The organism is Mesorhizobium album (genome assembly GCF_033977205.1).
In the GTDB taxonomy this organism is placed as follows: Bacteria; Pseudomonadota; Alphaproteobacteria; order Rhizobiales; family Rhizobiaceae; genus Mesorhizobium; species Mesorhizobium album.
On record NZ_JAVIIW010000037.1, the window covers coordinates 1 to 54,446 of the forward strand.

At 63.2% G+C, this 54,446-nt stretch carries 58 protein-coding genes and 2 pseudogenes (1 of these 60 running past the window's edge); 37 read left to right on the forward strand and 23 right to left on the reverse strand.

Annotated elements, in window-relative coordinates; genetic code table 11:
• Window positions 1–390 precede the first annotated feature (390 nt).
• Together RFN28_RS25365 and RFN28_RS25370 are read left to right on the forward strand one after the other, a co-directional pair.
• Window positions 391–1,557, forward strand: coding sequence for a porin (locus RFN28_RS25365; protein WP_320289920.1), 1,167 nt, complete (start codon window positions 391–393; stop codon window positions 1,555–1,557).
• Window positions 1,558–1,796: 239 nt separating this feature from the next.
• Window positions 1,797–2,867: a tyrosine-type recombinase/integrase gene (locus RFN28_RS25370; protein WP_320289921.1), complete on the forward strand. Its 1,071-nt coding sequence runs from the start codon at window positions 1,797–1,799 to the stop codon at window positions 2,865–2,867.
• A gap of 223 nt (window positions 2,868–3,090) precedes the next feature.
• On the opposite strand, the gene RFN28_RS25375 is transcribed toward RFN28_RS25370, so the two are convergent.
• Window positions 3,091–3,987 carry an alpha/beta fold hydrolase gene (locus RFN28_RS25375; RefSeq protein ID WP_320289922.1) on the reverse strand — a complete coding sequence of 299 codons (897 nt, stop codon included), beginning with the start codon at window positions 3,985–3,987 and terminating at the stop codon, window positions 3,091–3,093.
• Between the two features lie 278 nt (window positions 3,988–4,265).
• Complete coding sequence (locus tag RFN28_RS25380) at window positions 4,266–6,308, reverse strand: lytic transglycosylase domain-containing protein (RefSeq protein WP_320289923.1); 2,043 nt, start codon at window positions 6,306–6,308, stop codon at window positions 4,266–4,268.
• 265 nt (window positions 6,309–6,573) lie between these two features.
• Here RFN28_RS25380 and dapA point away from each other — a divergent pair, with 265 nt between their 5' ends.
• Genes dapA through RFN28_RS25395 form a run of 3 tightly spaced genes read left to right on the forward strand, consistent with a single transcriptional unit; the run spans window position 6,574 to window position 8,760 of the window.
• Window positions 6,574–7,455 carry a 4-hydroxy-tetrahydrodipicolinate synthase gene (gene dapA / locus RFN28_RS25385; RefSeq protein ID WP_320289924.1) on the forward strand — a complete coding sequence of 294 codons (882 nt, stop codon included), beginning with the start codon at window positions 6,574–6,576 and terminating at the stop codon, window positions 7,453–7,455.
• Window positions 7,456–7,480: 25 nt separating this feature from the next.
• Window positions 7,481–7,960: an SsrA-binding protein SmpB gene (gene smpB, locus RFN28_RS25390; protein WP_320289925.1), complete on the forward strand. Its 480-nt coding sequence runs from the start codon at window positions 7,481–7,483 to the stop codon at window positions 7,958–7,960.
• 38 nt (window positions 7,961–7,998) lie between these two features.
• Window positions 7,999–8,760, forward strand: a complete 762-nt coding sequence (locus RFN28_RS25395; RefSeq protein ID WP_430678843.1) for a glycoside hydrolase family 25 protein — start codon at window positions 7,999–8,001, stop codon at window positions 8,758–8,760.
• Here RFN28_RS25395 and RFN28_RS25400 read toward each other — a convergent pair.
• Both RFN28_RS25400 and RFN28_RS25405 read right to left on the reverse strand, forming a co-directional pair.
• The gene (locus tag RFN28_RS25400; protein WP_320289926.1) at window positions 8,729–9,400 is read right to left on the reverse strand and encodes a uracil-DNA glycosylase; all 672 of its coding nucleotides are present in this window, start codon (window positions 9,398–9,400) and stop codon (window positions 8,729–8,731) included. The genes RFN28_RS25395 and RFN28_RS25400 overlap by 32 nt on opposite strands.
• Entirely contained in the window at window positions 9,397–9,978 is a 582-nt protein-coding gene (locus tag RFN28_RS25405) for a LabA-like NYN domain-containing protein (RefSeq protein ID WP_320289927.1), read from the reverse strand. The genes RFN28_RS25400 and RFN28_RS25405 overlap by 4 nt, the downstream gene beginning before the upstream one ends.
• 306 nt (window positions 9,979–10,284) lie before the next feature.
• On the opposite strand from RFN28_RS25405, the gene rpoZ reads away from it, so the two are divergent.
• From rpoZ to RFN28_RS25425, 4 genes are all read left to right on the forward strand, one after another.
• The gene (gene rpoZ / locus RFN28_RS25410; RefSeq protein ID WP_320289928.1) at window positions 10,285–10,686 is read left to right on the forward strand and encodes a DNA-directed RNA polymerase subunit omega; all 402 of its coding nucleotides are present in this window, start codon (window positions 10,285–10,287) and stop codon (window positions 10,684–10,686) included.
• Window positions 10,687–10,811: 125 nt separating this feature from the next.
• Entirely contained in the window at window positions 10,812–13,040 is a 2,229-nt protein-coding gene (locus RFN28_RS25415) for a RelA/SpoT family protein (RefSeq protein WP_320289929.1), read from the forward strand.
• 127 nt (window positions 13,041–13,167) lie between these two features.
• Window positions 13,168–13,746 carry an orotate phosphoribosyltransferase gene (pyrE, locus tag RFN28_RS25420; protein WP_320289930.1) on the forward strand — a complete coding sequence of 193 codons (579 nt, stop codon included), beginning with the start codon at window positions 13,168–13,170 and terminating at the stop codon, window positions 13,744–13,746.
• Window positions 13,747–13,812: 66 nt separating this feature from the next.
• Window positions 13,813–14,193: a VOC family protein gene (locus RFN28_RS25425; RefSeq protein ID WP_320289931.1), complete on the forward strand. Its 381-nt coding sequence runs from the start codon at window positions 13,813–13,815 to the stop codon at window positions 14,191–14,193.
• A gap of 357 nt (window positions 14,194–14,550) precedes the next feature.
• Here RFN28_RS25425 and RFN28_RS25430 read toward each other — a convergent pair whose 3' ends face one another.
• Entirely contained in the window at window positions 14,551–14,787 is a 237-nt protein-coding gene (locus tag RFN28_RS25430; protein WP_320289932.1) for a transcriptional regulator, read from the reverse strand.
• 152 nt (window positions 14,788–14,939) lie between these two features.
• On the opposite strand from RFN28_RS25430, the gene RFN28_RS25435 reads away from it, so the two are divergent.
• Window positions 14,940–15,680, forward strand: a complete 741-nt coding sequence (locus RFN28_RS25435) for a hypothetical protein (RefSeq protein ID WP_320289933.1) — start codon at window positions 14,940–14,942, stop codon at window positions 15,678–15,680.
• Window positions 15,677–15,976: a Y4oE-related protein gene (locus tag RFN28_RS25440; protein WP_320289934.1), complete on the forward strand. Its 300-nt coding sequence runs from the start codon at window positions 15,677–15,679 to the stop codon at window positions 15,974–15,976. The genes RFN28_RS25435 and RFN28_RS25440 overlap by 4 nt, the downstream gene beginning before the upstream one ends.
• Before the next feature lie 135 nt (window positions 15,977–16,111).
• Here RFN28_RS25440 and RFN28_RS25445 read toward each other — a convergent pair whose 3' ends face one another.
• Both RFN28_RS25445 and RFN28_RS25450 read right to left on the reverse strand, forming a co-directional pair.
• A complete protein-coding gene (locus tag RFN28_RS25445; RefSeq protein ID WP_320289935.1) occupies window positions 16,112–16,363 on the reverse strand; it encodes a toxin-antitoxin system HicB family antitoxin in 252 nt (83 codons plus the stop codon).
• Window positions 16,360–16,566: a PIN domain-containing protein gene (locus RFN28_RS25450; RefSeq protein WP_320289936.1), complete on the reverse strand. Its 207-nt coding sequence runs from the start codon at window positions 16,564–16,566 to the stop codon at window positions 16,360–16,362. The genes RFN28_RS25445 and RFN28_RS25450 overlap by 4 nt, the downstream gene beginning before the upstream one ends.
• A 712-nt stretch (window positions 16,567–17,278) precedes the next feature.
• Between RFN28_RS25450 and RFN28_RS25455 the strand changes: the two genes are divergently transcribed.
• Complete coding sequence (locus RFN28_RS25455; protein WP_320289937.1) at window positions 17,279–17,581, forward strand: hypothetical protein; 303 nt, start codon at window positions 17,279–17,281, stop codon at window positions 17,579–17,581.
• Between the two features lie 430 nt (window positions 17,582–18,011).
• Here the strand turns inward: RFN28_RS25455 and RFN28_RS25460 are convergent.
• Window positions 18,012–18,665 (reverse strand): annotated as a pseudogene (locus tag RFN28_RS25460) (IS21 family transposase); the annotation flags it as partial.
• A gap of 209 nt (window positions 18,666–18,874) precedes the next feature.
• On the opposite strand from RFN28_RS25460, the gene RFN28_RS25465 reads away from it, so the two are divergent.
• The 6 genes from RFN28_RS25465 (at window position 18,875) to era (ending at window position 23,079) form a co-directional block, all read left to right on the forward strand.
• Window positions 18,875–19,114, forward strand: coding sequence for an IS66 family transposase (locus tag RFN28_RS25465; RefSeq protein ID WP_320289938.1), 240 nt, complete (start codon window positions 18,875–18,877; stop codon window positions 19,112–19,114).
• 506 nt (window positions 19,115–19,620) lie between these two features.
• On the forward strand, window positions 19,621–20,205 hold the full coding sequence (locus tag RFN28_RS25470) for a DUF2062 domain-containing protein (protein WP_320289939.1): 585 nt from the start codon (window positions 19,621–19,623) through the stop codon (window positions 20,203–20,205).
• Window positions 20,202–20,615 carry a holo-ACP synthase gene (acpS, locus tag RFN28_RS25475; protein ID WP_320289940.1) on the forward strand — a complete coding sequence of 138 codons (414 nt, stop codon included), beginning with the start codon at window positions 20,202–20,204 and terminating at the stop codon, window positions 20,613–20,615. Before RFN28_RS25470 ends, acpS begins: the two co-directional genes overlap by 4 nt.
• A 79-nt stretch (window positions 20,616–20,694) precedes the next feature.
• On the forward strand, window positions 20,695–21,444 hold the full coding sequence (lepB, locus tag RFN28_RS25480) for a signal peptidase I (protein ID WP_320289941.1): 750 nt from the start codon (window positions 20,695–20,697) through the stop codon (window positions 21,442–21,444).
• A gap of 4 nt (window positions 21,445–21,448) precedes the next feature.
• The gene (gene rnc / locus RFN28_RS25485; RefSeq protein ID WP_320289942.1) at window positions 21,449–22,162 is read left to right on the forward strand and encodes a ribonuclease III; all 714 of its coding nucleotides are present in this window, start codon (window positions 21,449–21,451) and stop codon (window positions 22,160–22,162) included.
• Window positions 22,147–23,079: a GTPase Era gene (gene era, locus RFN28_RS25490; RefSeq protein WP_320289987.1), complete on the forward strand. Its 933-nt coding sequence runs from the start codon at window positions 22,147–22,149 to the stop codon at window positions 23,077–23,079. Before rnc ends, era begins: the two co-directional genes overlap by 16 nt.
• A gap of 148 nt (window positions 23,080–23,227) precedes the next feature.
• Here era and RFN28_RS25495 read toward each other — a convergent pair whose 3' ends face one another.
• On the reverse strand, window positions 23,228–23,581 hold the full coding sequence (locus RFN28_RS25495) for a hypothetical protein (protein WP_320289943.1): 354 nt from the start codon (window positions 23,579–23,581) through the stop codon (window positions 23,228–23,230).
• A gap of 90 nt (window positions 23,582–23,671) precedes the next feature.
• Between RFN28_RS25495 and RFN28_RS25500 the strand changes: the two genes are divergently transcribed.
• On the forward strand, window positions 23,672–25,339 hold the full coding sequence (locus RFN28_RS25500; RefSeq protein WP_320289944.1) for a winged helix-turn-helix domain-containing tetratricopeptide repeat protein: 1,668 nt from the start codon (window positions 23,672–23,674) through the stop codon (window positions 25,337–25,339).
• 154 nt (window positions 25,340–25,493) lie between these two features.
• Here the strand turns inward: RFN28_RS25500 and RFN28_RS25505 are convergent, their stop codons facing one another.
• Window positions 25,494–26,021 (reverse strand): GNAT family N-acetyltransferase, encoded by a 528-nt coding sequence (locus RFN28_RS25505; protein WP_320289945.1) that lies wholly within the window; start codon window positions 26,019–26,021, stop codon window positions 25,494–25,496.
• Window positions 26,018–26,296: a type II toxin-antitoxin system TacA family antitoxin gene (locus RFN28_RS25510; protein WP_320289946.1), complete on the reverse strand. Its 279-nt coding sequence runs from the start codon at window positions 26,294–26,296 to the stop codon at window positions 26,018–26,020. The genes RFN28_RS25505 and RFN28_RS25510 overlap by 4 nt, the downstream gene beginning before the upstream one ends.
• Window positions 26,297–26,395: 99 nt before the next feature.
• On the opposite strand from RFN28_RS25510, the gene recO reads away from it, so the two are divergent.
• Window positions 26,396–27,160 carry a DNA repair protein RecO gene (gene recO, locus RFN28_RS25515; protein ID WP_320289947.1) on the forward strand — a complete coding sequence of 255 codons (765 nt, stop codon included), beginning with the start codon at window positions 26,396–26,398 and terminating at the stop codon, window positions 27,158–27,160.
• Between the two features lie 9 nt (window positions 27,161–27,169).
• On the opposite strand, the gene RFN28_RS25520 is transcribed toward recO, so the two are convergent.
• Entirely contained in the window at window positions 27,170–27,634 is a 465-nt protein-coding gene (locus RFN28_RS25520) for an NUDIX hydrolase (protein WP_320289948.1), read from the reverse strand.
• Between the two features lie 245 nt (window positions 27,635–27,879).
• Here RFN28_RS25520 and RFN28_RS25525 point away from each other — a divergent pair, with 245 nt between their 5' ends.
• Window positions 27,880–30,597 (forward strand): DUF2339 domain-containing protein, encoded by a 2,718-nt coding sequence (locus RFN28_RS25525; protein ID WP_320289949.1) that lies wholly within the window; start codon window positions 27,880–27,882, stop codon window positions 30,595–30,597.
• A gap of 2 nt (window positions 30,598–30,599) precedes the next feature.
• Here RFN28_RS25525 and RFN28_RS25530 read toward each other — a convergent pair whose 3' ends face one another.
• Window positions 30,600–31,028, reverse strand: coding sequence for a type II toxin-antitoxin system VapC family toxin (locus RFN28_RS25530; protein WP_320289950.1), 429 nt, complete (start codon window positions 31,026–31,028; stop codon window positions 30,600–30,602).
• Window positions 31,028–31,273 (reverse strand): type II toxin-antitoxin system VapB family antitoxin, encoded by a 246-nt coding sequence (locus tag RFN28_RS25535; RefSeq protein WP_320289951.1) that lies wholly within the window; start codon window positions 31,271–31,273, stop codon window positions 31,028–31,030. Before RFN28_RS25535 ends, RFN28_RS25530 begins: the two co-directional genes overlap by 1 nt.
• 245 nt (window positions 31,274–31,518) lie before the next feature.
• Here RFN28_RS25535 and RFN28_RS25540 point away from each other — a divergent pair, with 245 nt between their 5' ends.
• The 5 genes from RFN28_RS25540 (at window position 31,519) to RFN28_RS25560 (ending at window position 35,950) form a co-directional block, all read left to right on the forward strand.
• Window positions 31,519–32,037: an RNA polymerase sigma factor gene (locus RFN28_RS25540; RefSeq protein WP_040972071.1), complete on the forward strand. Its 519-nt coding sequence runs from the start codon at window positions 31,519–31,521 to the stop codon at window positions 32,035–32,037.
• The gene (locus RFN28_RS25545; RefSeq protein WP_320289952.1) at window positions 32,034–32,831 is read left to right on the forward strand and encodes an anti-sigma factor family protein; all 798 of its coding nucleotides are present in this window, start codon (window positions 32,034–32,036) and stop codon (window positions 32,829–32,831) included. Before RFN28_RS25540 ends, RFN28_RS25545 begins: the two co-directional genes overlap by 4 nt.
• Window positions 32,832–33,038: 207 nt before the next feature.
• A complete protein-coding gene (locus RFN28_RS25550) occupies window positions 33,039–34,136 on the forward strand; it encodes a peptidase C39 family protein (protein ID WP_320289953.1) in 1,098 nt (365 codons plus the stop codon).
• Window positions 34,137–34,140: 4 nt separating this feature from the next.
• Window positions 34,141–35,604, forward strand: coding sequence for a RimK family ATP-grasp domain-containing protein (locus RFN28_RS25555; protein WP_320289954.1), 1,464 nt, complete (start codon window positions 34,141–34,143; stop codon window positions 35,602–35,604).
• A 73-nt stretch (window positions 35,605–35,677) separates the two neighbouring features.
• Window positions 35,678–35,950 (forward strand): DUF3303 domain-containing protein, encoded by a 273-nt coding sequence (locus RFN28_RS25560; RefSeq protein WP_320289955.1) that lies wholly within the window; start codon window positions 35,678–35,680, stop codon window positions 35,948–35,950.
• Between the two features lie 12 nt (window positions 35,951–35,962).
• Here the strand turns inward: RFN28_RS25560 and RFN28_RS25565 are convergent, their stop codons facing one another.
• On the reverse strand, window positions 35,963–36,898 hold the full coding sequence (locus RFN28_RS25565; RefSeq protein WP_320289956.1) for a LysR substrate-binding domain-containing protein: 936 nt from the start codon (window positions 36,896–36,898) through the stop codon (window positions 35,963–35,965).
• A gap of 111 nt (window positions 36,899–37,009) precedes the next feature.
• Between RFN28_RS25565 and RFN28_RS25570 the strand changes: the two genes are divergently transcribed.
• Window positions 37,010–37,900 carry a fatty acid desaturase family protein gene (locus tag RFN28_RS25570; protein WP_320289988.1) on the forward strand — a complete coding sequence of 297 codons (891 nt, stop codon included), beginning with the start codon at window positions 37,010–37,012 and terminating at the stop codon, window positions 37,898–37,900.
• Between the two features lie 23 nt (window positions 37,901–37,923).
• On the opposite strand, the gene RFN28_RS25575 is transcribed toward RFN28_RS25570, so the two are convergent.
• The 3 genes from RFN28_RS25575 to ygfZ all read right to left on the reverse strand — a co-directional run bounded on the left by RFN28_RS25575 (window position 37,924) and on the right by ygfZ (window position 41,632).
• Window positions 37,924–40,065, reverse strand: a complete 2,142-nt coding sequence (locus tag RFN28_RS25575; RefSeq protein ID WP_320289957.1) for a putative bifunctional diguanylate cyclase/phosphodiesterase — start codon at window positions 40,063–40,065, stop codon at window positions 37,924–37,926.
• A gap of 65 nt (window positions 40,066–40,130) precedes the next feature.
• A complete protein-coding gene (locus tag RFN28_RS25580; RefSeq protein WP_320289958.1) occupies window positions 40,131–40,769 on the reverse strand; it encodes a YfbR-like 5'-deoxynucleotidase in 639 nt (212 codons plus the stop codon).
• Window positions 40,769–41,632 carry a CAF17-like 4Fe-4S cluster assembly/insertion protein YgfZ gene (gene ygfZ / locus RFN28_RS25585; protein ID WP_320289959.1) on the reverse strand — a complete coding sequence of 288 codons (864 nt, stop codon included), beginning with the start codon at window positions 41,630–41,632 and terminating at the stop codon, window positions 40,769–40,771. The genes RFN28_RS25580 and ygfZ overlap by 1 nt, the downstream gene beginning before the upstream one ends.
• An 84-nt stretch (window positions 41,633–41,716) precedes the next feature.
• Here ygfZ and RFN28_RS25590 point away from each other — a divergent pair, with 84 nt between their 5' ends.
• Window positions 41,717–43,048 (forward strand): dihydroorotase, encoded by a 1,332-nt coding sequence (locus tag RFN28_RS25590; RefSeq protein WP_320289960.1) that lies wholly within the window; start codon window positions 41,717–41,719, stop codon window positions 43,046–43,048.
• Window positions 43,049–43,054: 6 nt separating this feature from the next.
• Here RFN28_RS25590 and RFN28_RS25595 read toward each other — a convergent pair whose 3' ends face one another.
• The 4 genes from RFN28_RS25595 to RFN28_RS25610 form a co-directional block, all read right to left on the reverse strand.
• Complete coding sequence (locus tag RFN28_RS25595) at window positions 43,055–43,852, reverse strand: hypothetical protein (RefSeq protein ID WP_430678855.1); 798 nt, start codon at window positions 43,850–43,852, stop codon at window positions 43,055–43,057.
• 213 nt (window positions 43,853–44,065) lie between these two features.
• Window positions 44,066–44,323: a hypothetical protein gene (locus tag RFN28_RS25600; protein ID WP_040972051.1), complete on the reverse strand. Its 258-nt coding sequence runs from the start codon at window positions 44,321–44,323 to the stop codon at window positions 44,066–44,068.
• A gap of 393 nt (window positions 44,324–44,716) precedes the next feature.
• Window positions 44,717–45,094, reverse strand: coding sequence for a TIGR02301 family protein (locus tag RFN28_RS25605; RefSeq protein WP_320289961.1), 378 nt, complete (start codon window positions 45,092–45,094; stop codon window positions 44,717–44,719).
• A 71-nt stretch (window positions 45,095–45,165) separates the two neighbouring features.
• Complete coding sequence (locus RFN28_RS25610) at window positions 45,166–45,591, reverse strand: NUDIX hydrolase (RefSeq protein WP_320289962.1); 426 nt, start codon at window positions 45,589–45,591, stop codon at window positions 45,166–45,168.
• 121 nt (window positions 45,592–45,712) lie between these two features.
• On the opposite strand from RFN28_RS25610, the gene RFN28_RS25615 reads away from it, so the two are divergent.
• Window positions 45,713–46,474 (forward strand): SOS response-associated peptidase, encoded by a 762-nt coding sequence (locus RFN28_RS25615; RefSeq protein ID WP_320289963.1) that lies wholly within the window; start codon window positions 45,713–45,715, stop codon window positions 46,472–46,474.
• 119 nt (window positions 46,475–46,593) lie between these two features.
• On the opposite strand, the gene RFN28_RS25620 is transcribed toward RFN28_RS25615, so the two are convergent.
• Window positions 46,594–46,749, reverse strand: a complete 156-nt coding sequence (locus RFN28_RS25620; RefSeq protein ID WP_096874974.1) for a hypothetical protein — start codon at window positions 46,747–46,749, stop codon at window positions 46,594–46,596.
• A 436-nt stretch (window positions 46,750–47,185) separates the two neighbouring features.
• Between RFN28_RS25620 and cysS the strand changes: the two genes are divergently transcribed.
• The 8 genes and pseudogenes from cysS to rarD all read left to right on the forward strand — a co-directional run.
• A complete protein-coding gene (gene cysS, locus RFN28_RS25625; RefSeq protein WP_320289964.1) occupies window positions 47,186–48,637 on the forward strand; it encodes a cysteine--tRNA ligase in 1,452 nt (483 codons plus the stop codon).
• 271 nt (window positions 48,638–48,908) lie between these two features.
• Window positions 48,909–49,316 carry an endonuclease domain-containing protein gene (locus RFN28_RS25630; protein ID WP_320289965.1) on the forward strand — a complete coding sequence of 136 codons (408 nt, stop codon included), beginning with the start codon at window positions 48,909–48,911 and terminating at the stop codon, window positions 49,314–49,316.
• Window positions 49,313–49,698, forward strand: a pseudogene (locus tag RFN28_RS25635) (VOC family protein). Before RFN28_RS25630 ends, RFN28_RS25635 begins: the two are co-directional and overlap by 4 nt.
• 21 nt (window positions 49,699–49,719) lie before the next feature.
• Window positions 49,720–50,211 (forward strand): GFA family protein, encoded by a 492-nt coding sequence (locus RFN28_RS25640; protein WP_320289967.1) that lies wholly within the window; start codon window positions 49,720–49,722, stop codon window positions 50,209–50,211.
• On the forward strand, window positions 50,208–50,684 hold the full coding sequence (locus RFN28_RS25645) for a GFA family protein (RefSeq protein WP_320289968.1): 477 nt from the start codon (window positions 50,208–50,210) through the stop codon (window positions 50,682–50,684). The genes RFN28_RS25640 and RFN28_RS25645 overlap by 4 nt, the downstream gene beginning before the upstream one ends.
• On the forward strand, window positions 50,681–51,649 hold the full coding sequence (gene pip, locus RFN28_RS25650) for a prolyl aminopeptidase (protein ID WP_320289969.1): 969 nt from the start codon (window positions 50,681–50,683) through the stop codon (window positions 51,647–51,649). The genes RFN28_RS25645 and pip overlap by 4 nt, the downstream gene beginning before the upstream one ends.
• Before the next feature lie 197 nt (window positions 51,650–51,846).
• Complete coding sequence (gene cimA, locus RFN28_RS25655; protein ID WP_320289990.1) at window positions 51,847–53,463, forward strand: citramalate synthase; 1,617 nt, start codon at window positions 51,847–51,849, stop codon at window positions 53,461–53,463.
• 132 nt (window positions 53,464–53,595) lie between these two features.
• Window positions 53,596–54,446, forward strand: the 5' portion of a protein-coding gene (rarD, locus tag RFN28_RS25660) for an EamA family transporter RarD (protein WP_320289970.1). 79 nt of this gene lie beyond the right edge of the window; 851 of the gene's 930 nt are visible here — the first part of the coding sequence; it begins with the start codon at window positions 53,596–53,598; the stop codon falls past the right edge of the window.

Consider the following 54,446-nt stretch of genomic DNA (forward strand, 5'->3'; position numbering starts at 1 on the left):
CACCGGTGGGAAGGGACCGGGCCATGCCACGGCCTGTCCGAAAGGACGACCAGGATCCACTCGGTCTCCTTCCCACTTCAAACCATACACCGAAACCAACACACAGGATCCCAGGGTCTGCGCGCGTCGCTTCGCTTCTTGCTCCGCCCCAGGATGACGAAGGGAGAAATGCTTCGGCCAATCTCCAAGGTCCGCGATCACCACTTGCAACGCATCTTTCGCAACGCTTTTTCGCCCCCACAAATGCGTGCTGTGACATTCGCATTGCTCTGTCGGGGCTCCCCAAAGCCGCACTATTTTCCGAAAAAGTAGAGCAACATCAATTCATTGCCGCAAGAATGCTTGTCGCAGGTTCGGCTCTTGCGTCCGATTCTGACTGGAGGTCAGAAAATGAACATCAAGAGCCTTCTTCTCGGCTCAGCTGCGGCCCTGATCGCAGTTTCCGGTGCTCGCGCCGCCGACGCGGTGACCGTCGCCGAGCCGGAACCGGCTGAATACGTCAAGATCTGCGACGTGTACGGCTCGGGCTACTTCTACATCCCCGGCACCGAAACCTGCCTGCGCATCGGCGGCTATGTCCGCTATGACATCGGCATTGGCGATGTCGGCTCGTTCGACGGTGCGAAGGCGTTCGATCATATGGATGTGCCCGTGAAAGAGCGGAGCACTTACTACAAGCAGGCCCGCTTTACGCTGAAGACCTGGACCGGCCAGGAAACCGAGCTCGGCACGTTGAAGACCTACACCGAGACCCGCTTCAACTTCGGTAACCGCAACGCCTACGCCGCCACTAACTTTACCCACGAAGGTGCCGGCTTTAAGGGCGTTTCGCTGAACTTCGCCTGGATCCAGCTCGGTGGTCTCCGCGTCGGTAAGGACGAATCGGCCTTCAACACGTTCATCGGCTACGCCGGCAACGTCATCCAGGATACGATCGTCCCCTACGGCGATTTCGACACCAACGTCGTGCAGTACTACTTCGACGCTGGCAACGGTTTCTCGGCTGTAGTGTCGCTCGAAGAAGGCTCGGGCCAGAAGGGCACCATCGACAGCTACGTTCCGCATGTCGTCGGCGGCGTGAAGTGGACACAGGGCTGGGGCGCCATCACCGGCGTCGTGGCTTACGACAGCAACTACGAGGAAGTGGCCGGCAAGGTTCGCGTGGACGTGAACGTCAACGACGCAATCTCGCTGTTCGCCATGTTCGGCTACGGTTCGGACGACAACCTCAACGATCCGACCAACCCAATTCCTGCTCGCGGTCGCGGCTTCTACAAGCAGTGGGGCGGCAACTGGGCTTGGTGGGCCGGCGGTACCTACAAGTTTAACGAGAAGACCTCGTTCAACCTCCAGGTGTCGGGTGACGACGACAAGAACTATGGCGTGGCTGCGAACATCGCCTACGACATCGTTCCCGGCTTCACGGTCACGGCCGAAGTTGACTACGACCACTATGGTCACTTCAACGATCCGGCCAGCTTCACCAACGTGAACTGGACCAATGCCGACAAGAAGAACAGCGTCGGCGGCCTCCTCCGCTTCCAGCGCTCGTTCTAAGGGCTGGACTGCTACAGATGAAATCCGGCCCGGGCGCTTTAATGTCCGGGCCGTTTTGTTTTCGTGACTGGGTAAGGGCGAGCGAAAAAGGAGAAGGGGGTACTGGTAGCTGAAGTCTGCGAACTGTTTCGTGGGATCCGCTCCTGGCGGGATGAAATTGATTTGTCAGACTTAAAACTCTTGAAAGGACGCTCCCAAGCGGTTAGGTGTCGCCTTTCCACTCGGGGGTGTGGCTAAAAATGTCGAACGAAGCGATTCAAGAGGGGGGCTCCTCTGGTCATTTTGCGGTTTTTTCTTCTCAGAATTCGAAGTTTAGGTACACCTACAACAAGATCCGGGAAGTAAAATCGTGCAGGATCGGGGAACTCTTTGCAGCATACCGGGATATACTCTGGGATGATGGGCGGCATAAATACAATGTCAGCTCTTTCATCGGTGAAATAGACGAGATCCTTCTGGGAGAGCGTTTCAGCACCTTTGACCAGAACACCCTGGACAATCTTATCGGTACCTTGCGCCAGCGCGGGAACAGCAACGCAACCATCAATCGCAAGATGGCTGCCCTCAGCAAGCTGCTGCGCAAGGCTCATAAGATGGGAGATATCCACAGCCTGCCCGAATTCCGCCGCCAGAAGGAGCGGGCGGGACGGATTCGTTTCCTCGAAAGGGACGAAGAGGCAAGGCTGTTTGCCGCCATCAAGAGTCGCAGCGAGGACGCTTACCGGCTCTCCGTTTTCCTGGTCGATACCGGCTGCCGCCTCGGCGAGGCGCTCGGCCTGATCTGGAACGACATCCAGGACCACCGCGTCTCCTTCTGGATCACCAAGTCCGGCCGCAGCCGCACCATTCCGATGACCGAGCGGGTCAAGGAGGTGATCAAGCTGCCGCCGACCACCGAAGGCCGCCGGCCGAAAGGCCCGTTCGCCATGCTGACCCAGGCGCAGTATCGCGCCATCTGGAACGAGGCGAAGACCGAAGTTGGTCTCGGCGCCGACGAGCAGGTGGTGCCGCACATCCTGCGCCACACCTGCGCCTCGCGCCTTGTCCAGGGCGGCATCGACATAAGGCGCGTGCAGATGTGGCTCGGCCACCAGACGCTGGCGATGACCATGCGCTACGCCCATCTCGCCACCAACGACCTCGACGGCTGCGTCGTCGTGCTGGAAAAGCCGCGCGCCGATGAGGCGACGCGCCAGGCGGAGACTTCGGTGTTTGCGTCGCCGTTGACCACGCCGTCGCCGTCGAAATCGACGCGCAAGCCAAAGAGCGAAGCGGCCGCTGTCAAGGCGGTCGGCAAGAGTTCCAAGTGAAGTAGCGCTGGCACACCTTCTCCCCTTGGGGGGAAAAGGTGTCGCCGAAGGCGCGGGGTGTTCCAGGGAACACCCACGTCTCATTCCGCTGGAACACCCCTCATCCGTCTCGGCGCCGCGCGCCGATCCACCTTCTCCCACAAGGGGAGAAGGGGAGGCATGCGCTTGCTCGCCGGTGCCAATACTGCCGCAGCGTCGCAAGATCCGCTTCTGTTCTTCGGCTTTACTTTTGCTGAACCCGCTCCGTTCGGTCAATGAACGCTGCGATCTCTTCCGGCACCCCGCCGGTTTCGAGGAAGGGGGCGTGTCCCTGGCCTTCGATCGTGATCGTCTCCATGCCGGGATGACGCCTTCCCATCTCCTCAAGCGTCGCGGTGGAGAAAAGCTTCGAATTGCCGCCGCGAATGGCGAGAAGCGACACGGCGGCAAGAGCGTCGAATTGCGGCCACAGATCCGGCAGCGGCTTGGTGACGTCGACGCTGGCCACCGTGTCGACCAGGGCCGGATCGAAATCCGGCACCCACCCGGACTCCGTCTCGCGGCAGATCGCTCTCACCATGCGCGCCCAGTCGGCATCGGCAAGCGCGGGAAAGCCGGCGCCGTGCACGCGCCGTTGCGCTTCGACCGCCTCGGCAAATGTCTTCGGCTTCGGGTTGCGTTCGAGATAGGAGCGGATATGGGCAAGGCCTTCCGCCTCGATCACGGGGCCGATGTCGTTGAGGACGATGGCCTGCAGCACCGACGGCTTCAGCGCGCCGAGCACATGGATGATCAGCCCGCCGCGCGACGTCCCGATGAAGGCAGCCTCTTCGATGCCCAACTCAGACAAGCCAGCGAGCACATCGCCCGCTTCGACGCCGACATTGTAGTGGCCGATGTCGGGATCGTAACCGGATTGCCCGCGCCCGCGATAGTCGAAGGCCACGATCTTGCGCGGCGTCTTCGCGTTGCTGGAAAGGTAGAGCGCGAGCTCATGGAAGTCGCGGGCATTGCGGGTGAGGCCGGGCAGGCAAACGACCGGCCAGGCACCGGTGATTGTCTCGCCGTAGATCCGTGCATGGAGCTTGGGGCCGTCGGGCGCGGCATAGAAGAAGTCGGAAAAACCTTCGTCGTTTGGCATCGCAATGCTGCTCCTCGCTGATTGCCCGACAGCTACAGGCGAGGGCAGGGGGCGTCAAATGCAGGGCCCTCCCTTCTCCCCCCTGGAGAAGGTGGATCGGCGCGCAGCGCCGAGACGGATAAGGGGTGTTGGAAAGAATGCGGCGTCGGCGATCTGTCGCCATATATCCTGGCTGGAAAAGGGCATTGCCAAGCTGGAACGCCCCCCATCCGGCCGCTTCGCGGCCACCTTCTCCCACAAGGCCACCTTCTCCCACAAGGGGAGAAGGGAAGAACGCCTCAACCCCTCCCGTTCACGAGATCGCCCACGATGTCGTACTTGCCTGAAATACGCATCTTGTAGACCTCGTAATTCTCCATCACGCGCTGCACGTAACTTCTTGTTTCCGTGTAGGGAATCCGCTCGATCCAGTCGACCACCGCATCCACGTCCTTGCCGCGCGGATCGCCGTATTTCGCCACCCATTGGGCGGCGCGGTTGGGGCCGGCATTGTAGCCGGCGAAGGTCAACACATAGGAGCCGCTGAAGCGGTCGAGCTGCTCGCCGAGGAAGGCCGAGCCTAGCGTCGCGTTATAGCCGGCATCGGTGGTGAGCCGCGCCGCCGAGAAAATCATGCCGGCCTTCTTCGCCAGTTGCTTGGCGGTGCCCGGCATCAGTTGCAGCAGGCCACGCGCGCCGGCGCTGGAAATCGCGCCGATATTGAATTCGCTCTCCTGGCGGGCAATCGCATAGGCCAGCGCCTTGCCGGAGCCGGAGATGTTGGCCGAATCGGGGATGACGCCCAGCGGATGCGACAGCGCGCCGACATCGATGCCGCGCTGGGCGGCGATCTTGCCAACCTTCAGCGCCATGAAATGGTTGCCCTGCTTTTCGGCGAGCACCGCAAGCAGCGCCAACTCGCCCGGGCTGGTCAACTGTCCAGCGAGGTCGCGGTAGAGCGTCTCGGCATAGCGGTCGTAACCTGCTTCCTGCAGCCGCTTGATGGCGTTGACGGCCTCCCTGGCTTCGAAGCTCTGGCGGTCGGCGTCGCTCGGATTCGGATAGGCGATGTTGAGGGTCCTGAAGCCGACGCGCTCGCCGGCGAGCTGCCCATAGAAGGTGGTGCCATAGGCGGCCGCGCGGGTGAAGTAATCCTTGGCGCTGCCTGGACCGCCGACTTCCGCGGCGCGGCCGAGCCAGTAATAGGCGCGCGACAGCGACACCGGCCCCTGCGCGAGGCTGGCGATACGCGAAAAATGCGTGGCGGCGGCCGCCGGGTCGTTGAGACCCCGCAGCGCATACCAGCCGGCATGGAACTCGGCCTCGGCGGCGCTGGCCGGGCTTTCGGCCGCATGCATGGAAGCGATCTTGTAGGCGGTCTTCATGTCGCCCTGGTCGACCAGCTCGCGCGATAGAACACGGCGTTCCACCCACCAGGCGTCGGGGTCGACCAGCGCGTCGCGGTCGGTCGGCGCCTTCATCACCACCGCCGCGGCCTCGGCGAATTTCTGCTGTTTGCGCAGATATTCGGCCTCGGCGAAGAAATAGCCGGCCGAACGCTGCGCGGTAGGCACGGCCTTGAGCAGCTTCGCCGTGTTCTTGTCGCCTTTGTCGGCTCCCGCCCAGGCGTCCGCCAGTTGCTGCGCACCGGCAAGGCCGGCGACGCGCAGCGCCGAGGCCGGCCGCTCGGCATAGAACATGCGCTCCATGCGGTAGCGATGGTCGGCCGCCGGAAGCAGCGCGCCGAACTCCTTGATGATGGCCGTCTCGTCCTTCTCTTCCAGCTTCTCTGTGCGCCAGAACGGCACCAGCACCGCGCGCGCAGCCGCCTGGTTGCCGAGCGCGACCTGCGAGCGGGTGAGGATGATCACGCCCTCCGGCGTCAGCGGCTGGCTGCGGCCGAAGGCCTGCACCACCACTTGCGGCGGCGGGTTCTCGCGATAGAGCGCGCGCTCGCTGTTCTTGCGCAGCGCGACCGTGCCCGGCCATCCGGGCAGCATCTTGGCCGCATCGGCGATCTCGCCGCTCGGCACCTGGTCGCCGCCATAGAGCGCGATCGCCCAGGCCAGGATGTGCCGGTCGAGCGAGATGGCGGGCAGCGAGTCGCGCGCGGTGCGCGCGCCGGCGATGTTGTTGGCGGCGAGCGCGTCGAGCCCGCTCTTCAATTGCGTGATGCCGGCCGGCGGCTGGGAGGGCTGCGCCTGGTCCGGAGCCTGCGGCGCGCCGGGCGCGGGGATGGCCGCCGTCGCGCCCACATCGACGCTGCCGCCGATCGCCATCCCCGGCATCAGCGCGACGACAGCGCTGAAAAGCGCGAAGAGGTGAGTCCCCCTGGTCGGCATCTTTCCACCCTACCACATCTTCAGCCGGCGCGGACCCACAAAGCTTGGTCCCGACGCCAAACTTAAGGTCGTGAAAGGCTCGTAAACAAAAGGTTATCGAGGCCGTGCGAATTGCGCTTGCTGGCATTATCGCGATGCTTGCCGCTGAACCATGTCGAGACTATGGTGCGCGGCTTCGCTTTCGGTTAGAAGGCGCGCAATGCATGCAGCCCGCTTTGGGGCAACGACATGCATAAGCCAACAAAGTCCCAAGGAGTTTGGACATATGCTGAGAGGCTCGCTGACCGCGCTCGTCACACCGTTCGAAAAGAGCGGGCGTTTCGACGAGAAAGCCTTTCGCGCTTTTGTCGAATGGCAGATCGCCGAGGGCACCAAGGGTCTCGTCCCGGTCGGCACCACCGGCGAGTCGCCGACGCTGTCGCATGACGAGCACCGCCATGTCGTGAAGGTCTGCATCGAGGTGGCCAACGGCCGGGTTCCGGTGGTGGCCGGCGCCGGCTCCAACAACACCGAGGAAGCCGTCGGCCTGGTGCAATATGCCGAAAAGGCCGGCGCTGATGCAGCACTTGTCGTGACGCCTTATTACAACAAGCCGACGCAGCGCGGCCTTTACGAGCACTTTGCCGCCGTCGCCCGGGCGACCAGGCTGCCGATCATCATCTACAACATCCCGCCGCGCTCGGTGATCGACATGACGCCCGAGACGATGGGCAGGCTCGCCCATGACTTCAAGAACATCATCGGCGTCAAGGATGCGACCGGCAAGGTCGAGCGCGTCTCCGAGCAGCGCATGACCTGCGGCAAGGATTTCATCCAGCTTTCCGGCGAGGATGCCTCGGCGCTCGGCTTCAACGCGCATGGCGGCGTCGGCTGCATTTCGGTGACCTCGAATGTCGCGCCGCGCCTGTGCTCGGAATTCCAGGAGGCGACCCTCTCCGGCGACAGCGCCAAGGCGCTCGAGTTGCAGGACCGGCTGTTGCCGCTGCACAAGGCGATCTTCATGGAGCCCGGCGTGTCCGGCGCCAAATACGCGCTCTCGAAGCTGGGCAAGGTCGAGAACGTGGTCCGCTCGCCGCTGGTGACGGTCGAAGCCTCGACCGCCGAGAAGATCGATGCGGCCATGAAGCATGCCGGCTTGATTAACTAGGGATGAGGCGCCACCTCTCCGCATTATGAATCAAGTCAAGAAAGCCGACCCCAACAACAAGACGGTCGCCGAAAACCGCAAGGCGCGCTTTTCCTACGAGGTGCTCGACACGATCGAGACCGGCCTGGTGCTGACCGGCACCGAGGTCAAATCGCTGCGCCAGGGCCAGGCCAACATCCAGGACAGTTACGCCTCGGCCGAGGACGGCGAGATCTGGCTGATCAATTCCTATTTGCCGGAATATCTCCAGGCCAACCGCTTCAACCATGAGCCGCGCCGGCGCCGCAAGCTGCTCGTCAGCAAGCGCGAGATGGCCAAGCTTGCGCAAAGCGTCGAGCGCGAAGGCATGACGCTGGTGCCGCTGAAAATCTATTTCAACGATCGCGGCCGCGCCAAGCTGCTGCTGGCGATCGCCCGCGGCAAGAAGCTGCACGACAAGCGCGAAACCGAGAAGCAGCGCGACTGGTCGCGCGAGAAGGGGCGGCTGCTTAAGGAGCGCGGGTAAAACGCAATATCCGGGCAAGGCGAGCAGGGGGTCAGGGCTTGAGGAACCGCTTGATCGTCGTGGCCCTGGCTTTTGTCTTCCTGGCGCTTGCCGTCTGGGTAGAGAGCGTTTTCCGGCCTCGCGCTTTCCCGCCGGATCGCACCCAATTCCCCCTGAGAGGCATCGACGTTTCACACCACCAGGGCAAGATCGACTGGCGGCGCGTGGCAGCCGACGATGTCGCCTTCGCCATCATCAAGGCGACCGAGGGCGGCGACTATGTCGATGATACCTTTGCCGAGAATTTGCGCCAGGCCCGCGCGGCGGGCCTTGCGGTCGGCGCCTATCACTTCTTCACCTTCTGTCGCCCGGGCGCCGACCAGGCGAAGAACTTCCTCTCGACCGTGCCGCGCGGCGAGCCACTTTTGCCGCCGGTCGTCGATATCGAATTCCACGGCAATTGCCCGCGCCGGCCTTCGCCCGCCGAACTGAACGCGGAACTCGTTGCATTCCTGGGCCCGGTCGAGGCCGCCTATGGCAAGCCAGCCATCATCTACATCACCGACGAGGCGGCGCCGACCTATTCTGCTCATATCGCGGTTCGCCAGCGCTGGCTGCGCGCAGTGGCGATGCCGCCGCAGGGGGACGATTGGGTCTATTGGCAATATCTCGACAAAGGCCGCGTCGACGGCATCGACGGCGATGTCGATCTGAACGTGCTGAAGGGCGGACCGGCGAGGCTCACGCAGTTGTTTGCGCCGGCACCTGAAGCTAGCTCTTCAGGAACGCCTAGCTCTTCAGGAACGCCGCAATCTCCTTGAAGACATTGACGAACATTTCTTCCGTCAGCACGCCGGTATTGGTGTTGTAGCGCGAGCAGTGATAGCTGGAGAACAGCGTGATGCCGCCGGCCTCCTGCCGTCCGCCATGGCGGAACGGAAGCGCGGCAACACGTCCTCCCAGCGCCCGCACCGTCGACTGATGCGCGATCGAGCCCAACGTCAGGATGGCGCGCAGATTGGTAAAGCGCGCGATGGTCGGCTTGAGGAAGGTGCGGCAGGTGGCGATCTCGGCGCCGATCGGTTTGTTCTCCGGCGGCACGCAGCGCACCGCATTGGTGATCGCCGTGCCGATCAGTTCCAGCCCGTCATCCGGCCTTGCCTTGAATTCCCCGCGCGCCAGGCCTTCGGCAATCAGCGTGCCGTAGAGCAGGTCGCCGGCATAGTCGCCGGTGAAGGGACGCCCGGTGCGGTTGGCACCGCGCAGGCCGGGTGCCAGCCCGACAATCAGAAGCTTGACCGACTCCTCGCCGTCCGGCGGCAGGAAGGTCGGCACCGGCGCATTGAACCAGCCCGGCTCGCGCTGGCGCCACGCTGCAATGAAGTCGTGCAGCCGCGGACAGAGCGGACAGTCGCGGTCAGGCTCGGGGGAGGGCGCGGCGCTCAAGGCCGTCGCTCTCAATAATCGTCCTCGTCGGCTTCAGCCGGCTCCGGCCTGCGTATCGGCCGCTCCGACGGGTCGCGGCCGACCTCGTTCTTCAGCGTCATCAGATCGATGAAGTGGTCGGCCTGGCGGCGCAGATCGTCGGAGATCATCGGCGGCTGCGAGGCCATGGTCGAGACGATCGAAACCTTGCGGCCGCGCCGCTGCAATGCCTCGACCAGGGTGCGGAAGTCGCCGTCGCCGGAGAAGATGACATAGTGATCGACGACATCGGCAAGCTCCAGCGCGTCGACGGTGAGCTCGATGTCCATGTTGCCCTTGATCTTGCGCCGGCCGGTCGAGTCGGTGAATTCCTTGGCGGGCTTGGTCACCACCTTGAAGCCATTGTAGTCCAGCCAGTCGATCAGCGGCCGGATCGAGGAATATTCCTGATCCTCCACCAGCGCGGTGTAATAGTAGGCCCTGAGCAGGTAGCCGCGCTTCTGGAAGCTGGCGAGAAGCTTGCGGTAGTCGATGTCGAAGCCAAGCGCCCGCGAGGTGGCGTAGAGGTTGGCACCGTCGATGAAAAGAGCGATCTTTTCACGGGGATCGAACATTGAAAAATATCCCTTTTCGAAAATGTCTGTCGTCTAAATGGACGTGACGGGCAGGCTGGGTAATGGTCCCTTTTGCCGCCTCGTTCGAGATAACGCCAGATTTGTGGATATCCAAGGGCGCAGGTGCGTATTGCAAGCAATTGTGATCGGCACTATGTGAGCGGCAGGTCAGGGCGATGTCCGGACATTGAGCCGGGCAAAGGTCCGTGCTTCGGTCGCTGCCGCCATAAAGCTTGTATTTCTGTGGCGTCCGGGTTATGGAGCCCGCCTGTTTTCCATCAAATCCACGCATGAAAGGGGCAGTCCATGGCCCGCGTAACCGTTGAAGATTGTATCGACAAGGTCGACAACCGTTTCGAGCTCGTGCTGCTCGCCGGCCACCGCGCCCGCCAGATCAGCCAGGGCGCGCAGATCACCGTTCCTCGCGACAATGACAAGAATCCGGTCATTGCGCTGCGCGAGATCGCCGATGAGACGCTGTCTCCCGACGACCTCAAGGAGGACCTGATCCACTCGCTGCAGAAGCATGTCGAGGTCGACGAGCCGGAGGCCGACGGCGAGGCGATCGCCGATCAGACCGGCGCCGCCACCGCCGCTGCGGATACGGACGATGCCGAGGAGAACATCGCCTTCGACCGCATGAGCGAGGAAGACCTGCTCGCCGGCATCGAAGGTCTGGTTCCCCCGGAAAAGAGCGACGACTACTAAGCTCTTAGACACGGGCCTGGATCAAGCATCCAGGACTTCCGTATCGTCAGTTTCGTGGCTATCTATGGGATGCGTCGCACGCCAGTGCGGCGCATCAATCATTTCATCACCGCGAGATTCCGCCCATGATGCGTCAGTATGAGCTTGTCGAGCGCGTGCAGCGCTACAAGCCTGACGTCAACGAGGCGCTGCTCAACAAGGCCTACGTCTATGCCATGCAGAAGCATGGCCACCAGAAGCGCGCCTCGGGCGATCCCTATTTCTCGCATCCGCTGGAAGTGGCGGCCATCCTCACCGAGATGCATATGGACGAGGCGACCATCGCCGTCGCCCTGCTGCACGACACGATCGAGGACACGACCGCGACCAGGGCCGAGATCGATGAGCTGTTCGGCCCCGAGATGGGCAAGCTGGTCGAGGGCCTGACCAAGCTGAAGAAGCTCGATCTCGTCTCCAAGAAGGCCGAGCAGGCCGAGAATCTGCGCAAGCTGCTGCTCGCGATCTCCGAGGATATTCGCGTTCTTCTGGTCAAGCTTGCAGACCGCCTGCACAACATGCGCACGCTCGACCACATGCCCGAGTCCAAGCGCCTGCGCATCGCCGAGGAGACGATGGACATCTATGCGCCGCTCGCCGGCCGCATGGGTATGCAAGGCATGCGCGAGGAGCTGGAAGAGATCGCCTTCCGCTACATCAATCCGGAAGCCTATCGCGCCGTCACCGCGCGGCTGGCCGAGATCTTCGAGCGCAACAAGGGCGTGCTGGACGAGATCGAGAAGGCCCTGTCGGGCCTGTTCGAAAAACATGCCATCAAGGCCAGCGTCAAAAGCCGACAGAAGAAGCCGTGGTCCGTATTCCGCAAGATGGAGGCCAAGGCGCTCTCCTTCGAGCAGCTCTCCGACATCTTCGGTTTCCGCGTTGTCGTCGACACGGTCGAGGATTGCTATCGCGCGCTCGGCGCAATCCACACCACCTGGTCGATGGTGCCCGGCCGCTTCAAGGATTACATCTCGACGCCGAAGCAGAACGACTACCGTTCGATCCACACCACCATCGTCGGTCCGTCGCGCCAGCGCGTGGAGTTGCAGATCCGCACCCGCGAGATGAACAAGATCGCCGAATACGGCGTCGCCGCGCACTCGATCTACAAGGACACGGGCGGCAAGGTGAATGGCGCTGCGCACACGATCTCCAAGGAGACCAATGCCTATGCCTGGCTGCGTCGCACCATCGAGCAGCTGGCCGAAGGCGACAACCCTGAGGATTTCCTGGAAAACACCAAGCTGGAGCTGTTCCAGGACCAGGTGTTCTGCTTCACGCCCAAGGGCATGCTGATCGCGCTGCCGCGCGGCGCCACGCCCATCGACTTCGCCTACGCCGTCCATACCGATGTCGGCGACACCTGCGTCGGCGCCAAGGTCAACGGCCGCATCATGCCGCTGATAACGGAATTGAAGAATGGCGACGAGGTCGAGATCATCCGCTCGAAGGCACAGGTGCCGCCCGCCGCCTGGGAATCGGTCGTCGTCACCGGCAAGGCGCGCGCCGCCATCCGCCGCGCCACCAAGAACGCAATCCGCAAGCAATATTCGGGGCTCGGCGCCCGCATCCTCGAACGCGCCTTCGAGCGCGCCGGAAAAAGTTTTGCCAAGGAGAGCCTAAAGCCGGTGCTGCACCGGCTGGCGCGCAAGGACATCGAGGATGTTCTGGCCTCCGTCGGACGCGGCGAGCTTGCCTCCACCGACGTCATGAAGGCTGTCTTCCCCGACTACAAGGACGAGCGCGTCACGGTCGCGGCGCCCAAGCAGCGCGAGGAGGGCTGGTCGAAGATCCGCAATGCCGCCGGCATGCTGTTCCAGATGCCCGGCCGCGCCGCGCGCAAGGGCAAGGATCAGCAGCGCGACGGCGCCGTGCCCATCCGCGGCGTGCGCGGCGACCTGCCGGTGCGCTTCGCGCCGGAAGGGGCGGTGCCCGGCGACCGCATAGTCGGCATCATTCAGCCGGGAACCGGCATCACCATCTATCCGATCCAGTCGCCGGCGCTGCAGGCCTTCGATGATCAGCCCGAGCGCTGGATCGACGTGCGCTGGGATATCGACGAGCGCACCAAGGAGCGCTTCCCGGCGCGCATCTCGGTCACCGCCATCAATGCACCGGGATCGCTGGCCGACATCGCCCAGGTCGTCGCCCAGAATGACGCCAACATCCACACGCTGTCGATGGTGCGCACCGCGCCCGATTTCACCGAGATGCTGATCGATCTCGAAGTCTGGGACCTCAAGCATCTCAACCGGCTGTTGTCGCAGCTCAAGGACAATTCAAGCGTCAGCGATGCGCGACGTGTGAACGGTTGACCATGGTCCCGCAAAGTGGGAACCGGTTTGCGGACAAGATCATGGTCTAAAGGAAACAAGGCCATGATCCCGCAAAGTGGGAACCGGTTTGCGGGATGATGGTTCGAAAAATAGACTGGGGAACGAGATGAACACCGACGAAGTGCTGGGCATTTTCCGCGAGGCCGGCGCGGTCCTGGAGGGGCATTTCATCCTGACGTCGGGGCTGCGCAGCCCGGTCTTCCTGCAGAAGGCGCGGGTCTTCATGCATGCCGACAAGACCGAGCGCCTGTGCAAGGCGTTGGCCGAGAAGATCCGGGAAGATGTGGCGGGCAGGATCGACTATGTCGTCGGCCCGGCGGTCGGCGGCTTGATCCCGGCCTACGAGACCTCGCGGCATCTCGGCGTACCGGCGATCTGGGTCGAGCGGGAAGGTGGCGAGTTCAGGCTGCGCCGCTTCGAGATCGCCAAAGGGTCGCGCGTCGTCATCGTCGAGGACATCGTCACGACCGGCCTGTCGATCCGCGAGACAATAGAATGCATGCGCGAGCTCGGCGCCGAGGTTCTGGCGGCCGCCTGCATCATCGACCGCTCTGCCGGCAAGACCGACGTCGGTGTGCCGCTAATCGCGCTGGCCGAATATGAGGTGCCGGCCTATCCGCCCGACCGCCTGCCGCCGGAGCTTGCCGCCATCCCGGCCGTCAAGCCCGGCAGCCGGAACATTTGAGGATGCATGTCGCCCAGAACTGCGCAACGGTTTTGGGATAACGACATGCAAAACGGAGAAGCAAAAATGATCGCCGGCATCGATCATTTCGTGCTGACGGTCCGCTCGGTCGACGCGACCTGCGACTTTTATCAGCGTGTCCTCGGAATGCGCCGGTTGGACGAACCGAACCGGCCGACCGCGCTTCTGTTTGGATCGCAGAAGATCAATCTGCACGAGGTCGGCCGCCCCTTCGAGCCCAAGGCCAAGGCGCCGATGCCGGGCTCCGGCGATTTCTGCCTCGTCGCGGCGGTGCCTCTTGCCGATATCCGCGCCAGCCTCGATGCCAATGGCGTGGCGACCGAAGTCGGTCCTGTCGAGCGCACCGGCGCCCGCGGCCCGATGATGTCGGTCTATTTCCGCGATCCTGACGGCAATCTGGTCGAGGTCAGCGAGTATCTGGCATAGCCTTCTTTTCGGTCAATTCAGACCAAGCCGCATAGCGCAACGCCTGTCGAATGGAGATTGTGCAGCAAACTCTTGCCGTTCGCATAAGCGTTTGATATTTCTATGGAAAATTGAAAACGTTGAAAGATTGGTGCCGCTACTTGGGGTTTGTGGCTGCTTCCTTGGTGATAGGGTCTTACGTCGCGCTCGGAGGTTGTCGTTGAGCACTGCAGCACTTTGGGGAGACGAGGGGCAGCTTATGGATAATGGCGGCGTTCTGCCAGTTCTGTCCCGACAAGAGCCTATCTGCTTTCGCGGCCAATACCACTCACAGCAAATCTGTTCCATGGGACAAGGAGCAGCAACTACTGCTAGGCATCATTTGCCATCCTGGCGACGGGAAAGCCGGACGCCAGGTCCACCTCCATTTTCTGGAATAAACTCGATTCCAGCCGCCTCGAACGTGGCTCGAATCGTCGCAATGGTTGACGTTTTGAGTTCTTCGCCCCTCTCAAAACGGGCAATGGTATCTGGTGACACACCTGCGTTACGAGCCAAGTCTCTGGTTCCCCAACCGAGCGCCACACGCGCCATCTTACATTGAATTACATTCATTTCGTAACATTGATACGATTTTTGTTGATCCGGGCTTTATGTCGAATTATCGTATCCTTGATACGATTACAGGCTGGCTAAAAGCGGCTGCTAATGGTGTTACGACCACCCCAGCAGCCTGACCACAACCCTAGCTATTGGGAGCTCGGATCATGGGTGATTCCGACAATATCACGACTTTGCCTCTCGTCACCCGCAGGAGGGTACTTGCCGGAACGGCAATTGCAATGGCGGCATGGCAGTCAACGGCGGTTGCCCGCAACGATTTAGAGAAGGACCGGTCGACCGATTCTGCAGTGGCGGTGTGGCGCAAATGGCAGGCTGCCCACGAAGAGACCGAACGACTGTGCCGTCAGCAGCAGCGCCTAGAGCGGAAACTGGCCGAAACCGTTGGGTTTCCATGTGCGACCATCCTGTTGCGCGACGGCGAGAGCGTGACGTTGTATTCCCTTCGCGCGCTTCGCGATGTACTCGATCTTAATCCTGAAGACGTGGCAATGAGTGCCAAGGCTGAAACCGATTTTGCGGCACATCAGGCACGCTGGGATGCTCTCGATAAGGAAATCGGCTACTCGGCGACATTGCGCGCAGAACGCGAGGCAGCCGACCGGGCGGAAGACCTGCTTGAGATGTTGTCCGAAACCCCCGCTGCTTCCCTTGCCGGTGTGGCAGCCAAGCTTGATGCCGTGCTGAGGGAAGGAGATCTTTCGGAAGGCAGCGATGAGTTTCCCTGTCCGCAGATCCGCTCGGCACTCGATGATGTCATCCGCATCGGCCAGCGGCTCTTTCCTGAACAGATGCTTGCAAGCGAGATGCTCCAATCGAAACCGGCTCGAAAACGGGAAGGTAGAAGCTTGCGCGTCTGGACCGAGGCGGATGGAGGCCCAGCATGAAAAAGCCAGCCGGTGGATCGCCTATTATAATCGACGATTCTCGTTGTCACCTGGAGACTGCAGATAGTGCCGCGTTACTTGGCGAGTGGTCCGTTATCGAAATTGCCGACGCGGCAAGAGCGTTGTGGAGCGATTTGGCAGTAACAGCGATCGCCTGGGGCGCCCTGGCGGCGAATTGCGAGGCGATGCCGAAATATCGCTTCTCGTTTCAAGTGTTTGATTGTCTTCCAGCGGGCTCGTCGGAGTCCGAACCTGAACGCATGATGGCAAAGGCTCGCCAGCGTTCCTTTCATTGATTGCCACCATGCAGAGTTGGGCCCTGTTCCGCTTCGCCGCCGCGGGCGTCCCTGACAGGGCACCGCGGGCTCGGCGCAGGTTTGGGAAACAGACCAGGTGCCGAAATGAGCAGGACGGCGCTATTCCTTGTCGTCCTATTCCGGAAGCTCATCACCCTTGACCGGCGCTTTGCCTTTGCCGGCTTTCTTCAGGATTGTGAGCGCCTTGGGGATGTCCGCGCGGGAAGCTCGTTCCTCAAAGTAGCTTTCCGTCCGCAGCGCCGAGAGCTTTTCGGCAACGGCCACGTTGATAAGCTGGTTGACTGGCACGCCTTCGCTTTCCGCCACCTTACGGGCCTCGTCCAGAAGCGAGGGCTGCAGCCGCCACGCGAAATTGCTTCTCCTCATGTCTTTGCCTCCAATCGTTTCAGTGCTTCTCCCGGCGGGACGATCGCGATTCCGAAGCGCTGTGCCGCGTTGCCGAAGTCGCGCAGATTGAACGTCACTATAGCATCAGCCTGTCCGTTCACCGCCGCTTCGAGCAAAATGTCGTCATCCGGGTCGCGAACGGCGGGTCGCCAGAGAAAGAGAAGGCGAACCGGCTCGGCCACGGCCGCGACGGAAGCGCGTTCACGTCCTCAACCGATAGACCGGAGACCTCCAAGTGCTCGGAATGGCAAAACCTCCGGACCGCATTGCGCAAGTATTTGCACGCCACACTACGACCGCGCGGCAGCTGAACTTGCCTTGCTGATCATCTCGCCGCTCAATGCTCCTGATCTTCACCGAAGAACAGGCAAGCCATGGTGGACGACGCCGAAGCTGGGAGTGACAAGGCAAATGTTGGCGGCGGCGCCGACATGTCGGAACGGGACATAGCAGAACGAGCTTTCCTATCCATTGCCCGCCTGCTCGGCCGGCAGGTTGCGCGACAGCATTTCGAGGAATCGCAGGCGGCTAACGACAACAAAGGTCATGGTTCTCAGAAGGCCGCATCGGAAGGGGAGGGTGAGGGCGGTGGGGATTGGACCTGCTCGCCCTGCTTGACCATAAGTTCGCAACGCAGAGCCTCAAGGAGAAGACCAAGAGCGACTATGCACGAGACACTCGACAAATTCGGCCCGGGACCAGCTTGAATGGATCGACTCACATGGTGGCGGGGCCGCTTAAGCCGGCGCGCCGCCCGCCGGCCGGCCCGTGTGTCTCTATCCCCAATTTCAGACATGGACCTGAACGTCGCGAAAGATTCCGGTCGGGAACCCAGTTTGATAGGAGGAAAAGATGTGTCGAAAAATAAGGTTGAATTCTGCAGTGGAGAAAATTTTGCGGGAAAAGAAAGCTTTCATAAATAAGCTTTTCCGGGAATCCAGTCGAGATTACAAAGTCTTCTTTGGTGATAATACGTATGTTTCCATCGGGCTGAGCGAAGAAGCAATAGAGTCGACAATAAAGAGGACTATGTTGGCCGCATGTATTCCTCAACACCTTGTCTACGCTTATAAAAAGACCGGCATTATTGTAAATGAAGACGGATACAGGAATATGAGCCGAGAAGATCGCGCAGAGTACGACCGTGCAATTGATGAGTATTTCGAGATGGAGAAGAAACAGAAGTCAACACAATAGATAGATATCTGTGCACTCTGCCGTCGGACAACTCAGCCGTAAAAATTGTGGAATCGCCACGGAGACTACGGGCCGAAATGGGGGTTCCCCGTTCACAATCTGAAAATGTGCGTTCCGCCGGCGATTGGTTGACGTCTGGCCTTGGGCGATAGTGATCGTCATGCAAAGACGGAGATGGGTATTGCCTCAATTTGGGTTCTGTCGCCAGCGGAGTTGGTCGTAATCAACGACCAGCAGATGCCTGAACAGCACATCGATCAAAAACGGCAGCCCGAGCACGCTTGGCTCAAACCACAGGGCAGTGTGGGGAAGCTCCCGCCACCCCGGTAGAAACTGTCCATTGTCCACCAGGAAAGCCGTCAACATCAGGATATAGGAAGCACCCATGCCGGATAGGTGAAGGCGTGGCCATTGCCGCCAGCGGCGCTGCGCGGCGGTTGCGGGTCGCGGTCATCCGGTAATGGGTGCACGGTTCCTCGTAGCGGTGCGTGAGATCGGCCTTGGCATCGGCATCGAGGTTGCGGAAGGCGGCCGATAGGCTGTCGCTGCGATGATAGAGCGGCGCGCCGCCGACCGACCACAGCGCGTTCTGCAGGCCTTCCGCCAGAGCGACGAAGCTCTCGCCGCCAAGGATGACATGGGTGTGCTCGAAGCCCGACCAGACGAGCCGGAAGTGATAGAGCAGATGATCGAGCGGCTGATCGGCGATCGTCACGCCGAGGTTGCTGATGGCAGCAAAATCCTCGGCTCGCCATGACTGGATGCGCCGCTCAAGCGTGCGGCGAATGCCTTCGGACAATCTCCGGATGCCGCCGCAGCATCTCGTCACAAACCGCGACCGCCCGGATCCCGGGAGCGGCCTCGAGAAGCGGAGCGACTTCGGCGCCAAAGATATGCTCGAACGGATCGGGCGACGGCACCCACGGGGGCTGCTTCTTCTGCGAGGGAAGTCGGGGATGGTGCTCGATGCGGTAGGCTGTCGCTCGGCTGATCGACGCCTTCGCGGCGGCGACTTCGACAGAGTGATTTTGTCGGTACTTCATAAAAGCCTCGTCTTATGATCGGTTACCTGGCGACCCGCCACAAAGGTGATTCTCCATCCAGAAAATCACCAACTACCGGACCGACCGCGATCAGAGACGCCGAAAATTTGCGCCGCGGTGGGGGTGCAACTCCGGTCGGGCTGCGCCCTCCCTACGTCACACCCCCACCGCAGAGTCTCATCCTGATTGACGCTGGGTCTCACCTTGTTTGTCGCCGCGCAGCCAACCCTCACGCCGCCGCAAGACCCAGTTGCTGGCCCGTTTCGACCGCTTCTTCAAACGCCGCACCGGCTTTGCCATGCTTGATCTCCTGCTAGCCAGGCTGCATGCCAACAAGGCCGAGTTGTTGACCGTTCTCGATCGGCCTGAGATCCCGCCTCACACCAACGGCTCGGAGAATGACATCCGCTGCCAGGCGATCAGGCGCAAGATCTCCGGCGGTACCCGCTCAGGCTGGGCGCTCCTGTCGCGATGCCTTCCTCGGCCTTAGCAAAACCTGCCAAAAGCTCGGCATCTCCTTTTGGGACTATCTCGGTGCCCGCCTCGCAATCGACGATGCTCCACAAATCCAATGCCTGCCAAACATCGTCAACTGCCGCTCTGCTGCCTGACCGCCACCACTTTTGCCCCTGTTATCGTATTGAGCGCGTTTATCATCGCCGGCGGGCCCCAAATAGGTATCCGGCTCCACGACAAGCCGAAAAATCGTTACACTTCAATATATTGCAGCGTGATCGAGCGTGCTCGAAAAGGGGTGAGTGGATGATCATCGGCCTTGCTTCCCGGTTCGTTTCCTCAGTTTCGCCAGAATGGCGCTCTTGTTACAGCCTGCGGCAGACAATCGCTGGCGCGTTTGTTGTTTCGTGGCCGAGCCGTCGCTATATAAGCTGTCGCTATATGAAAGTTTTGTTGCCTTCCTGCGCCTTCGAAGCGCAAGATATGTCGGCGCGACCCGGGGGGCGGGGGAGCGTGTGTTGGACCGGGAACTGAAACAGAGTGCTTTTTCGACGCCGAGAGCCTGACGGCCTCCTGGAACGGGTGCGCATTCACCTTTGGCCGCGCCGCTCTTTTTCACGTTCGTTCCAATATTTCTCCAAGCGCATCCTGCGGCTGAGAGCCACGCCCCATTCGGTGGCGGCCGGTGTCGCGGCAGGTGTTTTCGCCTCGTTTTTCCCGCTGGGCTTCCACTTCGTTGTAGCCGCCGTGGTGTGCTGGGTGATCGCCGGCAATCTTGTGGCGGCAGCGCTTGGTGCGCTGTTCTTCGGAAATCCGCTAACCTTTCCGCTGCTGTGGGGCGCGTCCTGGGAAACCGGCAAACTGATCTTGCATGATCACCTGCCGAGGCATGGCCCGCCCGAGCATCTCGGTGAAATGATGCACACGCTGTCCTTCGCGAAGCTTTGGCATCCGGTCCTGGAGCCGATGCTGATCGGCGCGGTGCCCCTCGGCGTGATCTTCGGCCTCGTATTCTATGGCATCACGCGTTGGGGGATGACTGCCTTCCGCGAGCAGCGGAAGAAGCGCATGGCCGAAAGGGCCGAGAAGGCGAGACAGGGCGGACGGGAAGTGCCCGCGGAATGATCATCGGCATCGGCAGCGACCTGATCGACATCAGACGCATCGAGAAGTCGCTGGAACGGCACGGCCGGCGCTTCGTCCAGCGCATCTATACCGAGATCGAGCAAGCCAAGTCGGAAGGCCGCGCGGCCCGCGCCGCTTCCTACGCCAAGCGCTTCGCCGCCAAGGAGGCCTGCGCCAAGGCGTTGGGCACCGGGATGGCGCAAGGCGTGTTCTGGCGCGACATGGGCGTGGTCAACCTGCCGAGCGGCGCGCCGACCATGGTGCTCACCGGCGGTGCTGCCGCCAGGCTGGAGAAAATCCTGCCCAGCGGCCATCGTGCGCTGATCCACCTCACCATCACCGATGATTTTCCACTTGCTCAAGCCTTTGTGATCATCGAGGCAGTGCCCGCCGAACAAGCGCCACATTGATTCCATCTGACCACGGGCGGCATGACGTTGCCCAGCGCGCGCCGAGACTCTATACCAACCAAGCACAATCGAGGACGACATGAGCGTGGCTGAAAAATCGCAGAAGAAATCCGGCGGGCTTGGCGAAACCTTCTCCGTCATCATCCAGGCTCTGCTGCTCGCGCTCGTGATCCGCACGCTGCTGTTCCAGCCCTTCTCCATCCCGTCCGGCTCGATGCGTCCGACGCTGCTCGAAGGCGACTATCTCTTCGTCACCAAATGGTCCTACGGCTATTCGCGCTATTCGCTGCCCTTCGGCCCCAATGTTTTCTCAGGCCGCATCTGGGGCTCGGAGCCCAAGCGCGGCGACGTGGTGGTGTTCAAGTTCCCGCCGGATCCGTCCGTCGACTACATCAAGCGCGTCGTCGGCCTGCCCGGCGACAAGATCCTGGTCAAGGACGGCCAGCTCTTCATCAACGGCACCGCCGTGCCGCGCGAAAAGGTCGGTCAGATCGACAATCCCGATATCACCGAGGTCGACCGTCCCGTCGACGTATATCGCGAAACGCTGCCCAACGGCGTCACCTATGACACGCTCGACCTGACGCCCAATTCGATCGGCGACAACACGCGTGAGTTCGACGTGCCGCCCGGCCACTATTTCATGATGGGCGACAATCGCGACAACTCCTCCGACAGCCGCTTCACCGTCGGTTTTGTGCCGGCCGAGAACCTTGTCGGCCGTGCCAACGTCATCTTCTTCTCGATCGGCGACGGCGCAAGCCCGCTGGAAATCTGGAAGTGGCCGTCGCTGATGCGCGTCGGGCGCCTGTTCCATTTCGTCCACTAAGGTCATGGCGGCCAAGCGTCTGACCGCCGATGCCATCGCCGAAGCGCTTGTCGAGCGCACCGGCCACGCCTTTGCCGACCGCCAGCGTCTGCAGCGCGCGCTGACCCATGCCAGCGCGCGCTCGACCCATGCCGGCGTCGACTATGAACGTTTCGAATTCCTGGGCGACCGCGTTCTCGGCCTTGTCGTGGCCGACATGTTGCTCGCAGCCTTTCCCGAGGCCGCCGAGGGCGAGCTGTCGCTGCGCCTCAACGCGCTGGTCAATGCCGAGGCGCTCTCCGAGATCGCCGAGGAGATCGGCCTGCCGGAGCTGGTCCGCGCCGGCTCCGACGTGCGTAACCTCGAGGGCCGCAAGCGCACCAATCTGCGTGCCGATGCGCTGGAATCGCTGATTGCCGTGCTTTATCTCGACGGCGGGCTGGAGGCGGCGCGCACCTTCATCCATCGCTACTGGCAGCCGCGCTCGCAGGCGATCGGCGCGGCCCGCCGCGACGCCAAGACCGAATTGCAGGAATGGGCGCATCAGGCGGCATCGGGCGCTGTTCCGGCCTACCGGGTGGATGCTCGCGAAGGCCCCGACCACGACCCGCTGTTCACCGTCAGCGTCAAGGTCGGCTCCTTTGCGCCGGCGATCGGCAGCGGCCGTTCCAAGCGCGAGGCGGAACAGGCGGCGGCAGCGGCCCTTCTGCTGCGCGAAGGCGTCTGGAGCGCGGCATGACCATTACCGAAACTCCCGAGGCACCCGCTACGCGATCCGGCTTCGTCGCGCTGATCGGCGCGCCCAATGCCGGCAAGTCGACGCTGGTCAACCAGCTGGTCGGCGCCAAGGTGTCGATCGTCACCCACAAGGTGCAGACCACCCGCGCGATCGTGCGCGGCATCGCCACGCATGACAACGCGCAGATCGTCTTCGTCGACACGCCCGGCATCTTCAAGCCGAGGCGACGGCTGGACACGGCCATGGTCACCACCGCTTGGGGCGGCGCCAAGGATGCCGATGTCGTGGTGCTCCTGATCGATGCCGAGCGCGGCATCAAGGGCGATGCGGACGCCATCCTCGAGCGACTGAAGGACGTTCAGCAGCCGATGCTGCTCGTCCTCAACAAGGTCGACCGCGTCAAGCCGGAGACGCTCCTGGCCCTGGCAGCGGCAGCAAACGAAAGAGTGCCGTTCAAGCGCACTTTTATGGTCTCGGCGCTGACCGGCTCGGGTTGCAAGGACCTGCTCGACTATCTGGCCGAGACGCTTCCCGTGGGTCCCTGGTACTATCCGGAGGACCAGATCTCCGACCTGCCGATGCGCCAGCTCGCGGCCGAGATCACGCGTGAAAAACTTTATCTGCGGCTCCATCAGGAGCTTCCCTATTCCTCGCATATCGAGACCGAGAAATGGGAAGAGAAGAAGGACGGCTCGGTGCGCATCGAGCAGGTCATCTATGTCGAGCGCGACAGCCAGAAGAAGATCGTGCTCGGCCACAAGGGCGAGACGATCCGCGCCATCGGCCAGGCCGCGCGGGCCGAGATCGCCGAGATCCTCGAGCAGAAGGTGCACCTCTTCCTGTTCGTGAAGGTGCGCGAGAACTGGGGCGACGACCCCGAGCGCTACCGCGAGATGGGACTGGAGTTTCCCCATTGATGCATGTCGCCCGAAACCGGTTCCTACTTTCGGGAGACATGCTTTTAAAGCGCGCCGCGCTGAAGTGGATTGAGGCGGCACGCATTAGGTCTTTGTTTCGATGCATGTCGTTCTCCCAAAATCGCTGCGCACTTTCAGGAGACATGCTTTAGGATGGCCGACGCGTGTCGCGCCGAATGACTGGCACGAAGAGGTACTTCACGACGCGTTCCTTCATCAGCAGCAGCGCCTTTGTGGAGTCCATATCGGGGGTCGCGGCCGGTCGGGTGCAGAGATAGAAATCGTCGTTCGTAGTCAGGAAGATGCGAGGATCGCCTTCATAGACCTGCTCCCTGAGGCTGGTGACGTAATAGCCGCGGGGGTTGGGACGGACGTCGTCGCTTGAGGCAACCTCGTTGACATGGTCGGGGCCACAGAGCCTCGCGATGTCGGGATCCGCCGCCGCAGCTACTTGCGCTGACACAAGAAGGGCAAGAGAGATGATGAGTCTGGTGGGTTTCATGTCGTCCTCCTTTCCAATCCGGTGCTGCTTGAATCGCTTGGAAGCGACGGCCGAATTGGCTATGCTGAGGGAGCGCGTCAGGGGCGTGAAATGTCCCGAAAGACTCCTGAAATTGACCCGAAATCTGCTGAAACGGTCACTTTCGGCGGTTTTGTTTTCCTAACGAAAAGCAGAGAACTCTGGACCGCTGAAGGCAGAGCGATAGATCTTCGCAGCCAGTCCGCAGAGGTGCTCTCAACACTCGCTGCGCGAGCGGGCGAGATCGTGTCCAAGGACGCGCTGATGCGGGCCGTCTGGCCCGATACCTTCGTTACCGAAGACAGCCTTACGCAATGCATTGCCGACATTCGCCGCGCGTTGGGCGAAGACGCGCACGCGATCGTGGAAACCTTCCCCAAGAGGGGTTACCGGCTGAATGCCGATCCGTCGGCCGCTGCTTCTGGCGCCGCAGCCGGCACGGAACGAGCGAAGTCACGCTTCCCGCGAGCCGGCTTCATTCTTGCCGCGCTCGTTCTCGTCGTCGCGGCGACCGGCGCGTACTACGGCGCCGAAATATGGCGAGCCACCCCGGTTCGCTCAAGCGACATGCCGAGGATTGCCGTCCTTCCGTTCGAGGACTTCAGTACCGGTGCGGACAAGGGATATCTTAGCGATGCCGTTGCCGAGGGGATTATCACTGATTTGGCGCGGAGCAAGACTTATGCCGTCATCGCGCGGAATTCGAGCTTCAGGTACCGTGACAAGCCCACCGATGCCAGGCGGATTGGCGACGAACTCGGTGTCGACTACCTGCTCGAGGGCAGCCAGCAGAAGATCGGAGACCGGTTGAAAGTGTCTGCTCAACTGCTCGATGCGCATGACGGATCACATCTCTGGGCCAATTCTTACGACCGCGAGATTGGCGATCTTTTCGTCGTCCAGGAGGAAATCATCCGCACTATTGCGGAACGGGTCTGGCACAGGATCGAGCGACCCTGGCCTCAGAGCGATGCCGCCCGGGTTAGCGCACTCCACTATTATCTGATGGGGTTTGTCGAGATCGACAAGGATTTCTCTGCCGCGGGGACCGCCTTGCTGCGGCAGTATAGCCTCAAGGCGATCGAAGCGGATCCGAACTCGCAGTTTGGCTATATCGGGCTGGCCCACTCCTATCGCATCGACGCGGATTACGCGTGGCACGAGCAGGACCGTGACGAGGGGTTGAAGCGTGCTGCCGAATACGCCGACAAGGCCATCCTGCTCGCTCCGGACGATCCCGAGTCGCAATGGGCCCGCGCCCGCGTGCATGCTGACGCCGGCGAGGTCGAGCAGGCCCTTGCGCGGTTCGATCAGGCGATCGCCCTGAATCCCAGCAACTCGATGATCCTCGTCAGCAGTACGGATTCGTTGGTCTGGGTTGGCCGTACAGACGAAGCGATCGATCGGATCAAGCAGGCTATGGGCATCGATCCTTTCTACCCGGACTGGTTCAACTGGCAGATGGGCTGGGCGCTCTACGCAAAGAACGATTGCGGGGCTGCGCTGGCGTGGATGCGGAGAATGTCCAGAATCCCGAACGGAGCATACCGAACGCTTGCGGAGATCCACGCTTGTCTGGGAAACGAGCGGGAGGCAAGGGAAGCGCTTGCGGTTTCCCTCAAAGACTCGCCGGGCGAATCCATCCACAAATTACGCAAGCAATGGGAGAAGGTATATACCGCCCCCGGAGGACTCGAACGCTGGCTCAAACACATGCGGATCGCGGGCATGCCGGAGTGATGCCCCTGCGCGGGCACGGCCGGGCTGCACGAGTAATGTCCTGAAGGCACTGATTGTTGTTGCCGGACACGACGCCAACCAAGCCGAGGTCGGAAGGCAGCGCCGGGTGATCGACGACGTGCTCGCTGATCACGAACGCTGGCAGTGACGCGGATTACAACAGGCCTTTGGCCCTGAGATCAGCGGCGAAGGTCGCCAGCGGCATGACGAGGGTCAGCGGCGATCCCGCGAGCGGCTCTGCGCCATATGCACGATACCAGTTCGCGGCGCGATCGCTCTTGGCATCGATGATGAGCAGCAGACCGCCGCCTTCAGCGGCGACACGCAGGCAGCGTAAGGCTGCCGCGGCGAGGAGCTGGCCTCCGAGCCCATGCCCGGCCACCGTCAGATCTGTCGCCAGGCGGGCAAGCTTGAACCCGGCCACTTCGTGTCGGGCCAGCCCTTTTGTTATAGCCGCGGGCACTTGCTCATGAGCTACGGCCGAGGGTGCGATCGTGTAGAAGCCAAGAATGCGGCTTGGGTTCGCGCTTTCGACAGCGCAAAACGTCTTCGAAGCGTTCTGTTCATGGCTCTGCCTAGCAAAGCGCCGCAGAAAATCATTCATCCGCTCGTCGCCGCAATCAAAAGACGCGCGATCGTGCGATTTCGAGATCGGCTCCTCTTGCCATAGCGGCAGGATCATATCGCGTTGGGAAGGGCCGCGATGGCAGCCCGCAATTTCGCATTGGGCTTGGGCGGGTGTTCGAGCAAGTCGAGGATGCGCTTGAAATCGCGCTCAGTGACCTCGGTCGTTTCGACCGCTTTGATCACGGCTTCCGCCTCGGGCAGCACCCTGTCGAGGATGAAGTCGGTCATGTCCTTATGCGACAGTGCCGCCGCGCGGGCGATCATCGCCTTTTGCGCGGGCCTTATACGGATGTTGAAGCGCTCGGTTTTGTCGCTGGCTGACTTGGGCATAGCAGGTTCCTCTGTGTCAGATATAATGTACGCACGCGATACGTACAACTAGAGCAGCAAATCTTGATTTCGCTACCCAACGGGTGAAAAGCTCGACCCATGGAATGGCGCGACGAGGGAATCATTCTGGGCACCCGCAAGCATGGCGAAACCAGCGCCATCCTCGAGGTGATGACGCGCGCCCATGGCCGGCATCTCGGCTTGGTGCGCGGCGGCCGCTCGCGCAAGCAGCAGCCGGTGCTGCAGCCCGGCAACCGCGTCGACCTTCTGTGGCGGGCCCGCCTTGACGAGCATCTCGGCGTCTTCCAGGCCGAAGCGATCGAGATGAACGCCGCACGTCTGATGGACAGCGCCGTCGCCGTCTACGGCCTGCAGACCATGGCGGCGCATCTGAGGCTTCTGCCGGAGCGCGATGCCCATGGCGGCCTCTACGAGGCTCTTGCCGTGATGATCTCCCATCTCGACGATGCCGATGCCGCGGGCGAACTAGTGGCGCGCTTCGAGCTGCTCATTCTGGACGAACTCGGCTTCGGCCTTGACCTCAGCCAATGCGCGGCGACCGGATCGAGGCAGGATCTCGCCTATGTCTCGCCGAAATCGGGGCGCGCCGTCTCGCGGGCCGCCGGCGAGCCCTGGCGCGACAAGATGCTGGCGTTGCCCGCCTTCCTGCAGCGCGGCTCCGGCCTGCGCGCCGATCCTGCAGCACTCGAGGATGCGTTCCGGCTGACCGGCTTCTTCTTCGCCCGCCATGTCTACGAGCCGCGCGGCATCGAGGCGCCCGACGCCCGCGCCGGCTTTCTCGCGGCCTTGCGCCGGCATCAGGCGGCGGTGAAGGCCATTGCCGGGGAGACTGTTGGGCAATAAGGCAGTCGCCTATTCGGCTCCCCGCCGTTCCAGAAAATCGTCGAGGATGGGACGCTGGCCCTTCAGGATTTTCACCCCGGCCTCGGGCAGCGAAAACCAGCCGGCTTTGTCCACTTCGGGGAATTCCTTCATGGCGCCCGACTTGGGCGGCCACTCCAAGGTGAACATGTTGCTCCTGATGGCATCCGTGTCGAGATCGCCCTCCACGCTCCAGGCGATCACGATCTTGCCGCCCGGCTGCTTGTAGCTGCCGACAGGCTGGAAGTGGCCGTCGATGGCGACGCCGAGTTCTTCTTCGGCCTCGCGCCGGGCAGCCTGAAGCTCATCCTCCCTGTCGCCGATCAGCCCTTTCGGGATCGACCACGCGCCTTCGTCCTTTCTTGCCCAGAACGGTCCGCCGGGATGGACCAGCAGGAATTCGAGAACACCGGCGGTTCGCCTGTAGATCAGCAGGCCCGCGCTTCGTTGCGGCATCGATTATCCCCTTGGAAATTAGTGCGGGCGTTCGAGAATAGCATGAGTATTTCGCGCCAGGCGGCAGATAATTTCGCCGCCAAGTTCCAGTGTTTCGACGTGTCGCCGCCGGATAAGGCCCCAAGTCGCTGGCAATCGGCGCCGAAACATGCTCGATCTTGCAGGCCGGCAAGGTGCTGATTTCAATAGCCGTCCCATCGCCGCATTTGTCGGCCACGACTGGCACGGTTTTGAGGGGAACCGCCATGTTTTTCAACCTGATCATCATTGCCGCGGTCATCGCTTTATTCGTCATCATTTCACGCCAGCAAGCCCGCATCGGCCTGATCGAGCGCGAGCTTGGCGCGCTGCGCAGCCTGGTGCTTTCGGGTATCCCGCAGCCCGTGTCCAAGACAGGCGAGGCGGCGGAAGGCGAAGCTCCCGCCGCAGCCGCCGAGGCTGCCGCGTCGCCGGCGAGTGAAGCCGCCCCGCAAGCTCCTGCCGCTACGCCTGACGAACCCAAAGCCGAAGCGTCGGCGCAAGCGGGCGAGGGGACACCGTCCGAACCCGCCGGCCCGGCACAACCTGCCGCGCCGGCCGAAGCGGCTGCGCCTGCAATGGCCGCGCGCGATGTCGAGACGGCGCTCGGCACGCGCTGGGCGGTCTGGGTCGGCGGCATCGCGCTGGCGCTGGGCGGCCTGTTCCTGATCCGCTACACGATCGAGGCCGGCATCTTCGGCCCCGGCGTGCGCCTCACCATGGCCGGCATTCTCGGCCTGGTGCTGGTGGCCGGCGCCGAGTTCATCCGCCGCACCGGCTTCAGGGTGCCGGTGCAGGGTGCGGCCGGCGCCTATATTCCGGCGATCCTGACGGCAGCCGGCGCCTTCATCCTGTTCGGCACCGTCTATGCCGCCCATGGCATCTATGGCTTCATCGGCCCGGCGCTCGCCTTCACCTTGCTCGGCGCCATCGGCATCGCCACCATCGCCGCCTCGCTGGTCCATGGCCTGGCGCTGGCCGGCATCGGCCTGCTCGGCGCCATGGTCACGCCGGCGCTCGTCGCTACCGAGGCGCCCAATCCGTGGGCGTTGTTTGTCTATCTGGCGATCGTGCTTGCCGCCACGGCGGCCATCGCCCACATCCGCGATTGGAGGGCACTCGTTGCCGCGGCCTTCGCCGGCACCGGCATCTGGACGATCATCTATATGACCGATGCGTTGGAGGTGAATCTTGCCGCCGTACTGTTCATCAGCCTGGCCACGCTTGCCGTGTTGGCCTTCGTCTGGCTCGCCCGGCGCGACGAGGCGGAGCCAAGCTTCGACTGGCCGTCGATCGCGCCCGGCTTCTTCGTCGCGCTGGCCGCGCTCGGGCTGTCGGTCGATCCGGTATTTGCCAAGGCGGGCGACGCCCTGCATGGCGCGGTGCTGCTCGCCGCGCTCGTGGCGGTGGCGCTCTACCGGCCGCGCGCTCTGCCGCTCGTCTTCACCGCCGGCCTGGCGACGGTGCTGATCTATCTCGGCATCATCCCGCCCGCCACCATCGGCGCCGATGCGCTCAATGCCGGCCTGGGCGCCGAACCGCTAGCGACATCCGACACGCTGACCTTTCGCATCGGCATTGCGCTCGGCCTGATCTTCATTGCCGCCGGCTTCTGGGCCGCGCGCCGCTCTGCCGCCGCGGCGCCCATCCGCGCCGCGTCCTGGGCGGCGTGGGGCGTGATTGCGCCGCTGGTCGTGCTCACGGCGTTGTGGCTTACCTTCGGCGATATCGACCGCGACTTGGGCTACGCGCTGCCGGCGCTGCTTCTGGTGCTGGTCTTTGCCGCCGGCGGCGAGTGGATCGCGCGCGCCGAGGAGCCGCCGCTCGGCGGCGGTCCCGCCGTCTCCTTCGCGTTCGCCGGCGCCGGTGTCGCCGGCTTGCTGATGCTGCACATGGCGTTCGGCTCGGGCTGGACGACGGTGATGCTTGGCGCCGCCGCTATCGTTCCGGCCTTGGCGACGCGCTGGCGCTCCTACCCGGTGCTGGGCTGGATCGCGGTGGGCGCGGCGGTTGCCGTGCTCGGCCGCGTCGCCTTCGATCCGACCATTGTCGGCGCAGCAGAGCTGTCGAGGACGCCGGTCTTCAACTGGCTGCTGCCGGGCTACGGCGTGCCGGCGCTCGCCTTCGGCTTCGCCGCCTGGCAGCTGGCGCGCACCACCAATGGCCGGCCGCGCCTTGCGATGGAGGCGGCCTCGGCGCTGTTCGCGCTGCTTGCCGTTGCGATGCTGGTGCGCCACGCCATGCATGGCGGCGTCATCGACACCGGGCCCGTCACCCTTGCCGAGCAGGCGATCTACACGCTGATCGCGCTCGGCGCAGGCGCGATCCTCGTCGCCATCGACATGCGTTCGCCGAGCTCAGTGCTGCGCTATGGCTCGATGGCTGCCGGCGTGGTTTCGGCGGCCATGATCGCCGTCCAGCATTTCGTCGTGCTGAACCCGCTGGTGACGGACGAATCGACCGGCAAGATTGCGTTCTTCAATCTGTTGTTCCTGGCCTATCTGCTGCCGGCTGTCGCCGCCGGCGCATTGGCGCTTTACGTCCGTGACAAGCGCCCGAGATGGTATGCGGCGATGCTGGCGCTGGTCGCATCGCTGCTTGCCTTCGCCTATGCGACGCTGTCGGTGCGGCGCCTGTTCAAGGGCGAGTTCATCGGCCTGTGGAGCGGCCTCGGTCAGCTCGAGACCTACACCTATTCGGCGCTCTGGCTGGTCATCGGCGTGGCATTGCTCACCGCCGGTGTCTGGCTGAGGTCGCAGGTGCTGCGCATTGCCTCGGCGGTGCTGATCGCGGTCGCGGTGCTGAAAGTCTTCCTCTTCGACATGTCGGAGCTGGAAGGCGTGCTGCGCGCCTTGTCCTTCATCGGCTTGGGCGCCGTGCTGATCGGCATCGGCTTGTTCTATCAGCGGCTTTTGACCCGGGCGGCGAGGTCCGAAACCAGATAAGGTCAGGCCAAATCGGTCTGCGCGAAGTCATTGCCCTTGTATAGCAGAGGTACGCGGTAGGCTTTGGCGCATGCGTAACTGAAGCAGTCGCCGAAATTCAGTTTGGCAGGATGGCCGACATATCCACCGTAATCGCGAGCGGCCTTGACAGCGAGTTCTCGAATCTTCGTGTCCAGCGGAATCTCGACGGCCTTGAGTTCGGCCAGGAAGCCTAAGACGATCGTTTGACATTCTTCGATCAGGGCCGGCGGTGTCGGTACCTGCTCGCCGTTTCCCGCTACGGATTTCCTGCGAGCGATCCCAACGATCGCCTCAAATGAGGAACTCGGCGAGAAATAGAGCTTCTCGGCAGCTTCCACTCTCTTGAGAAGACGGTGGGCATCTGCTTCTTCCGAAATGATCGCGATGATGGCGGAAGCATCGAGAAACATCAGATGTCACCCCATCCTTCGTCCATGAATTTCTTCATGTCGAAGTCCGGGTTATCTGGACCGAGCGCCCTCACTGCGTCCTGATACTTTTTGATGCGCTCGCTTAGTGGGAGGACCGCGTGCGCCCGTTCGAGCTCACGCTTGAGCGCGATCCGTACGGCTTCCGTCTTCGTGGGCGCTTTGATCGCGGACTGCAACTGACGAGCCAACGCGTCGACCTCGTTATCGCGGATGTACAAAGACATAGCAAACTCCCACCAGTGTATATTCCGAGGCGAATATTCAAGATATTCAAGGATGAATATACAGTGGCCGAAGCCGGTTTTCAAGCTTGGTTTGCGCTTCAGCCCAAGCCGGGAATAAACTGGCAGCCGCCGGCGTTGTTAAGGTGCTTGGGTACCGGAGCGGTAGTCCGCTTCGCGCTGGCTGCTTGCGCCGCGCCGGAAAGGCGCGTTCAATCGGATGGAAAACGACCTCGAAACAAGCGGTCATGGACGACAAGAAGGCAGCGATCCTGAGCGAGATACCGCGTCTGCGGCGCTATGCGCGCTCGCTGCTGCGCGACCGCGATTCCGCCGACGATCTCGTCCAGGACTGCCTGGAGCGGGCGCTTGTGCGCCTCGACAACTGGCAGACTGGCGAAAGCCCTAGGAGGTGGCTGTTTACGATCATGCATCATCTGTTCATCGACCAGATGCGCAAGGTTAACCGGCGTGGCGAGTCGGCGATGCTGCCGCTCGAAGCCGGCGAAGCCCAGGCTGCGCCCGCCGATCAGGTCGAAAGCATCGCCTCGCGCGAGATCATGGATGCCCTGCAGGCGATCAGCCCCGATCGCCGCGCGGCATTGGTCATGGTCGCCATCGAAGGCTTTTCCTACGCCGAGGCCGCCAACATCCTCGGGGTGCCGGCCGGCACGCTAATGTCGCGCATCGCACGCGGCCGCGAGGAACTGCGCGGCCTGCTGGACGACTCCTCGCGCCGCCGCTCGATAAGGATCGTCGAGCGATGACCCGGCGCGATTTCACCGAACGCGATATCCACATGGCCCTCGATGGCGAGCTGCCAGGCGAGGAGCGCATGGCCTATGACGCCTGGCTTGAAGCCAATCCCGAGATGAAGGCGAAGAGCGTCCGCTACATCGCGGACCGCGCAGCGCTGCGCGCGGCCTTGGCCGGCGTGATGGACGAGCCGGTGCCGGCGCGACTCAAGGCGGCGGTGCTTGGCGATGCGCCGACGAAGACGCCTGCCTGGCGTTCGCGCTGGTGGCTTTCGGCGGCGGCCGCCGCCGTGCTGATGGTCGGCGGGTTCGGCGGCTATGTCGCCGGCATCGGCGGCATCGGGCGAAGCGATGACAGGGACGAGCAGCTCGCCGAGCAGGCGATCGCCGCCCATGTCATCTACGCCGGCGAGAAGCGTCATGCGGTCGAGGTGCCGGCGAGCGACAAGGACCATCTGCAGACCTGGCTGTCCAACCGGGTTGGTCTGAGGCTGGTGGCGCCCGACCTCACGGCCGAGGGCTTCGATCTTGTCGGCGGCCGGCTGTTGCCTTCGGGCGAGCACGGCAAGGCGGCGGCGATGCTGCTCTACGAGGACGCCAACGGCGAGCGCATCTCGCTCTTCGTCACCGCCGAATCGTCCGAGACCGTCAAGGGTACCTATGCGGCCAAGGCGGACGGACCCGAGGCGGTCTATTGGCTGGACAAAGGCTATGGCTGCGCCGTCGTCGGTTCGCTGCCGCGCGAGCGCCTGTCGGAGGTCGCCAAGAGCGCCTACGGCCAGCTTCTGGCCGGTATTTCGAGTTGAGGCCGGCTGCGTTTTTCGCGGCCGGCAGCCCATCCAAACAGTGATCTTGTTCAAATACTTCGCGCTTCCTTGCCGTCGCAGAAGGTGTCACAATTCGGCCCTAATCAAGGAGCGATAGCGCTTGATGGATAGCGGCGCTTCGGCCGGGGTGTTGCTTTTTGACCGGGGCCGTTTCCTTAAACCCAATCGAGGTTCTCCCAAGCCCGCATGCCTGCCGAGATTCGCAAGGCCCGCGCGTCAGACGTCGATGACCTCGCCGCCATCGAGAAGGCTGTCTTCTCGGGCGACCGGCTTTCCCGCCGCTCCTTCCGTCAGTTCATCGAGCGCGAGACCGCCGAGATGCTGGTGGCCGAGAATGACCGCCATATCGCCGGCTACGCGGTGGTGCTGTTTCGCAAGGGCAGCGGCGTAGCCCGGCTCTACTCCATCGCCGTCGGTCCTTTCTTCAGCCGCCTCGGCATCGGCCGCCAGCTCCTGGCCGCCGCCGAGGAGGCGGCCTATGAGCACGACCGCATGATGCTGAGGCTCGAGGTGCGCGAAGACAATCAGCGCGCCATCCGCATCTACGAGCAGGCGGGCTACCGAAAGATAGGCCGCGAGCCCGACTACTATGAGGACGGCGCCACCGCGCTGCGCTACGAAAAGACGCTGCGCGGCGATATCCCGATCGCCACCAAGGTGCCGTTCTACCAGCAGACCTGCGAATTCACCTGCGGCCCGTGCTGCCTGATGATGGCGATGGCCAATTTCGACCGTGGCTTCGTGCCCGACCCGATTATGGAAATCCGCCTGTGGCGCGAGGCGACCACGGTGTTCATGATGTCCGGGCCCGGCGGCTGCGAGCCCTTCGGCTTGGCGGTTGCCGGCTATGAAAGCGGGCTTGCCGCCGAGATCTTCGTTTCCTTCTACGGTGCGCTCTTCCTGCAGTCGGTGCGAAGCGCCGACAAGCGCCGGGTGATGGAGCTCGCCCAGGTCGACTTTCGCCGCCGCGCCGAACTTTATGGCATCCCGGTGAATTACCGTCCGTTCGGCATCGACGACATCCGCACCGCGCTCGCCGAGGGCAAGCTGGTGCTGGTGCTGATCAGCGGCTTTCTGATGTTCGGCAAGAAGGTGCCGCACTGGGTGCTCGCCATCGGCGACGACGGCGACCATATTCTGATCCACGATCCGTGGGTCGAGGATGAAAGGCAGGAGACGATCCTCGACGCCGCCAACATTCCCGTGCCCTATGGCATCTTCATGAACATGGCGCAGTTCGGTCGCGACGGATTGCGCGCCGCCATCACTCTGGGGAAACGCTGAAACAATGACCTGGGTCATCCTCACAGGCAGGCAGAACGACCTCGACCAGGTGGCGACGCCGCACAAGATCATCACCAATCGCGACTACCTGGCGCATCCGGCGCTGTTTCGCGGCCAGCGGCCGAAGGTGATCAACCTGTCGAACAATTACGGCTACCAGAGCCGCGGCTATTACGCCTCGCTTCTCGCCGGGTCGCGCGGCCACAAGGTGATCCCGACCGTCGAGACCATGATCGATCTCTCGGAGCGCAAGCTCTACGAGCACGCGCTGCCGGAACTGGAGCTCGCGCTCAGCAAATGCCGCAAGGATCTCGGCGGAGCCTTCCCGTCCAAGGTCGCCGTCTTCTTCGGCATCGGGCCGTCGAAGGTCTGGGACCGGTTCACCAAGCTGTTGTTCGACTGGTTCCGCGCGCCGGCGCTCGAGGTCCACATCAAGGACAGCGCCGAATGGGCCTCGATCCGCAAGATCGGCTTCCTGCCGCTCGCCCGCATGACCGACGAGGAGGAAAAAGTCTTCCTGCAATGCCTGGAGACCTATACCAACCGCGAATGGCGCGACACCAAGGGCCGCACGCCGGCGCGCTACACTTTCGCGACGCTGGTCGATCCGCATGAGGAATTGCCGCCCTCGGAGATTTCCTCGCTGCGCTATTGGGCGCGGATCGCCGAGAAGATGGGCGTCGAAGTCGAGCCGATCACCAGGAAGGACCTCGCCAAGCTCGCCAATTATGACGCGCTGTTCATCCGTGAGACGACGTCGATCTCCAACCACACCTACCGCTTCGCGCGCCGCGCCCAGCAGGAAGGCATGCCGGTGATCGACGATCCGCTGTCGATGATCCGCTGCACCAACAAGGTCTATCTCAACGAGCTGATGACCTACAACAAGGTGCCGGTGCCGCCGACGGTGATGATCGCCGGCCCTTCGGATCTGGAGCTCGCGGCGCAGACGCTGGGCTTCCCGCTGGTGCTGAAGATCCCGGACTCCTCTTTCTCCCGCGGCGTCAAGAAATGCGAGAACCTCGCCGAGCTGACAAAGCTCGCGACCGAGTGGCTGGAGGATTCCGACCTCCTCATCGCGCAGAAATTCATCCCGACCGAATATGACTGGCGCGTCGGCGTGCTCGGCGGCCAGCCGCTGTTTGCCGTCCATTATCTGATGGCGAAGAAGCACTGGCAGATCGTCAACCACAAGGCCAACGGCAAGCCCGACCAGGGCGGCATCAAGACCTTCACGCTGAAGGAGACGCCGCCGCATGTCGTCGAGACCGCGGTCAAGGCGGCGCGCTGCATCGGCGACGGCCTCTACGGCGTCGACCTCAAGGAAACCAAGGACGGCGTCTTCGTCATCGAGGTCAACGACAATCCCAATCTCGACCATGGCTGGGAGGATTCCGGTGAGAAGGACGAGGTCTGGGTGCGGCTGACGCAATGGTTCCTGGAGCGCCTGGAGCGCCCTGGCCGCTAGAGCATTTGCAGCCGGGCGGGATCGCCTGGCGTCGCTGAAATGCGGCTAAGACAAACATCCGAATGGGGGCGAGATGCTGTTTTTCGTGATCGAGGATTTTAGCGGCTGCGACCGCAAAGAAATCTACCGGCGTTTCCGCGACCGGGGCCGGTTGAAACCCGATCAGCTCGTCGTGCATCACAGCTGGATCGCGGGCGACATGAGCCGCTGCTTCCTCCTGGTGGAGGCCGACGATGTCACGCTCCTGCAGCGCTGGGTCATCGAATGGGCGGATCTGGTGGAGTTCGAGATCGTTCCCGTGGCGACCAACAAGGACATGGTGGCGGCGTTGAGCGACCACCTCTGACCCGCGCCATGGTCACGAGCCGTCAGGCGATGGGGCAGGGATCAGCGCTGGCGATCTGACTGCCCGCCGACATTCCGCAATCAGCCATTCGCGAAACGCCGCCACCACATCGCGCCTCGCGCTGCGCTCGGGGATCGTCAGGCAGTAAGGCTGGCGCAGCTCCAGCGCGCGGGCGACGGGGCGGACCAGTCGGCCGTCTTCCAGCGCCTCGGCGCAATAGATCCCTTGCGCCAGCGCCACACCCAGCCCCGAAACGGCAAGGTCGAGCGCTGCCCGCGACGAGTTGGCCGAAAGGCCGCGCTGCGCCGCCCGGCCGGGGTCGATACCCGCCGCCTCGAACCAGTTGCGCCAGGCGGGAAAGGCGGCGCCGGTCGGTCCCCAATCGGTGTGGATCAACGACAGGCCGGCAAGGCTTTCCGGCTTGATCGCGCCGGCAAGACTGGGCGCGCAGACGGGATAGACGGCGTCGCGGACGATGTCCTCGGTCGGATGCTCGCGATAGTGCGGCCCGTAGGACAGCCTGATGTCGATCAGCTCGCGGTCGAAAGGTACCGGGTCGTCGTCGCCTCTGAGCGAAATGTCGGCGGCGCCATGGCTGGCGATGAAGCCTGCAAGACGCTCCGAGAGCCAGCCCATCGCCATCGAAGGCGGCACCGACACGACGAGCCTTGGCCGGAATGCATCGCCGCCGACATCGCGCGCGACGCTGCCGATCTCCTGGAAGGCCATGGTCAGCCTGGGCAGCATCTCGACGCCGGCTTCGGTGAGCACGACGCGCCTGTTGACCCGGTGGAACAGTTTTCGCCCCATCTGCTCCTCGACGGTGCGGATAAGCTGGCTGACGGCAGCTGCCGAAACCGACAGCTCCTCCGCCGCCGCGGCAAAGCTCCCGGTGCGCGCAGCCGACTCGAAGGCCTGAAGTCCCCTGAGCGATGGAAGCGCGACCATGGCGATCCAAAAGATAAGATGAGCTTATCTATTTTGCAGAATTCCTCGTTTTTCGAAAGGTTTCTTTCTGCAGTAGGGTAGCCCATGAGCGCCATCGACCGCACCGAAACCATCGACCACCGCGATCTCATCGCCTCGCTGAGCAATGAGGAGCGCAGCCGGCTGACCGGCAAGTCGGATTGGCCTGGCCTCGTCCAGTTCGCCGTCCATCTCGGCGCCATCATCGTTCTCGGCGTGCTGGTCGCGGCCAGGGTGCCGTTCTGGCCGATCCTGATGCTGCCGCAGGGCATCCTGATCGTGTTCCTGTTCACGCTGCTGCATGAGACCGTGCACAGGACGGCCTTCGAAACCCAGTGGCTGAACGATGCCGTCGCGCGGCTCTGCAGCCTGACGATCGCGCTGCCCGCCGACTGGTTCCGCTATTTTCATTTCGCCCATCACCGCTTCACCCAAGATCCGGAAAACGATCCTGAACTGGCCTTCCCGAAGCCGGAGACCTTGCGGCAGTATATCGTCCACGTCTCGGGCCTGCCGGTGTGGTGGGGTCATTTCAAGACGCTCTACACCAACGCCACCGGCCACTGCCGCGACAGCTACGTGCCGCCAAAGGGCTTGCCGAAAGTACAGGCCGAGGCGCGGGCGATGATCGCCTTCTATATCGTGGTCCTGGCGCTCGCCGTCTGGTTCAAGGCAAGCGTGCTGCTCTATGTCTGGATCGTGCCGGCGCTGCTCGGGCAGCCCTTCCTCAGGCTCTATCTGCTGGCCGAGCATGGCCGCTGCCCTTTCGTTGCCAACATGCTCGAGAACTCCAGGACGACGCTGACCAACTGGCTCGTCCGCAAGCTCGCCTGGAACATGCCCTACCATGCCGAGCACCATGCCTATCCCGGCGTGCCGTTCCATCAGTTGCCGGCATTCCATCGGCTGATCGAGCGGCACCTCAAAGTGGTCGAGCCCGGTTATGTGAGCTTCCACGAGAAATACATCGAGACGCTGCGCTGACCCGTCGGCAGAAACGTCTGCCGTCAGCCGGATCGGCGAAGCTTTTCCTGCGAACGCAGCAGCCGGCTGATCTCGGTTGCCTTGGCCGGCACGCCGATCAGAAAACCTTGCGCCTCGCCGCAGCCGGCTTTGCGCAGCATGTCGAGCTGCGCTTCGGTCTCGACACCTTCGGCGGTGACGGTGATGCCGAGCTCGGTCCCAAGCCCGATCACCGTGCGTACGATCGCCGCCGTGTCGCGTTTGTCGAGGTCGCGGATGAAGGAGCGATCGATCTTGATCTTGTCGACCGGAAAGCGCCTGAGATAGCCGAGCGAGGAATAGCCGGTGCCGAAATCGTCGAGCGCGATGCGAACGCCCAGCCCGCGCAATTGCCCGAGCGTCCTCAGCACGCTATCGCTCTCGTCCATCATCACCGTTTCGGTGATTTCGAGTTCCAGACGGTTGGCCGGCATGCCGGAAAAAGCGAGCGCGGCAATCACGCTGCGGGCGAAGCCGCCGCTCTTGATCTGGGCCGCCGATACGTTGACCGCCATGCGTACGTCCCGCGGCCAGCCCGCTGCCACGCTGCAGGCCTTGCGCAGCGCCCAGTCGCCGAGCTGCACGATCAGCCCGGTCTCCTCGGCCGCCGCGATGAAGTCTTCCGGTGACACCAGCCCACGCGACGGCGAGCGCCACCGCATCAGCGCTTCCGCACCGACGATGTCGCCGGAAGCGATGTCGAGGATCGGCTGGTAGTCAAGTTCGAACTCGCGCCTGGGCAGTGCCGCTTCGAGATCGGCTTCGAGCGCCCGGCGCTCCCGCACCATGGCGTCCATGCCGGGCTCGAAGAAGCGGAAGATATTGCGCCCTTCGCTCTTGCCCCTGTAGAGCGCCATGTCGGCATTGGTCAAAAGCGTATCGGCGTCCTGCCCGTCGCCGGGGTAGAGCGCGATGCCGAGGCTCACCCCGACATGCATCTCGCGGCCTTTGTCGCGATAGGGCTTACCGATCACCTCGACGATGCGTTTGGCAAGCTTTTCGGCATCGGCCGCGCCTCTGAGATTGAACTGGATGATGGCGAATTCATCGCCGCCGAAACGCGCCACCACATCCTTGTCGCTGCGCAGGCAGCGCTGCAGGCGCTCGGCCACGCATTTCAGCAGCCAGTCGCCCGCCGGGTGTCCGAACGTGTCGTTGACGGCCTTGAAGCGGTCGAGGTCGAGCGAGAGGATCGCCAGCGGCGCGGCCTTGGTCTCGCTCAGCGCCTGGTCCAGCCGCTCGCGGAACATCGAGCGGTTGGGCAGGTTGGTCAGCGTGTCGTGATGCGCAAGATGCGTCATGCGCTCTTCGGCGCGGCGACGCTCGGTGACATCGTCGAAGGTGACCACCCAGCCGCCGCCGCTCATCGGCTGGCGGACAACCAGAAACGTTCTGCCGTCGGCAAGATAGCGATAAGTCGAATGCATCTTCCCCGCCCGCAGGCAGGCTGCGGTCTTGGCGACTTCGCTGTCGACGTCGATCTTGCTGTAGATGCCAAGTTCCAACAGCCGTTCGAGAGCGTCGCGATGCGTCGTCCCGAACGGGAAATCGGCCGCGGTGGCATGATAGAGTTCCAGAAAACGCTGATTGCGCACGATCATCCTGCCGTCGGCGTCGTACATCAGCAGGCCTTGCGACATGTTGGCTAAAGCGGCGTCGAAGCGGCGGTGCTGCTCCTTCAGCTCCTCTTCGGCGCGCCGCTGCACGGTCACGTCCTCGTAGATCGACACCCAGCCGCCGGAAGCCAGCGGCCGGTGCGAGATCACGATGATGCGCCCGTCCGCCAGCGTCTCCTCATAGGTCGAGGGCTTGGCGCCGTCGATATAGGGCTTGCGGATGGCATAAAGCTCCTCGGCGCTCTGCGAAGCGATGCCGATATCGACACTGTGCTGCAGGATGTCGAAGAAACGGATGCCGGGCTTCATCAGCCTGGCGTCGAGGCGGAAGAGGTCGATGTAGTTTCGGTTGCAGATGATCATCCGCTCTTCGGCGTCGAACATGCACAGCCCGTGCGACATGTTCTCGACAGCGGCCGAGAAGCGCTCGTTCTGCGCGCGCAGTTCCTCCGCTATTCGTCGAGCCGGGCCAATACCGGTTGCTTTCCGCCTGCTGGCGGCCGAACCAGTCTTGACATGTTCGACGGGCATGAGCGCGCCTGCAGACCGTGACTGAACACGTTACTGTGTCCGTCACGGGTTAATTTAGCGTTCTTTTACACAGTTGAATTGGCGGCAGGAAAAGTCTGCCGCTTCGACTCAAGCGCCGTGAAACGCTTCAGAAACGCCGCCTGCGCCCAGGTCACCGAGCGCGGCGTGAAGTCGAAGCGGTCGGCGGAAAAGCCGCGCGGCCGTCCGAAATACTCGGTCGCCTCCGCCGTCGAGAAGCCTGCCAGCAAAGTTGCCTCGTAATAGGCGGCGATCTGGTCAGCGCGCTTGATGTCCTTGAGCAGGCCCGGGCTGAGTTCCGCGGGCAGCGAAAAGCGCAGATGGATGGCGCGCTGCAGCCTCGACTCGCAGTCCTTGTAGGAGCCGCCCATCACCGACTTGAACGGCGAGATCATGTCGCCGATGACATATTCCGGCGCATCGTGCAGCAATGCGGCCAGCCGCGCCTCGGCAGAGGCAGCAGGGGAAAGCTCACCGAACAGTGCCTCGACCACCAGCGAATGCTGCGCAACCGAGAAGGCGTGCTCGCCGCTGGTCTGGCCGTTCCAGCGAGCGACGCGGGCGAGCCCATGCGCGATATCGGCAATCTCGATGTCGAGCGGCGAGGGGTCGAGCAGGTCGAGCCGGCGGCCGGAGAGCATGCGTTGCCAGGCGCGCGGCGGCGCGCCTGCCCGATCGGCCGCCATCAGGCCTCCTCCGCGCTGACCGCATCCTGCGGGAAGGTGAATTTCGCCCACGCCGGGATGGCGAGGATGATTGCTGTCTCGCCGGCCATGATCGCATCACAGGCATCAAGCGCTGCCTTGACGCGGTCGATGCGGGCGATGGCGAGGCCGCGTCCGCCGCTTACCGAACCCAGAGTGCCGACGGGCCGGCCCTTGACGGTCACCTCCGTGCCGGCCGGGGGGAGCGAGCCGGCGGCAGCGGCGATCAGCACGCGGCGTCGCGCGGTGCCGCGATGCTGCATGCGCGAGACCACTTCCTGCCCGACATAGCAGCCTTTCTTGAAGCCGATGCCGCCGGTCTCGTCGAGCAGAACGTCATGCGGGAAAGCGTCGCCCAGTTGGTAGTCGGAACCGCTCTCCGCGATGCCGTTGCCGATACGCAGCGCTTGCCACGCGTCGGCGTCGCCGCCGCCCTGTGCCGCGCCGCCATAGGCGCGCCGCACTGCCACATCGCGGAAGCGGCTATCGGCAAGCGCCGTTGAATCAGAATGTGAGGCGGTTGAATCGTCGCCCCACACGACCGTGACAAGTGATTGATCCTGCTTGGCAATCTCGGCCTTTGCTCTGAGCCTGTAAAGCATCAGGCGGCGAACGAAATCGTCCGCGATGTCGGCCCGGCATTCCAGCCGGAAGGCGTTCTCGCCGGCGCGCGAGATCAGGAAGTCGAACAGGATCTTGCCCTGCGGCGAAAGCAGCGCGCCGGGCTTCGCCTCGCCGGCGCCGAGCATATCGAGATCGGTGGTGAGGATGTTCTGCAGGAAATGCTCGGCATCCGGGCCTGACACGGAAATGATCGCTCGGTCTTTCAGCAGGGCAAAGGGCATAAGCGTGGAGTCAGCCTGGTCTTGCAAATATGATGGTCATTACGTAAGCCGGCCACACTCCCCTCGCAAGAGATTGGACCTGCCATGGCAAGCACCTTCGACCTCATCCTGACAGGCGGCACGGTGGTCAACCATGACGGCGAGGGCCGGCGCGATGTCGGCGTGCGGGCAGGGCGCATCGCGGCAATAGGTGATCTCGGCCAGGCATCGGCCGGCGAGACGATCGACTGCAAGGGCTTGCATATCCTGCCCGGCGTGGTCGACAGCCAGGTGCATTTCCGCGAGCCGGGGCTGGAGCACAAGGAGGATCTGGAGACGGGATCCCGAGCGGCGGTGCAGGGCGGCGTCACCGCCGTCTTCGAGATGCCCAACACCAATCCGCTGACCACCAGCGAGGCCGCCCTTGCCGACAAGGTGGGGCGCGCCACCGGCCGCATGCATTGCGACTTCGCCTTCTGGGTCGGCGGCACGCGCGACAATGCCGGCGATGTCGGCGAGCTGGAGCGGCTGCCGGGCGCCGCCGGCATCAAGGTGTTCATGGGCTCGTCCACCGGCGACCTCTTGGTCGAGGACGACGAAGGCGTCGCCTCGATCCTGAAAAACACACGACGCCGTGCCGCTTTCCACTCGGAGGACGAGTTCCGCCTGCGCGAGCGGCTTGGCGAGCGTGTGGAGGGCGATCCGTCGTCCCACCCAGTCTGGCGCGACGAGATCGCGGCGCTGCGCTGCACCGAGCGGTTGGTGCGTATTGCCCGGCAAACGCGCGCGCGCATCCATGTGCTGCACGTCTCGACGGCCGAGGAGATCGTCTTCCTCGAGCAGCACAAGGATGTCGCCACCTGCGAGGCGACGCCGCACCATCTGACGCTGACGGCGGACGATTATGCGCGGCTGGGCACGCTGATCCAGATGAACCCGCCGGTGCGGGCGGCACACCACCGCGACGGTGTCTGGCATGGCATTTCGCAAGGCATTGTCGACGTGCTGGGCTCCGACCACGCGCCGCACACGCTGGCCGAGAAGGCAAAGCCTTATCCGGCCTCGCCGTCCGGCATGACCGGCGTGCAGACGCTGGTGCCGATCATGCTTGACCATGTGAATGCCGGCCGGCTCACCCTGCAGCGCTTCGTCGACCTCTCCAGCCACGGCCCGCAGCGCATCTTCGGCATGGCGAGGAAGGGCCGCATCGCCGGCGGCTACGATGCCGATTTCACCATCGTCGACCTCAAGCGCCGCGAGACCATCACCAACGCGCAGGCGGGCTCCAAGGCCGGCTGGACGCCTTATGACGGCATGCAAGTCACCGGCTGGCCGGTTGGCACCATCGTGCGCGGTAGCCGGGTGATGTGGGAGGGCGAGATCGTCACGCCCGGCCAGGGCAGGGCGGTGGAGTTTTCCGAGGCACTGGTGGTTTAGCGCGCCTCAATCCCCCGCGACGAAGAACAGCCATTGGCCGGTGGGCGTGATGCCGACGCGATAGAAGATATAGGCACCGAACTGCTTCATGTCGTCATAGTCGCTTGCGGTGACGAGCTTGAACAGCTCGACGCGCTGCCTGGGCTCGAGTTTGTCGAGCGGCAGCGCGAAGAAATACGGCCAGACGTAGAGTTCCTGCGGCGTGCCGGTGTCGACATGGACATAGCCGGCACTGAGCACCTCTTCCAGAATGGCGAGGATCTCCTGGCCGTCGCTGTCGCCGGACAGGCCCTTGAGGAAAGTGATCGGATCGCCCTCAATGTCGCCGAGCGACAGCTGCGTCATGGCATCGCCCGAGCCGATCAGCGGCCTCAGCTTCTCGATGTCGCCGCTCTTGCAGGCCTCGATGATCAGGCCGTGCATGCGCTTGACCGGATCCGGCAGCTTGTCGAGGTCGTAGACCACCGGCGGTGGCGGTTGATCGGGATCGGCGCGCGGGCTGGTGATGCCGCCGCTGCCGGACGGTGCCGCAGGCTCGCTCTTGTCAGTGTCGTCGGCGGGCTGGCTGCCGTCGGAAGGTTTGCTGCCGAGCGGGTCCGGTATCGGCACGGTGGTTCCCGGTGCGGCCGTGCCGTCATTGGTGGGCGGCACGACAGGGGAAGGCAGGTCCTCGCGCTGGATCTCGCTCAGCGCATAGGAAGGGGTGCTGGCGAGGCACAAGCCAAGCGGCAACGCCAGGCAGGACGCGGCGATCCAGGCGCCGACTGTCCAGGCGCGTGACCGCCCTGCTAATGAAAATTTCACCCGTTGCCTCTCCATGATTCCCGGGCTCGCTAGAGCAATTCCAGGAAAAGTGTGTAACGGTTTTCCGCCCGGAATTGCGAAAAAAAAAATGGCTAGGCGGTGGGCATGATGCCCAAACGGCGCGTCGCCGTCAAAAGTCGCTGTCAGAAAGCGGGCGGGCGAAGGCGTGTTGATATTCAGGTCAGGCCGGCATCACCTGACTCTCAACACGCCCTAGTGCTTGAGCCGCTCCGGCTCGAAGGCGCCGGAGATCACCTTTTCGCGCATGCGGTCGAGCAGGGCGAGCGCCGAGGTCTCGCCATTGGCGCGCAGCATTTCGCCGAAAGCAGTCTCGAGGGCGGCTTCAGCGATGATCTCGGGCTCGATGCCGGCCGACAAACCTTCCGCCCAGGCTTCGCTGTGGCTTTCGACGGCGGTCAGGCGCTTTTCTTCCCTGACCAATGCGTCGATGTCGCTGACACCATGTTCCATTGCGATGTCCACCTTTTTCAAGCGGCGATCCGACGAGGATCGGGGCTCGACCTTTCGGTTCATCTGCAGCCCGGAATAAGTATTTGTAAATACGACATTTTTAGGGTCGCGATCTACATTTCGAGTAAGGCTGCGCTCAATCCGTGCCAAGCTTAGCCGATTAGACCAGCTTGCGGCATCAAAACCTTCAGTTTGAGTTAATTCCGCATTTGTGCACTAACGTTTCATTAACATTGTTGCACAAGCGCAACACATCATTGCATGTAGGCGCGGCGGGAGACAAGCAGAGAGGGAAAGTTGGCATTCCTTCTCCCCATCATTCACGGGGAGAAGGTGCCTGCAGGCGGATGAGGGCAGGGCTGACCCCTGCCACTAACACAAATAGTGCGGTACTCAATTCCCGTAGCGGGAAGCGATATCGCGTGACAGCGTCTCGCCTTCCTTCATGTAGCGGGCAATCGCTTCAGTGGCCGAAGGCGTGCATTGCGTATAGGTGCCGCTGAAGGACCGGTAGCCGCGGTTGAAGGAGGCGATGAAGCGGGCGCGCCGCTCAGGATCGGGATTTTCCGATTCGAGCAGCTTTTCCATCTCGACCCGCCACCGGTCGCCTTTCTCGCCGCACAGATTGCGCAGGAAATGCAGCGAGCCCAGCACCTCGGCGAGCCGCATCAGCCCCGGCTCGAACGGCGCCTCGGTGGCGAGCACCGGCCGCGCCGAGACCGCCACGCTGATGGCAAGGCATGCGGCGAGGAGGGGAGAGGCGCGGGTCATTAGGGCCTTGCAATGGAGGAGCAAGGCTTTGTGGCGAAACATTTTGGCGCCTGCAAGGCTATTCTTGGTGGTCACTGCTTGGCGCCTTGCGCAGGGCCGAGCAACTCATCCGCCACCGAGAACACATCATCGGCCAGCGGCAGCTCCGCCATTTCGGTGAGCGTGTAGAAAGCCGCCGTCTCGGCGTCATCGCTGGCCACGGGCTCGCCGCCGGCATGGGCTGCGCCGAACACCGTCAACAGATAGTCGACCGCGTGATTCTCAGCACGGCCGTCAATATGAATGTCGCGCAGCGGGCGGTAGTCCTCGGCCCGGAGGCCGGTTTCCTCCTCGAGCTCGCGCGCTGCCGCTTGCGCCAGCGTCTCGCCAGGCTCCACCTTGCCGCCGGGATAGGCATAGAGCCCTTGCGAGGGCGGACGTGCGCGCTTGACCAGCAGCACCGTCCTGCCGCGCACGACGGCGACGGAGACGGCAGGGATGATCTTGCGTGATTCCATGGAATGCCGAATGTTCTCGCAACCTGTTGTGGACCGACTGGCCAAGATTGGTTTTACCGGTTGCAGGGGCCACGTTCCATCGCCACCTTCGAGAAAAAGTCCCGATCCACGAGCCGAGTTCATGTGCGGACGCTTTGCCTTGACCGCCACGCCGGACCAGACCGCCGCCCATCTCGGCCTGGCGGAGTTGGAGGCGTTTCCGGCCCGCTACAACATCGCGCCGACGCAGCCGGTACTGATGGCGCTGGCCGGTCCGCCGCGCGCGCCCGGCTCCAACCTGCCGGACCGCCAGGCGATGCTGGTGCGCTGGGGCCTGATCCCGGCCTGGGTCAAGGACACCAGGGAATTTCCGCTGCTCTTCAACGCCCGCTCGGAAGGCGTGCTGGAAAAGGCTTCGTTCAAGACCGCCATGCGTCACAGCCGCGCCCTGGTGCCGGCCTCCGGCTTCTATGAATGGCAGCAGTCCGGCGCCGCCAAGGGCCAGCCTTACTGGATCCGGCCGCGCCGGGGCGGGGTGATCGCCTTCGCCGGCCTGGTCGAAACCTATGCCGAGCCGGGCGGATCCGAGTTGGACACCGGCGCGATCCTCACGACACGGGCCAATGCCGGCATCGCCCATATCCACGACCGCATGCCGGTGGTGATAGACGAACGCGACTTCGCCCGCTGGCTCGATTGCCGCACGCAGGAGCCGCGTGACGTGCTCAATCTCCTCAAGCCCGCCGAGCCCGATTTCTTCGAGGCTGTCCCGGTTTCCGACCTTGTCAACAAGGTCGCCAACACCGGGCCGGAGATTCAGGAGCGGGGCGTCGTCGGGCCGCAACCCGAGAAGGTCAGGCGCCAGAAGCCCGGCGCGGACGAAAACCAGATGACCTTGTTCTAAGCATGATCCCGAAAAGTGGGAACCGGTTTTCGGGCAAGATCATGCTCAACTAAGAGGTGCGCTTGGGCACCCTCATCGCCGGCGCTCTTATGATCGAAGACCGCGCCGGTCGTGCCTTTTCAGGCGGCGCGCGGCGAAACGATCTTCTGCGCCGGCTTCTTCTTCTTCGCAGTGTGAAGAAGGGCTGCGACGATGGCCGCCGGACCGATCGCGCGGTAGTGCTTGGTGAGCGGCTGTTGCGGCGGTCGGCTCTGTTCCTGCTTGCTTCGTGGCATTGTTCTCTTCCCTGGTACGTGTCGGCGTTTGATGGTCGATTCGGACCAAATCGTGTCGTTTTGGCGGTCTAGCCCGAGAATGTTTCATCACTGTGCCGACATGTTTAATAAAATGTTTCGGCCCGTTTTTACCTGTGATCCGACGACGTCTTTCCCGACTGCAGCGACTTGACGGCAACACCGGCGGGCGCGATAAAGCCGCCCATGAAAACGTCTTTCGCCATTTGTGGCATTTGCATTATTGGCTAGCCTCGCGCTGGTCCGGACGTTTTCGCCTTATCTTTCCCCAGATTGGACAAACGCCCCGGCCAGCAGGCTGGAGCCCGATTTGCGCCTTGGCGCAAGCCTGGTTTCAGCCCGAGCATGACCCCGAAAAGTGGAAGCCGGTTTTCGGATAAGGTCATGCTCAAACAAAGAACCAAAGGACCGGGACCGCATGTCTGACGCATCGAAGAGCCTCAGCCTCTACAACACGCTAACGCGGGCGAAGGAGCGTTTCGTTCCGATCGATCCGCTCCACGTGCGCATGTATGTCTGCGGCCCGACGGTCTACGACTTTGCCCATATCGGCAATGCGCGGCCGGCGATCGTCTTCGACGTGCTGTTCCGTTTGCTGCGTCATCTCTACGGCGAAAGCCACGTCACGTATGTGCGCAACATCACGGACGTCGACGACAAGATCAACACCAGGGCGCTCCGCGATTTCGGCGACGAGATCGCGGCCGGAAAGCTCTCGCTGAACGATGCCATCCGGCGCGTCACCGAAAAGACCGCCGACCAGTATCACAAAGACGTCAAGGCGCTCGGCTGCCTGGAGCCGACCTTCGAGCCGCGCGCCACCGAATTCGTCGCGCCCCGCGCCGACGGCAAGGCCGACATGCTGTCGCTGATCGCGCAGCTAATCGAGCGCGGCCATGCCTATGTCGCCGGCGGCGAGGTGCTGTTCGACACCGCCTCGATGCCGGATTACGGCGAGCTGTCGAAGCGCAATCTCGACGAGCAGCAGGCCGGCGCCCGCATCGCCGTCGACGCGCACAAGAAGAACCCCGGCGATTTCGTGCTGTGGAAACTGTCGAATCCGGAAGAGCCCGGCTGGGAAAGCCCGTGGGGCAGGGGCCGGCCCGGCTGGCATATCGAATGCTCGGCAATGTCGGCCGCCTATCTCGGCGAGGTCTTCGACATCCATGGCGGCGGGCTCGACCTGATCTTCCCGCACCACGAGAACGAGATCGCCCAGTCGCGCTGCGCCCATGGCACGAAGGTCATGGCCAATGTGTGGATGCATAACGGCTTCCTGCAGGTCGAGGGCCAGAAGATGTCGAAGAGTCTCGGCAACTTCTACTCGATCCATGAACTCTTGGAGGAGAAGACTTTTGGCGGCCGCACCTGGCCGGGCGAGGTGCTGCGGCTGGCGATGCTGATGACGCATTACCGCGAGCCGATCGACTTCTCGGTGCGCAAGCTGGAGGAGGCGGAGAACACGCTGCGCAAATGGAAGCGCGCGGCGGACCTTGCGTCGGAAGCGGCAAAGGATCTGCCGACCGACATGGTGGAGGCTTTGTCCGACGACCTCGCCACCTACGCCGCCTTCCAGCGGCTGACGCAGCTCGCCGGCGAGGCGAGCGAATACAGCGGCACCGGAGAGAACGCCGCCGCCGCGTCGCTGAAGGCGGCGCTCGCCTTTCTCGGCTTCGAAGTCGGCGCGGCCGATGTGGACGAGGCCGCGATCGCCAAGGCCATTGCCGATCGCCTGGCGCTGATCGCGGCGAAGAACTGGGCCGAGGCCGACCGCGTGCGCGAAGAGTTGCTGGCGCAAGGCGTCCAGCTCAAGGACGGCAAGGACCCGGTCACAGGCGGACGCGTGACGACGTGGGAGATCAAGCGGTGAGCGATCCTGGGCGATTGGCGAAAGCGCCCGTGACGGCCAATCTCCCCCCTTGCGGGGGAGATGTCCGGCAGGACAGAGGGGGGTGTGAAGGAACGCCGACGTTCCCGAATGCCCTTCCCGGCAATAACCATTTCCTGAAAGGTCATCGATCTCCAATGGATACGTCGGCGCGACAGTACCCCTCTCTGTCCTGCCGGACATCTCCCCCGCAAGGGGGGAGATCAGCTCTCGCTTTCGGTTTCGCTAACCTCCTGCGTGGGGTCGCGTAGCCATGGGTCACGACCTCGTTCCATCCCGTCAGCGCAAGAACGCCAAGTCCATGCGGCACGCGATGACCGATGCAGAGCTGAAGCTTTGGAACGAGTTGCGCGCTCACAGGCTGATGGGATTGGGCTTTCGGCGGCAGGTGCCGATAGGGCCTTATATTGTTGACTTTGCATGCTCGGTCCATCGTTTGATTGTCGAGGTCGACGGCAGCCAGCATGCCGACGCGGAACACTCACGGCGTGACGGAACAAAAAGCGTTTATCTAGGCGCCAGCGGCTGGACCATCCTGCGCTTCTGGAACCACGACGTGATCCGCGATATCGACAATGTCTGCCAGCACATCGTCATTGCGGCCAGCTTGGCCGTGGCTGACGTGCCCGCGCCACCGACGGAGGAGGAGCTCGTTCCATGATCGACCATCTCGGCATCAGCGTTTCCGATTTCGAAAAGTCCAAGGCCTTCTACGACAAGGCGATGGCGCCGCTGGGCGCTTCGCTGCTCTACATGGTGCCGGAGGAATATACCGGCGGCGCCAAGGTCGGCGGCTATGGCCGCGACCGGCCGGTGTTCTGGCTAAGTGCGGGCAAGGAGAACCGAAGGATCACCAGCATATCGCCTTCACCGCGCGCAGCCGCACCGAGGTCGATGCCTTCCATGCGGCGGCGCTCGCCGCCGGCGGCAAGGATAATGGCGGGCCGGGACTGCGTCCGCATTATCACCCCAACTACTACGGCGCCTTCGTCTTCGATCCCGACGGCAACAATGTCGAGGCGGTGTGCCATGATCCGGAGTGAGCCTAAGAATCGGAGCGAGCGATGAGCCTCGATAACCGGCCGGTCTATACTGGCGGCTGCCAGTGCGGCGCCGTGCGCTTCCGCGTCGAGGGCGCGCTCGGCGATGCATCGGTCTGCCACTGCCGCATGTGCCAGAAGGCGAGCGGCAATTTCTATCTGCCGCTGGTCTCGGTGCGCGGCGCCAGGCTCGACTGGACGCGCGGCGAGCCGAAACGCTTCCGCTCGTCCAATGCAGCCTGGCGCGGCTTCTGCGCCGAATGCGGCACGCCGCTGACCTTCGAGGCACCGGATGGCGTGGCGCTGGCGATCGCCGCCTTCGACGATCCGGCCGGGATCGCGCCGACCATCCAATGGGGCGTCGAGGCGAAGCTTCCCTATGTCGACGGCATCCCGAACCTGCCGTCCGAGGAGACGATGGGCGATGTCTCGTCGGCGCCTTACCTTGCCGAGCTCGTCTCCTATCAGCATCCCGATCACGACACCGACCAATGGCCGCCGGAGGAAAGACCATGACAGACGAAGTTCGAACAGGCGGCTGCCAGTGCGGCGCAGTGCGCTTCCGCATCCACGGCAAGCTTGGACGCCCGTCCATCTGCCATTGCCGCATGTGCCAGAAACAGTTCGGCAATTTCTTCGGCGCGCTGGTGGCGGTGCCGACGGAAGGCGTCGAATGGACCCATGAGGAGCCGAGCTATTTCCAGTCCTCGGTCAATATCGATCGCGGCTTTTGCGCCCGCTGCGGCACGCCGCTGACCTACCGCCAGCCCGGCAGGCTGGAGATCGCCATCGGCGCCTTCGACGACCGCTCGGACCTCGCGCCGCAGATCCAGGTCAACTACTCGGTTCGCCTTCCTTGGGTGGAGAAAATCTTCGAGGCGCCGATCCTCGACGACCCCGATTACTATCGACGGCAGGAGCAGATCATCTCCTTCCAGCACCCCGATCACGAGACGGCCAACTGGCCGCAGCAGGGCCTGAAACTATGACGATCCACAGCAGTTCCTTGCGCAGGCTCTATCCGGAGATCGAGCCGTTCGAGAGCGGTATGCTCGATGTCGGCGACGGCCACACCATCTACTGGGAGCGGTGCGGCACCAGGGGCGCCAAGCCCGCCGTGTTCCTGCATGGCGGCCCGGGCGGCACGATTTCGCCGAAACACCGGCGACTGTTCGACCCGAAGCTCTATGATGTCATCCTGTTCGACCAGCGCGGTTGCGGCAAGTCGACGCCCAACGCTTCGCTGGAAGCCAACACCACCTGGCATCTGGTCGCCGACATCGAGCGCCAGCGCACAATGTGTGGCTTCGACAAATGGCTGGTCTTCGGCGGCTCCTGGGGCTCGACGCTTGCGCTCGCCTATTCCGAGACGCATCCAGAGCGTGTCAGCGAGCTCGTGGTGCGCGGCATCTACACGCTCACCCGCGCCGAGCTCGAATGGTACTATCAGTTCGGCGTCTCCGAGATGTTCCCCGACAAGTGGGAGCGTTTTCTCGCGCCTATCCCCGAGGCCGAGCGCGGCGACATGATGGCCGCCTACCGCAAGCGGCTGGTGGGCACCGACCGCAAGGCGCAGGCGGAGGCCGCCCGCGCATGGAGCATCTGGGAAGGCGAGACGATCACGCTGCTGCCGGAACCTGAGACCAGCACGCCCTTCGGCCAGGACGATTATGCGCTGGCCTTCGCCCGCATCGAGAACCACTATTTCGTCCATGCCGGCTGGCTGGAGGAGGGGCAGCTGCTGCGCGACGCTTGGAAACTCAAGGACATTCCCGGCACCATCGTCCACGGCCGCTACGACATGCCGTGCCCGGCGAAATACGCCTGGGCGCTGCACAAGGCCTGGCCGAAGGCGGATTTCCATTTGATCGAGGGCGCCGGCCACGCCTATTCGGAGCCGGGGATATTGGACCGGCTGATCCGGGCGACGGATAAGTTTGCGGGGAAAAACTAGTCGATGTACGGCGTTCCGTCCCACCCCCCTCTGGCCTGCCGGTCATCACCCGCGCAAGGGGGGAGAATGGATGTCGCCTTCGCTTTCGCCAATCGCCGACGTTGCAAGACGAGTGCCGTCGGCAAAGCTGCCGATCTCCCCCCTTGCGGGGGAGATGTCCGGCAGGACAGAGGGGGGTGCTCAAGCGCCTTGCCATCATGAAAAAACAAAGACTTTTCCTCTTCGACACCACCCTCCGCGACGGCCAGCAGACGCCGGGCATCGACTTTTCGGTCGAGGACAAGATCGCGATCGCAAAGCTGCTCGACGAGTTCGGCATCGACTATATCGAGGGCGGCTATCCCGGTGCCAACCCGACCGACACCGCCTTCTTTCAGGAGAAGCGGACGGATAGCGCGAAATTCGTCGCCTTCGGCATGACCAAGCGGGCAGGGGTCTCGGCCTCCAACGATCCGGGGCTTGCGGCGCTGGTGCAGTCGAAATCCGACGCGATCTGCTTTGTCGCCAAGAGCTGGGACTATCACGTGCGCGTGGCGCTCGGCTGCACCAACGAGGAGAACCTTGAAGCGATCAAGGTCTCGGTCGAGACGGCGGTGGCGTCCGGCAAGGAAGCGATGGTTGACTGCGAGCATTTCTTCGACGGCTTCAAGGCCAATCCTGATTACGCGCTGGCCTGCGCCAGGACCGCATATGATGCCGGCGCGCGCTGGGTGGTGCTGTGCGACACCAACGGCGGCACGCAGCCTTCGGAAGTGCGCGCCATTGTCGAAAAGGTGATCGCCGGCGGCATTCCTGGCGAACACCTCGGCATTCATGCCCATGAAGACACCGGCCAGGCGGTGGCCAATTCGCTCGCCGCCGTCGAGGCCGGCGTGCGCCAAATCCAGGGCACGCTGAATGGCATCGGCGAGCGCTGCGGCAACGCCAACCTGATCTCCATCATCCCGACACTTGCGCTGAAGCCCGCCTTCGCAGACCGCTTCGAAACCGGCATCTCGGCCGCGGCGCTGACCGGTATCTCACGGCTCTCCCGCGCCTTCGATGAATTGCTGAACCGCGCGCCGGAAGCGCAGGCGCCCTATGTCGGCTCCTCCGCCTTCGCCACCAAGGCCGGGATCCATGCCTCGGCGCTCGCCAAGGAGCCGGCGACCTACGAGCACGTACCCCCGGAAGCGGTTGGCAACCGCCGCCGCGTCATGGTCTCCGACCAGGGCGGCAAAGCCAACTTCCTCGCCGAGCTGAAGCGGCGCGGCATCGATGTGCCGAAGGACGATCACCGGCTCGACGCGCTGATCGCCGTCGTCAAGGAGCGCGAAGCCGAAGGCTACGCCTATGAGGGCGCCGACGCATCTTTCGAGCTGCTCGCCCGCAAGATGCTGCACGGCCTGCCGGAGTTCTTCACCGTCACCTCGTTCCGCTGCATGGTCGAGCGTCGCTTCGACGCCAACGGCAATCTGAAGACGGTCTCCGAGGCGATCGTGAAGGTGATGGTCGACGGCGAGGAGAAGATGTCGGTGGCCGAAGGCCACGGCCCGGTCAACGCGCTCGACATCGCGCTGCGCAAGGACCTCGGCAAGTACCAAAGCGAGATCGTCGACCTCGAGCTCGCCGACTTCAAGGTGCGTATCCTCAACGGCGGCACCGAGGCCATCACCCGGGTGCTTATCGAATCGCACGATTCCACCGGCGCCCGCTGGTGGACCGTGGGGGTCTCGGAAAACATCATCGATGCTTCCTTCCAGGCGCTGATGGATTCCATCGTCTACAAGCTGATGAAGAACCGCGAGATGGCGGGGCTGGTAGCGGCGGAGTAGCGCCCTTCCTCTCTCCCACTTCGTGGGGCGAGGAAACAGCGTCCCGCCTGTTTGAACCATCACCAAAAGTCCATTGATCCATCATAATTTTGCGATGGTCTTGGACGCATCGCTGGGCCATAGCGTTGGGCCATGATCACCGAAACAGCTCCGCTCGATGCAAACGCCAAGGCCCGCCACGGCTTCTTGCTGGCGCTCGGCGCCTATTTTTTGTGGGGGCTTCTGCCCTTCTACATGAAGGCGGTGGCGCATCTGCCGCTCGCTGAGGTGATCGCTAACCGCGTCGTCTGGTCGGTGCCGATCGCAGCCTACGTGCTGGTCTGGGCCGGCCGCACGGCCGATTTCAAGGTGGCGATCCGCACGCCGAAAAGCATCGCCATGGCGGCGCTGACGGCGGTACTGATCTCGATCAACTGGGGCATCTATGTCTGGGCGATCGCGGTCGATCGCACCGTCGAGACCGCGCTCGGCTATTACATCAACCCGCTGGTCAGCGTCGTCGTCGGTGCCGTGCTGCTCGGCGAGCGGCTCGACCGGCTGCAGATCGCGGCGGTCGCGCTGGCCGCGATCGCGGTGGCGGTGCTTACCATCGACGCCGGAAAGCTGCCCTGGGTGTCGCTGGCGCTGGCCTTCTCCTTCGCCGCCTACGGCTTCTTCCGCAAGACGCTGCCGATCGGTCCGAGCCAGGGCTTCCTGCTCGAGGTGCTTTTGCTGTCGGTGCCCGCGCTCTGCTATATCGCCTATCTGATCGCCACCGGGCAGGATCATCTCATCTCCAGCAGCGCAAAGGACACCGCGCTGCTGATCGGCTGCGGGCCGATCACGGCGGTGCCGCTTCTGCTCTTTGCCTTCGGCGCCAGGCTGCTGCGCCTCTCCACCATCGGCATCATGCAATATATCGCGCCGACTATGGTGTTCCTGATCGCCGTGCTGATCTTCGGCGAGCCGTTCGGCACTATCCAGGCCAGCGCCTTCGCGCTGAT

Bases quoted from the DNA above. Each gene is read 5' to 3' on its own strand.
- ygfZ (WP_320289959.1), bottom strand. From the start codon at position 41,632: ATGCCCTTTGCCCTGCTGAAAGACCGAGCGATCATTTCCGTGTCAGGC.
- smpB (WP_320289925.1), top strand. From the start codon at position 7,481: ATGAATCAAGTCAAGAAAGCCGACCCCAACAACAAGACGGTCGCCGAA.
- RFN28_RS25545 (WP_320289952.1), top strand. From the start codon at position 32,034: ATGACCCGGCGCGATTTCACCGAACGCGATATCCACATGGCCCTCGAT.
- RFN28_RS25510 (WP_320289946.1), bottom strand. From the start codon at position 26,296: ATGCCCAAGTCAGCCAGCGACAAAACCGAGCGCTTCAACATCCGTATA.
- RFN28_RS25430 (WP_320289932.1), bottom strand. From the start codon at position 14,787: ATGAATGTAATTCAATGTAAGATGGCGCGTGTGGCGCTCGGTTGGGGA.
- RFN28_RS25580 (WP_320289958.1), bottom strand. From the start codon at position 40,769: ATGGCGGCCGATCGGGCAGGCGCGCCGCCGCGCGCCTGGCAACGCATG.
- RFN28_RS25540 (WP_040972071.1), top strand. From the start codon at position 31,519: ATGGACGACAAGAAGGCAGCGATCCTGAGCGAGATACCGCGTCTGCGG.
- dapA (WP_320289924.1), top strand. From the start codon at position 6,574: ATGCTGAGAGGCTCGCTGACCGCGCTCGTCACACCGTTCGAAAAGAGC.
- RFN28_RS25500 (WP_320289944.1), top strand. From the start codon at position 23,672: ATGTCCCGAAAGACTCCTGAAATTGACCCGAAATCTGCTGAAACGGTC.
- RFN28_RS25630 (WP_320289965.1), top strand. From the start codon at position 48,909: ATGGGTCACGACCTCGTTCCATCCCGTCAGCGCAAGAACGCCAAGTCC.
- RFN28_RS25365 (WP_320289920.1), top strand. From the start codon at position 391: ATGAACATCAAGAGCCTTCTTCTCGGCTCAGCTGCGGCCCTGATCGCA.
- RFN28_RS25380 (WP_320289923.1), bottom strand. From the start codon at position 6,308: ATGCCGACCAGGGGGACTCACCTCTTCGCGCTTTTCAGCGCTGTCGTC.
- RFN28_RS25565 (WP_320289956.1), bottom strand. From the start codon at position 36,898: ATGGTCGCGCTTCCATCGCTCAGGGGACTTCAGGCCTTCGAGTCGGCT.
- rpoZ (WP_320289928.1), top strand. From the start codon at position 10,285: ATGGCCCGCGTAACCGTTGAAGATTGTATCGACAAGGTCGACAACCGT.
- RFN28_RS25645 (WP_320289968.1), top strand. From the start codon at position 50,208: ATGACAGACGAAGTTCGAACAGGCGGCTGCCAGTGCGGCGCAGTGCGC.
- RFN28_RS25495 (WP_320289943.1), bottom strand. From the start codon at position 23,581: ATGAAACCCACCAGACTCATCATCTCTCTTGCCCTTCTTGTGTCAGCG.
- RFN28_RS25620 (WP_096874974.1), bottom strand. From the start codon at position 46,749: ATGCCACGAAGCAAGCAGGAACAGAGCCGACCGCCGCAACAGCCGCTC.
- RFN28_RS25550 (WP_320289953.1), top strand. From the start codon at position 33,039: ATGCCTGCCGAGATTCGCAAGGCCCGCGCGTCAGACGTCGATGACCTC.
- RFN28_RS25425 (WP_320289931.1), top strand. From the start codon at position 13,813: ATGATCGCCGGCATCGATCATTTCGTGCTGACGGTCCGCTCGGTCGAC.
- rnc (WP_320289942.1), top strand. From the start codon at position 21,449: ATGGCGGCCAAGCGTCTGACCGCCGATGCCATCGCCGAAGCGCTTGTC.
- RFN28_RS25370 (WP_320289921.1), top strand. From the start codon at position 1,797: ATGTCGAACGAAGCGATTCAAGAGGGGGGCTCCTCTGGTCATTTTGCG.
- RFN28_RS25615 (WP_320289963.1), top strand. From the start codon at position 45,713: ATGTGCGGACGCTTTGCCTTGACCGCCACGCCGGACCAGACCGCCGCC.
- pyrE (WP_320289930.1), top strand. From the start codon at position 13,168: ATGAACACCGACGAAGTGCTGGGCATTTTCCGCGAGGCCGGCGCGGTC.
- RFN28_RS25415 (WP_320289929.1), top strand. From the start codon at position 10,812: ATGATGCGTCAGTATGAGCTTGTCGAGCGCGTGCAGCGCTACAAGCCT.
- RFN28_RS25435 (WP_320289933.1), top strand. From the start codon at position 14,940: ATGGGTGATTCCGACAATATCACGACTTTGCCTCTCGTCACCCGCAGG.
- RFN28_RS25555 (WP_320289954.1), top strand. From the start codon at position 34,141: ATGACCTGGGTCATCCTCACAGGCAGGCAGAACGACCTCGACCAGGTG.
- RFN28_RS25575 (WP_320289957.1), bottom strand. From the start codon at position 40,065: ATGCCCGTCGAACATGTCAAGACTGGTTCGGCCGCCAGCAGGCGGAAA.
- RFN28_RS25605 (WP_320289961.1), bottom strand. From the start codon at position 45,094: ATGACCCGCGCCTCTCCCCTCCTCGCCGCATGCCTTGCCATCAGCGTG.
- RFN28_RS25535 (WP_320289951.1), bottom strand. From the start codon at position 31,273: ATGTCTTTGTACATCCGCGATAACGAGGTCGACGCGTTGGCTCGTCAG.
- RFN28_RS25590 (WP_320289960.1), top strand. From the start codon at position 41,717: ATGGCAAGCACCTTCGACCTCATCCTGACAGGCGGCACGGTGGTCAAC.
- RFN28_RS25560 (WP_320289955.1), top strand. From the start codon at position 35,678: ATGCTGTTTTTCGTGATCGAGGATTTTAGCGGCTGCGACCGCAAAGAA.
- RFN28_RS25640 (WP_320289967.1), top strand. From the start codon at position 49,720: ATGAGCCTCGATAACCGGCCGGTCTATACTGGCGGCTGCCAGTGCGGC.
- RFN28_RS25440 (WP_320289934.1), top strand. From the start codon at position 15,677: ATGAAAAAGCCAGCCGGTGGATCGCCTATTATAATCGACGATTCTCGT.
- RFN28_RS25505 (WP_320289945.1), bottom strand. From the start codon at position 26,021: ATGATCCTGCCGCTATGGCAAGAGGAGCCGATCTCGAAATCGCACGAT.
- RFN28_RS25405 (WP_320289927.1), bottom strand. From the start codon at position 9,978: ATGTTCGATCCCCGTGAAAAGATCGCTCTTTTCATCGACGGTGCCAAC.
- RFN28_RS25530 (WP_320289950.1), bottom strand. From the start codon at position 31,028: ATGTTTCTCGATGCTTCCGCCATCATCGCGATCATTTCGGAAGAAGCA.
- RFN28_RS25525 (WP_320289949.1), top strand. From the start codon at position 27,880: ATGTTTTTCAACCTGATCATCATTGCCGCGGTCATCGCTTTATTCGTC.
- acpS (WP_320289940.1), top strand. From the start codon at position 20,202: ATGATCATCGGCATCGGCAGCGACCTGATCGACATCAGACGCATCGAG.
- cysS (WP_320289964.1), top strand. From the start codon at position 47,186: ATGTCTGACGCATCGAAGAGCCTCAGCCTCTACAACACGCTAACGCGG.
- pip (WP_320289969.1), top strand. From the start codon at position 50,681: ATGACGATCCACAGCAGTTCCTTGCGCAGGCTCTATCCGGAGATCGAG.
- RFN28_RS25600 (WP_040972051.1), bottom strand. From the start codon at position 44,323: ATGGAACATGGTGTCAGCGACATCGACGCATTGGTCAGGGAAGAAAAG.
- lepB (WP_320289941.1), top strand. From the start codon at position 20,695: ATGAGCGTGGCTGAAAAATCGCAGAAGAAATCCGGCGGGCTTGGCGAA.
- RFN28_RS25445 (WP_320289935.1), bottom strand. From the start codon at position 16,363: ATGAGGAGAAGCAATTTCGCGTGGCGGCTGCAGCCCTCGCTTCTGGAC.
- cimA (WP_320289990.1), top strand. From the start codon at position 51,847: ATGAAAAAACAAAGACTTTTCCTCTTCGACACCACCCTCCGCGACGGC.
- RFN28_RS25375 (WP_320289922.1), bottom strand. From the start codon at position 3,987: ATGCCAAACGACGAAGGTTTTTCCGACTTCTTCTATGCCGCGCCCGAC.
- recO (WP_320289947.1), top strand. From the start codon at position 26,396: ATGGAATGGCGCGACGAGGGAATCATTCTGGGCACCCGCAAGCATGGC.
- RFN28_RS25520 (WP_320289948.1), bottom strand. From the start codon at position 27,634: ATGCCGCAACGAAGCGCGGGCCTGCTGATCTACAGGCGAACCGCCGGT.
- RFN28_RS25610 (WP_320289962.1), bottom strand. From the start codon at position 45,591: ATGGAATCACGCAAGATCATCCCTGCCGTCTCCGTCGCCGTCGTGCGC.